At 70.9% G+C, this 55,558-nt stretch carries 53 protein-coding genes and 1 riboswitch (2 of these 54 cut by a window edge); of the genes, 25 read left to right on the top strand and 28 right to left on the bottom strand.

Going from position 1 to position 55,558, the window contains the following annotated elements:
• On the bottom strand, positions 1-671 hold the 5' portion of the coding sequence (hisN, locus tag LZ604_RS10050) for a histidinol-phosphatase (protein ID WP_234514242.1). The gene continues 148 nt to the left of window position 1, outside the view; 671 of the gene's 819 nt are visible here — the first part of the coding sequence; the start codon lies at positions 669-671; its stop codon lies beyond the left edge, outside the window.
• Positions 672-904: 233 nt separating this feature from the next.
• Here hisN and LZ604_RS10045 point away from each other — a divergent pair, with 233 nt between their 5' ends.
• Positions 905-1,510, top strand: coding sequence for a TetR/AcrR family transcriptional regulator (locus LZ604_RS10045; protein WP_234514366.1), 606 nt, complete (start codon positions 905-907; stop codon positions 1,508-1,510).
• Between the two features lie 42 nt (positions 1,511-1,552).
• Here the strand turns inward: LZ604_RS10045 and LZ604_RS10040 are convergent, their stop codons facing one another.
• From LZ604_RS10040 to LZ604_RS10025, 4 genes are all read right to left on the bottom strand, one after another.
• On the bottom strand, positions 1,553-1,876 hold the full coding sequence (locus LZ604_RS10040) for a DMT family transporter (RefSeq protein WP_234514241.1): 324 nt from the start codon (positions 1,874-1,876) through the stop codon (positions 1,553-1,555).
• A gap of 104 nt (positions 1,877-1,980) precedes the next feature.
• A complete protein-coding gene (gene rsgA / locus LZ604_RS10035; RefSeq protein WP_234514240.1) occupies positions 1,981-2,991 on the bottom strand; it encodes a ribosome small subunit-dependent GTPase A in 1,011 nt (336 codons plus the stop codon).
• Positions 2,992-3,008: 17 nt separating this feature from the next.
• The gene (aroA, locus tag LZ604_RS10030; protein WP_234514239.1) at positions 3,009-4,325 is read right to left on the bottom strand and encodes a 3-phosphoshikimate 1-carboxyvinyltransferase; all 1,317 of its coding nucleotides are present in this window, start codon (positions 4,323-4,325) and stop codon (positions 3,009-3,011) included.
• A 95-nt stretch (positions 4,326-4,420) separates the two neighbouring features.
• On the bottom strand, positions 4,421-5,152 hold the full coding sequence (locus LZ604_RS10025) for a M50 family metallopeptidase (protein ID WP_234514238.1): 732 nt from the start codon (positions 5,150-5,152) through the stop codon (positions 4,421-4,423).
• Between the two features lie 49 nt (positions 5,153-5,201).
• Between LZ604_RS10025 and LZ604_RS10020 the strand changes: the two genes are divergently transcribed.
• From LZ604_RS10020 to LZ604_RS09975, 10 genes are all read left to right on the top strand, one after another.
• Entirely contained in the window at positions 5,202-6,017 is an 816-nt protein-coding gene (locus LZ604_RS10020; protein ID WP_234514237.1) for an SOS response-associated peptidase, read from the top strand.
• A gap of 54 nt (positions 6,018-6,071) precedes the next feature.
• Positions 6,072-6,716, top strand: coding sequence for an alpha/beta hydrolase family protein (locus tag LZ604_RS10015; protein ID WP_234514235.1), 645 nt, complete (start codon positions 6,072-6,074; stop codon positions 6,714-6,716).
• Between the two features lie 253 nt (positions 6,717-6,969).
• Positions 6,970-7,653, top strand: a complete 684-nt coding sequence (gene sigR, locus LZ604_RS10010) for an RNA polymerase sigma factor SigR (protein WP_234514365.1) — start codon at positions 6,970-6,972, stop codon at positions 7,651-7,653.
• On the top strand, positions 7,650-7,952 hold the full coding sequence (gene rsrA / locus LZ604_RS10005) for a mycothiol system anti-sigma-R factor (RefSeq protein WP_234514233.1): 303 nt from the start codon (positions 7,650-7,652) through the stop codon (positions 7,950-7,952). The genes sigR and rsrA overlap by 4 nt, the downstream gene beginning before the upstream one ends.
• Positions 7,953-8,191: 239 nt before the next feature.
• The gene (locus LZ604_RS10000; protein ID WP_234514232.1) at positions 8,192-9,586 is read left to right on the top strand and encodes an HD-GYP domain-containing protein; all 1,395 of its coding nucleotides are present in this window, start codon (positions 8,192-8,194) and stop codon (positions 9,584-9,586) included.
• Positions 9,583-10,827 (top strand): HD-GYP domain-containing protein, encoded by a 1,245-nt coding sequence (locus LZ604_RS09995; RefSeq protein WP_234514231.1) that lies wholly within the window; start codon positions 9,583-9,585, stop codon positions 10,825-10,827. Before LZ604_RS10000 ends, LZ604_RS09995 begins: the two co-directional genes overlap by 4 nt.
• 136 nt (positions 10,828-10,963) lie before the next feature.
• Entirely contained in the window at positions 10,964-11,944 is a 981-nt protein-coding gene (locus LZ604_RS09990) for a tetratricopeptide repeat protein (RefSeq protein ID WP_234514230.1), read from the top strand.
• A gap of 97 nt (positions 11,945-12,041) precedes the next feature.
• Entirely contained in the window at positions 12,042-12,692 is a 651-nt protein-coding gene (def, locus tag LZ604_RS09985; RefSeq protein ID WP_234514363.1) for a peptide deformylase, read from the top strand.
• Positions 12,693-12,962: 270 nt separating this feature from the next.
• Complete coding sequence (gene cyc1, locus LZ604_RS09980) at positions 12,963-14,048, top strand: epi-isozizaene synthase (RefSeq protein WP_234514229.1); 1,086 nt, start codon at positions 12,963-12,965, stop codon at positions 14,046-14,048.
• A complete protein-coding gene (locus LZ604_RS09975) occupies positions 14,045-15,418 on the top strand; it encodes a bifunctional albaflavenone monooxygenase/terpene synthase (protein WP_234514228.1) in 1,374 nt (457 codons plus the stop codon). Before cyc1 ends, LZ604_RS09975 begins: the two co-directional genes overlap by 4 nt.
• A 99-nt stretch (positions 15,419-15,517) precedes the next feature.
• Here LZ604_RS09975 and LZ604_RS09970 read toward each other — a convergent pair whose 3' ends face one another.
• The 6 genes from LZ604_RS09970 to LZ604_RS09945 all read right to left on the bottom strand — a co-directional run bounded on the left by LZ604_RS09970 (position 15,518) and on the right by LZ604_RS09945 (position 22,554).
• On the bottom strand, positions 15,518-16,537 hold the full coding sequence (locus tag LZ604_RS09970; RefSeq protein WP_234514227.1) for a ribonucleotide-diphosphate reductase subunit beta: 1,020 nt from the start codon (positions 16,535-16,537) through the stop codon (positions 15,518-15,520).
• Positions 16,537-18,888, bottom strand: a complete 2,352-nt coding sequence (locus tag LZ604_RS09965) for a ribonucleoside-diphosphate reductase subunit alpha (RefSeq protein WP_234514226.1) — start codon at positions 18,886-18,888, stop codon at positions 16,537-16,539. Before LZ604_RS09965 ends, LZ604_RS09970 begins: the two co-directional genes overlap by 1 nt.
• A 127-nt stretch (positions 18,889-19,015) precedes the next feature.
• Positions 19,016-19,139: riboswitch (cobalamin riboswitch) on the bottom strand.
• Positions 19,140-19,191: 52 nt separating this feature from the next.
• Positions 19,192-19,698, bottom strand: coding sequence for a GNAT family N-acetyltransferase (locus LZ604_RS09960; protein WP_234514224.1), 507 nt, complete (start codon positions 19,696-19,698; stop codon positions 19,192-19,194).
• A 74-nt stretch (positions 19,699-19,772) separates the two neighbouring features.
• Complete coding sequence (gene mctP / locus LZ604_RS09955; RefSeq protein ID WP_234514223.1) at positions 19,773-21,401, bottom strand: monocarboxylate uptake permease MctP; 1,629 nt, start codon at positions 21,399-21,401, stop codon at positions 19,773-19,775.
• Positions 21,398-21,664, bottom strand: coding sequence for a DUF3311 domain-containing protein (locus tag LZ604_RS09950; protein ID WP_234514222.1), 267 nt, complete (start codon positions 21,662-21,664; stop codon positions 21,398-21,400). Before LZ604_RS09950 ends, mctP begins: the two co-directional genes overlap by 4 nt.
• A gap of 125 nt (positions 21,665-21,789) precedes the next feature.
• Positions 21,790-22,554 (bottom strand): GntR family transcriptional regulator, encoded by a 765-nt coding sequence (locus LZ604_RS09945; protein WP_234514221.1) that lies wholly within the window; start codon positions 22,552-22,554, stop codon positions 21,790-21,792.
• A gap of 422 nt (positions 22,555-22,976) precedes the next feature.
• Here LZ604_RS09945 and LZ604_RS09940 point away from each other — a divergent pair, with 422 nt between their 5' ends.
• From LZ604_RS09940 to LZ604_RS09925, 4 genes are all read left to right on the top strand, one after another.
• Positions 22,977-24,263 carry an extracellular solute-binding protein gene (locus tag LZ604_RS09940; RefSeq protein WP_234514220.1) on the top strand — a complete coding sequence of 429 codons (1,287 nt, stop codon included), beginning with the start codon at positions 22,977-22,979 and terminating at the stop codon, positions 24,261-24,263.
• An 88-nt stretch (positions 24,264-24,351) separates the two neighbouring features.
• Entirely contained in the window at positions 24,352-25,338 is a 987-nt protein-coding gene (locus tag LZ604_RS09935; RefSeq protein WP_234514219.1) for a carbohydrate ABC transporter permease, read from the top strand.
• A complete protein-coding gene (locus tag LZ604_RS09930) occupies positions 25,335-26,177 on the top strand; it encodes a carbohydrate ABC transporter permease (RefSeq protein ID WP_234514218.1) in 843 nt (280 codons plus the stop codon). Before LZ604_RS09935 ends, LZ604_RS09930 begins: the two co-directional genes overlap by 4 nt.
• Positions 26,178-26,186: 9 nt before the next feature.
• On the top strand, positions 26,187-27,701 hold the full coding sequence (locus LZ604_RS09925) for a glycoside hydrolase family 3 protein (RefSeq protein ID WP_234514217.1): 1,515 nt from the start codon (positions 26,187-26,189) through the stop codon (positions 27,699-27,701).
• A 68-nt stretch (positions 27,702-27,769) separates the two neighbouring features.
• Here the strand turns inward: LZ604_RS09925 and nagB are convergent, their stop codons facing one another.
• Positions 27,770-28,555, bottom strand: a complete 786-nt coding sequence (gene nagB / locus LZ604_RS09920; protein WP_234514215.1) for a glucosamine-6-phosphate deaminase — start codon at positions 28,553-28,555, stop codon at positions 27,770-27,772.
• A gap of 769 nt (positions 28,556-29,324) precedes the next feature.
• Between nagB and LZ604_RS09915 the strand changes: the two genes are divergently transcribed.
• Complete coding sequence (locus LZ604_RS09915) at positions 29,325-30,791, top strand: sensor histidine kinase (protein ID WP_234514352.1); 1,467 nt, start codon at positions 29,325-29,327, stop codon at positions 30,789-30,791.
• Positions 30,792-30,976: 185 nt separating this feature from the next.
• Here LZ604_RS09915 and LZ604_RS09910 read toward each other — a convergent pair whose 3' ends face one another.
• Both LZ604_RS09910 and LZ604_RS09905 read right to left on the bottom strand, forming a co-directional pair.
• Positions 30,977-31,234, bottom strand: a complete 258-nt coding sequence (locus tag LZ604_RS09910; RefSeq protein WP_003992873.1) for a WhiB family transcriptional regulator — start codon at positions 31,232-31,234, stop codon at positions 30,977-30,979.
• Positions 31,235-31,544: 310 nt separating this feature from the next.
• Positions 31,545-32,513, bottom strand: a complete 969-nt coding sequence (locus tag LZ604_RS09905) for a diacylglycerol/lipid kinase family protein (protein WP_234514213.1) — start codon at positions 32,511-32,513, stop codon at positions 31,545-31,547.
• A gap of 176 nt (positions 32,514-32,689) precedes the next feature.
• Between LZ604_RS09905 and LZ604_RS09900 the strand changes: the two genes are divergently transcribed.
• A complete protein-coding gene (locus LZ604_RS09900) occupies positions 32,690-33,139 on the top strand; it encodes a hypothetical protein (RefSeq protein WP_234514211.1) in 450 nt (149 codons plus the stop codon).
• Positions 33,140-33,235: 96 nt separating this feature from the next.
• Here LZ604_RS09900 and LZ604_RS09895 read toward each other — a convergent pair whose 3' ends face one another.
• From LZ604_RS09895 to LZ604_RS09885, 3 genes are all read right to left on the bottom strand, one after another.
• Positions 33,236-34,360 (bottom strand): RNA polymerase sigma factor SigF, encoded by a 1,125-nt coding sequence (locus tag LZ604_RS09895; RefSeq protein WP_372482122.1) that lies wholly within the window; start codon positions 34,358-34,360, stop codon positions 33,236-33,238.
• 17 nt (positions 34,361-34,377) lie between these two features.
• Positions 34,378-34,791 (bottom strand): ATP-binding protein, encoded by a 414-nt coding sequence (locus LZ604_RS09890; RefSeq protein WP_055492491.1) that lies wholly within the window; start codon positions 34,789-34,791, stop codon positions 34,378-34,380.
• A gap of 251 nt (positions 34,792-35,042) precedes the next feature.
• Complete coding sequence (locus LZ604_RS09885; protein ID WP_234514208.1) at positions 35,043-35,303, bottom strand: UBP-type zinc finger domain-containing protein; 261 nt, start codon at positions 35,301-35,303, stop codon at positions 35,043-35,045.
• A gap of 64 nt (positions 35,304-35,367) precedes the next feature.
• Here LZ604_RS09885 and LZ604_RS09880 point away from each other — a divergent pair, with 64 nt between their 5' ends.
• Entirely contained in the window at positions 35,368-36,963 is a 1,596-nt protein-coding gene (locus tag LZ604_RS09880; RefSeq protein WP_234514207.1) for a Na+/H+ antiporter, read from the top strand.
• Between the two features lie 30 nt (positions 36,964-36,993).
• On the opposite strand, the gene LZ604_RS09875 is transcribed toward LZ604_RS09880, so the two are convergent.
• The gene (locus tag LZ604_RS09875) at positions 36,994-37,926 is read right to left on the bottom strand and encodes a 1-aminocyclopropane-1-carboxylate deaminase/D-cysteine desulfhydrase (RefSeq protein WP_372482120.1); all 933 of its coding nucleotides are present in this window, start codon (positions 37,924-37,926) and stop codon (positions 36,994-36,996) included.
• A gap of 43 nt (positions 37,927-37,969) precedes the next feature.
• On the bottom strand, positions 37,970-38,560 hold the full coding sequence (locus tag LZ604_RS09870) for an N-acetylmuramoyl-L-alanine amidase (RefSeq protein WP_234514206.1): 591 nt from the start codon (positions 38,558-38,560) through the stop codon (positions 37,970-37,972).
• A 329-nt stretch (positions 38,561-38,889) separates the two neighbouring features.
• On the opposite strand from LZ604_RS09870, the gene LZ604_RS09865 reads away from it, so the two are divergent.
• The 3 genes from LZ604_RS09865 to LZ604_RS09855 all read left to right on the top strand — a co-directional run bounded on the left by LZ604_RS09865 (position 38,890) and on the right by LZ604_RS09855 (position 42,290).
• Complete coding sequence (locus LZ604_RS09865) at positions 38,890-40,296, top strand: family 2B encapsulin nanocompartment shell protein (protein WP_234514205.1); 1,407 nt, start codon at positions 38,890-38,892, stop codon at positions 40,294-40,296.
• 193 nt (positions 40,297-40,489) lie between these two features.
• Positions 40,490-41,602 carry a family 2 encapsulin nanocompartment cargo protein polyprenyl transferase gene (locus tag LZ604_RS09860; RefSeq protein WP_234514204.1) on the top strand — a complete coding sequence of 371 codons (1,113 nt, stop codon included), beginning with the start codon at positions 40,490-40,492 and terminating at the stop codon, positions 41,600-41,602.
• Between the two features lie 340 nt (positions 41,603-41,942).
• On the top strand, positions 41,943-42,290 hold the full coding sequence (locus LZ604_RS09855; protein WP_234514350.1) for a DUF952 domain-containing protein: 348 nt from the start codon (positions 41,943-41,945) through the stop codon (positions 42,288-42,290).
• A 293-nt stretch (positions 42,291-42,583) separates the two neighbouring features.
• On the opposite strand, the gene LZ604_RS09850 is transcribed toward LZ604_RS09855, so the two are convergent.
• Positions 42,584-43,000: a VOC family protein gene (locus LZ604_RS09850; protein ID WP_234514203.1), complete on the bottom strand. Its 417-nt coding sequence runs from the start codon at positions 42,998-43,000 to the stop codon at positions 42,584-42,586.
• Between the two features lie 9 nt (positions 43,001-43,009).
• Entirely contained in the window at positions 43,010-43,396 is a 387-nt protein-coding gene (locus LZ604_RS09845) for a helix-turn-helix transcriptional regulator (RefSeq protein WP_267971183.1), read from the bottom strand.
• A gap of 162 nt (positions 43,397-43,558) precedes the next feature.
• On the opposite strand from LZ604_RS09845, the gene LZ604_RS09840 reads away from it, so the two are divergent.
• Positions 43,559-46,684 (top strand): ATP-binding protein, encoded by a 3,126-nt coding sequence (locus LZ604_RS09840; RefSeq protein WP_234514201.1) that lies wholly within the window; start codon positions 43,559-43,561, stop codon positions 46,682-46,684.
• 19 nt (positions 46,685-46,703) lie between these two features.
• On the opposite strand, the gene LZ604_RS09835 is transcribed toward LZ604_RS09840, so the two are convergent.
• From LZ604_RS09835 to sodN, 3 genes are all read right to left on the bottom strand, one after another.
• On the bottom strand, positions 46,704-47,480 hold the full coding sequence (locus tag LZ604_RS09835; RefSeq protein ID WP_234514200.1) for an ABC transporter permease: 777 nt from the start codon (positions 47,478-47,480) through the stop codon (positions 46,704-46,706).
• The gene (locus LZ604_RS09830) at positions 47,477-48,472 is read right to left on the bottom strand and encodes an ABC transporter ATP-binding protein (RefSeq protein WP_234514198.1); all 996 of its coding nucleotides are present in this window, start codon (positions 48,470-48,472) and stop codon (positions 47,477-47,479) included. Before LZ604_RS09830 ends, LZ604_RS09835 begins: the two co-directional genes overlap by 4 nt.
• A gap of 354 nt (positions 48,473-48,826) precedes the next feature.
• Positions 48,827-49,222, bottom strand: coding sequence for a superoxide dismutase, Ni (gene sodN, locus LZ604_RS09825; protein ID WP_100828187.1), 396 nt, complete (start codon positions 49,220-49,222; stop codon positions 48,827-48,829).
• A 145-nt stretch (positions 49,223-49,367) separates the two neighbouring features.
• Between sodN and sodX the strand changes: the two genes are divergently transcribed.
• A complete protein-coding gene (sodX, locus tag LZ604_RS09820) occupies positions 49,368-49,802 on the top strand; it encodes a nickel-type superoxide dismutase maturation protease (protein WP_234514349.1) in 435 nt (144 codons plus the stop codon).
• Here the strand turns inward: sodX and LZ604_RS09815 are convergent.
• Entirely contained in the window at positions 49,706-50,332 is a 627-nt protein-coding gene (locus LZ604_RS09815) for a CGNR zinc finger domain-containing protein (protein ID WP_234514196.1), read from the bottom strand. The two genes, sodX and LZ604_RS09815, sit on opposite strands and share 97 nt — an antisense overlap.
• A 99-nt stretch (positions 50,333-50,431) precedes the next feature.
• On the opposite strand from LZ604_RS09815, the gene LZ604_RS09810 reads away from it, so the two are divergent.
• Positions 50,432-51,199, top strand: a complete 768-nt coding sequence (locus tag LZ604_RS09810; RefSeq protein WP_234514194.1) for a class I SAM-dependent methyltransferase — start codon at positions 50,432-50,434, stop codon at positions 51,197-51,199.
• 84 nt (positions 51,200-51,283) lie between these two features.
• Here LZ604_RS09810 and LZ604_RS09805 read toward each other — a convergent pair whose 3' ends face one another.
• From LZ604_RS09805 to LZ604_RS09795, 3 genes are read right to left on the bottom strand one after another with little or no spacing between them, the layout of a single operon-like run.
• Positions 51,284-52,090, bottom strand: coding sequence for an amino acid ABC transporter ATP-binding protein (locus tag LZ604_RS09805; RefSeq protein ID WP_308283575.1), 807 nt, complete (start codon positions 52,088-52,090; stop codon positions 51,284-51,286).
• A complete protein-coding gene (locus tag LZ604_RS09800; protein ID WP_234514192.1) occupies positions 52,087-53,025 on the bottom strand; it encodes an amino acid ABC transporter permease in 939 nt (312 codons plus the stop codon). Before LZ604_RS09800 ends, LZ604_RS09805 begins: the two co-directional genes overlap by 4 nt.
• A gap of 33 nt (positions 53,026-53,058) precedes the next feature.
• Positions 53,059-54,021 (bottom strand): ABC transporter substrate-binding protein, encoded by a 963-nt coding sequence (locus LZ604_RS09795; RefSeq protein WP_234514190.1) that lies wholly within the window; start codon positions 54,019-54,021, stop codon positions 53,059-53,061.
• A gap of 534 nt (positions 54,022-54,555) precedes the next feature.
• On the opposite strand from LZ604_RS09795, the gene LZ604_RS09790 reads away from it, so the two are divergent.
• On the top strand, positions 54,556-55,558 hold the 5' portion of the coding sequence (locus LZ604_RS09790) for an NAD(P)-dependent malic enzyme (RefSeq protein ID WP_234514188.1). It continues 221 nt past the right edge of the window; the window shows 1,003 of its 1,224 coding nt (coding positions 1-1,003); it begins with the start codon at positions 54,556-54,558; its stop codon lies beyond the right edge, outside the window.

Genomic DNA, 55,558 nt, shown 5'->3' with positions numbered 1-55,558 from the left:
TCCCACAGGGACAGCTCGGGCTCGGCGCAGATGTCCACCGAGCCCTCGGCGACCATCATGTACGGCCAGAAGTCGCCATAGCCCCGGGTGCGCCACACGGCGCGGGTCAGATCCAGGAAGCCGCTCAGCCGTCCCTGCTCCTCCCAGCCGGACAGGGAGGAGTACGCGAAGGACGCGTCGGACAGCTTCGAGACGTGCGAGACGTGCAGCCGGGAGGCCGAGGCCAGGCTGCGGCCGGTGAACGCGCCGTGCCCCTTCGCGGCCCACCAGCGGCGGCCCAGCGCGGGCGCGGAGACGACACCGACGACCGGCTGATAGCCTCCGCCGCTCCCGGTTCCGCCCGGGCCCGCCTCCATCAGGGAGATCAGGGTGGCCCAGACGGGCACTCCGCGCACGTAGTTCTTGGTGCCGTCGATCGGGTCGACGACCCAGCGGCGCGGCCCGGTGCCCTCGATGCCGTACTCCTCGCCGAGGATCGCGTCACGCGGCCGGGCGCGCTGGAGCTGGCCGCGGATCAGTTCCTCGGCGGCCTTGTCGGCCTCGCTCACCGGCGTCATGTCCGGTTTGGTCTCGACCTTGAGGTCGAGAGCCTTGAACCGGGCCATGGTCGCGGCATCCGCGGCGTCCGCGAGCACATGGGCGAGTCGCAGGTCATCGAGATAGTCGGGCATGAGCGAACCGTATCCGCCCCTTCCGGGACAGGGCCACACGACCCGGGGATCTTCACGGTCTCCCCGGGGCCACCGCCGTCCCCGGCCGCGCGCGCCGCGGCGACCATGCGCCGTGGTGTGATCACGGCGTGCGCCGGCCCGGGGGCGCCTGCCGGTGCCGTCGCGAACCCTTGACAGTGCTGACACGCGCGTCAAATCTGTGCGTCAGAGCCGCCGGCCCGAGGGAGGCGATGATGCCTGCAGCGCGGGAATCCCTACTGGACGCCGCCTATAAGGCGCTCGCGCGTCGCTCGTGGTCCGCCGTGCGCATGGTGGACGTGGCCGCCGCGGCCGGTGTCTCGCGCCAGACCCTGTACAACGAGTTCGGCAGCAAGGAGGGGCTGGCCCGGGCCCTGGTGCGCCGGGAGGCGGACGGCTATCTCGCCGGTGTCGACCGGGTCCTCGCCGCGCACACGGACGCCCGGGAGCGGCTGGCCGCCACCGCCGAGTGGATGACGTCCGCCGCGCGCGGCAACCCGCTCGTCCGCGCCATGCTCACCGGCTGCTGGAGCGAGCGGCTGCCCATGCCGACGCTCGCCGCCGTGCCGTCCACGTCCGCGGTGCCCGCGCAGCGCCGGGCCGACGGGCCGCTGCCGTCCCCGGCGGACCTGGTGTCCCTGGTGCGCGACCGCGCCGTCGCGGCGGTGACCGGAGCCGGGGCGACCAAGGCGGAGGCGGTGGAACTGGCCCGCGCCTGCGAACTGGTCGTACGGCTGTCCCTGTCCTGCGTCGCGGCTCCGCCGGGGCAGGGCGGGGTCGCGGAGCTGGTGCGCCAAGCGCTGCCGCGGCCGGTGCGGTGAGGGGACCGCCGGTGTGGGGCCCCGCGTCGAGGGGCGCGCGCCTCAGTGCGCGGAGCCGGAAAGCTGCAGGCCGATCACGCCCACGATCACCAGCGTGATCGAGACGATCTTCAAGGTGGAGACCAGGTCGCCCAGGAACACCATGCCGTAGATCGCCGTTCCCGCCGCGCCGATCCCCGTCCACACCGCGTAGGCCGGACCCACGTCCAGCTTTCTCAGGGACAGGGTGAGGAGACCGAAACTGCCGAGGGCGAAGCAGCAGAAAGCGATCGTGGGCCAGAGCCTGGTGAAACCGTGCGAGAGCTTGAGACAGACGGCGAAACCGGTCTCGAGAAGCCCGGCCACGATGACCAGCAGCCACGCCATGTCTCGTCCTCCCGCGTCCCCACGTCGACTGCCTCGTCTGGTCGGATCAGGCCCGGTGCGAGTAAGCAATTACCTGCGAGCCATGGAGGCAAACACGGCAGAGGTCAGTCTCCTTCCCTCCGCTCGCGGGTGGCCAGCAGCCGGCGCAGGGAGTACAGCCGCGCCGGGTCCGCGTGTCCCTCGGCCACCCAGGCGTCCAGCGCACAGTCCTTTTCGTCGTGGCTGCACGCCCGCGGACAGCCCTCGGTGCCGGGCTCCAGGTCCGGGAAGGCGTGGATGACGCGGGAAGGGTCGATGTGTGCGAGCCCGAAGGACCGCACGCCGGGCGTGTCGATCACCCAGCTGCCCGCGTGCTGCAACGGCAGCGCGAGCGCCGACGTGGTGGTGTGCCGCCCACGGCCGGTCACCGCGTTGACATGGCCCGTCGTGCGCCGCCGGTCCTTCGGCACCAACGCGTTGACCAGCGTCGTCTTGCCCACCCCGGAGTGCCCGACGAACGCCGTGACCCTGCCGTCCAGATGCTCGCGCACCCGGTCCGCCGCGTCACCGCGCTCCAGCTCCTCACGGCTGGTGACGACATACGGGATGTCCAGCGCCCCGTACAGCTCCAGGAGCTTGTCGGGCGGGGCGAGGTCGGACTTGGTCATCACCAGCAGCGGCTCCAGGCCGCCGTCGTACGCGGCGACCAGACAGCGGTCGATCAGGCGCGGGCGTGGCTCCGGGTTGGCGAGGGCGGTGACGATGGCCAGCTGGTCGGCGTTGGCGACCACCACACGTTCGTACGGATCGTCGTCGTCCGCGGTGCGGCGCAGCACGGACGCGCGTTCCTCGATGCGGACGATGCGGGCGAGGGTGTCCTTGGTGCCGGACAGATCGCCGACGAGGGCGACACGGTCGCCGACCACCGCCGCCTTGCGGCCCAGTTCACGGGCCTTCATGGCGATGACCGTACGGCCGTCGACGAGGCAGGTCAGCCGGCCGCGGTCGACGGTGAGGACCAGGCCCTCCGCCGCGTCCTCGTGCTTGGGCCGGATGTTCGTACGCGGCCGGTTGCCCTTGCGGTTCGGGCGGCTGCGGATGTCGTCCTCGTCGGTGTGCTTGCCGTAGCGGCGCATGATCTCAGGTCCGCCCGTCAGTCCCCGAGCATCCCGGTCCACAGCTCGGGGAAGTCCGGCAGCGTCTTGGCCGTCGTCGCCACGTTCTCGATCTGCACACCGTCGACCGCGAGCCCGATGATCGCGCCCGCGGTGGCCATGCGGTGGTCGTCGTACGTGTGGAAGACCCCGCCGTGCAGGCGGCGCGGGCGGATGTGCAGGCCGTCGGCCGTCTCCGTGACGTCGCCGCCCAGCTCGTTGATCTCCTTGGTGAGCGCGGCCAGCCGGTCCGTCTCGTGCAGCCGCAGATGGGCCACCCCGCGCAGGGTCGACGGGGAGTCCGCGAGGGCCGCGACCGCTGCGATGCCCGGAGTCAGCTCCCCGACCTCACCCAGGTCCACGTCGATGCCGTGGACGGCACCCGAACCGGTGAACTCCAGGCCGCGCTCGGTCAGCTCGCAGGAACCGCCCATCTCGGTGAAGATCTCGCGCAGCCGGTCGCCGGGCTGGGTCGTACGGGCCGGCCAGTCCGGGATGACGACCTTGCCGCCGGTGACCAGCGCGGCCGCGAGGAACGGCTGGGCGTTGGAGAGATCCGGTTCGACGGTCAGGTCCCGGCCGAGCAGGGCCCCCGGCGTGACCCGCCAGACGCCCGGCTCACCGCCCGACTCCGGGGTGTCCACCTGCGCGCCGACAGCGCGCAGCATGTCGACGGTCATACGGATGTGCGGCATGGAGGGCAGCGTCGCGCCGGTGTGACGGACCTCGACGCCCTGGTTGAAGCGCGGGGCCGACAGCAGCAGGGCGCTGACGAACTGGGAGGAGGACGACGCGTCGACGGACACCGGGCCGCCGTCCAGCGCGCCGCCGCCGTGCACGGTCAGCGGCAGGGCGCCGCGGCCGTCGTCGTCGATACGGGCGCCCAGGACGCGCAGGGCGTCGATCACGCCGCTCAGCGGGCGCTCGTAGGAGCGGGGATCGCCGTCGAAACGCACGGGGCCGTCGGTGAGCGCGGCCACCGGGGGCAGGAAGCGCATCACGGTGCCGGCGTTGCCGACGTCGACCGTGGCCGGGCCGTGCAGCGCGGCCGGGATCACCCGCCAGCTCTCGCCGGAGCCGTCGGGGCCGACCCCCTCCTCGATGCCGACGCCCAGCGCGCGCAGGGCACCGGCCATCAGCAGGGTGTCGCGGGAGCGCAGGGGGCGGCGCAGCCAGCCCGGCTCGGAGGCGAGCGCGGCGAGGACGAGGGCACGGTTGGTGACCGACTTGGACCCGGGCACGTGGACCGTCGCGTCGACGGCTCCGCTCGCGTGCGGGGCGGGCCAGAGGGCGGTGGGTGCGGGGTTCACGGTCATGCGCCCCACTGTAGTGCGTGGCCCAGGCCGTAGATCTTGATCAAAAGTGGCGAAACCGGAACGAAACCATTGTCTGCTAGGGCGGCCCCGGGCCGTCACAGGCGCAACAGCCACTGGGCGCCGCCCATCAGCGAGCACAGCGACACCACATGGAACAGGAAGAGCCACATCCCCGCCGGCACATGCGTGAGCCGCGACAGCTGGTCCGCGTCCGAGTCCCCGGCCCCTCCGCGTGACCGCTTGGCCTGGAGCTCGAAGGCCGGCCGTACGCCGCCGACCAGCAGGAACCACACCACCGCGTACGCGAACGCCGCCTGCACCTGCGGACCGGCCAGCCACGACACCAGCAGGAACATGGAGCCGGTGAGGACCACGGTCAGCGCCCCGTACGCGTTGCGGATCATGACCAGCATCGCCAGCAGCAGGGCGGTGGCCAGCCACAGCAGCAGTGTGATGTGCCCGGCGTCGAGCAGCGCCGCGCCGCCGAGGCCCAGCAGCGGGGGAGCGGTGTAGCCCGCCGCGGCGGTGAGGATCATGCCCAGGCCGTACGGCTTGCCGCGGCTGACGGTCAGGCCGCTGGTGTCGGAGTGCAGCCGGATGCCGGTCAGGGTACGGCCGGTGAGCAGAGCGACCAGTCCGTGGCCGCCCTCGTGCGCGATGGTGACGGCGTTGCGCGCTATCCGCCAGGCGCCCCTCGGGACGACCACGGCGAGCGCCACGACGAGAGTGGCGATCACCACCCACAGGTCGGGATCGGGCTGACTTCCGAAGACCCGGTCCCAGAGGCCGGCGAGCGAGGTCAGCGAGGTCGAGGCGAGGCTGTCCATTGCGGTGAGTAGCTCCTGGCGTGTCGGCGGATCTGGCAGGGTGGCACGTATGTGCGGACGGTATGCAGCGAGTCGCAGGCCCGAGGATCTCGCAGGAGTCTTTGAGGTTGCCAAGTGGGAGCCGGAGGAGACCCTGGCGCCCGACTACAACGTGGCCCCGACCAAGCAGGTGTATGCGGTCCTGGACCGTGCCCTGAAGGACGCGGACGACAAACGGCCGGTTCGCCAGCTGCGCAGGCTCACCTGGGGGCTCGTACCGTCCTGGGCCAAGTCGCCCGAGGGCGCGGCGCGGCTGATCAACGCGCGCGCCGAGACGGTGCACGAGAAGCCGTCGTACCGCCGTGCCTTCGCCGCCCGGCGCTGCATCATCCCGGCCGACGGCTACTACGAATGGGTCACCGGCACACAGGAGCGCGATCTGGAGGCCGAGGGCAGGAGGAAGCGGCCGCGCAAACAGCCGTACTTCGTGCTGCCCGCCGACGGCTCGGTGTTCGCGATGGCCGGCCTCTACGAGTTCTGGCGCGACCGGACGCTGCCCGACGACCATCCCCGGGCCTGGTGGGTGACCTGCTCGGTGATCACGACGGAGGCGGAGACGACACCGCTGGCCGTCGGCCCCGCCGAGGGCCCGCGCTCCCTGTCCGACATCCACCCGCGCATGCCCCTGATGCTCACCCCGGACCGCTGGGACGCCTGGCTCGACCCCGCCCGCACCGACCCCGACGACCTGCGCCCCCTGCTCCAGGCGCCGACCGCCGGCCTGATGCGCGCCTACCCGGTGTCCACGGCGGTCAGCAACGTCCGCAACAACGGCCCGGAGCTGCTGAAGGAGCTGGAGGCCCCCGAGGAGGGCACACTCTTCTGACGCGCCCCAGGGGCGCACACGACCTACGAGGACCGGCTGCCGAGGGTGAACGACGTGACGGATGCGACACAGAGCGTGGAGACCGACGCCGGTACGGCCCGTGTCACCTGGCACCGGGCCCGCAAGGCCGCGCCGGTGCTCGCCCTCGGCCACGGCGCGGGCGGCGGCGTCGAGGCACGCGACCTCCAGGCGCTGGCCCGGGTCCTGCCCGCCCACGGGGTGACCGTCGCGCTCGTCGAGCAGCCCTGGCGCGTCGCCGGCAGGAAGGTGGCGCCCGCGCCGAAGACGCTGGACGCCGGCTGGCGCGGGGTGTGGCCCGCCCTGGCGGGAGACGGGCTGCCCGTGATCGCCGGCGGGCGCAGCGCCGGGGCCCGGGTCGCCTGCCGTACGGCCGCCGGGCTCGGCGCCGTCGCCGTCCTCGCGCTCGGCTTTCCGCTCCACCCGCCGGGCCGCCCCGAGAAGTCCCGCGCCGCCGAACTGCTGGGCGCGGGCCTGCCCACCCTCGTCGTCCAGGGCGGGAAGGACCCCTTCGGAAGGCCGGAGGAGTTCCCTCAGGGACCCTACGACCTGGTCGAGGTGCCGAACGCCGATCACGGTTTCGCCGTCCCCAAGAGCGCGGACCCCGGCCAGGAGCAGGCCCTGGAGATCCTCACCGACGCCGTGGTGAAGTGGGCCACGTCACTCGGCCCACTCGGGTGACGCCCGGGAATGTTGTGGGGCGGGGCACTGTTGTGCGGGTCAGACGGCACCGGCCGTGCTGCACGCATGACGAGAGGAAGTCCGCCGCATGGGTTCGACCATCTGCCCGAGCCGCAGCAGCAGCGCTGACCTGGACTGGACGGTGCTGCACGCGTCGAAGGCCGCCCCTGTTCGGGCGGCGGCGGGTAAGGGTGTTCGTCTATCCTCCGATCTCAGTGGGACCGCTCTCGGTCCTGCCACGTCGCTGGAGGAGGTGGGTCCGGTCACCGGTACCGACGCAGGGACCGAAAACGGCCAGGCGGAGCAGCCCGAGGGCCGGGGGACGGGCGCCGAGTCGTCCGCCGAGCGCAGTGCGCGCTTCGAGCGGGACGCGCTCGAATTCCTCGACCAGATGTACTCCGCCGCGCTGCGCATGACGCGTAACCCGGCGGACGCCGAGGACCTGGTGCAGGAGACGTACGCGAAGGCGTACGCGTCCTTCCACCAGTTCCGCGAGGGCACCAACCTCAAGGCCTGGCTGTACCGGATCCTCACCAACACCTTCATCAACTCGTACCGCAAGAAGCAGCGTGAACCCCAGCGCAGCGCGGCCGAGGAGATCGAGGACTGGCAGCTCGCCCGCGCCGAGTCGCACATGTCGACCGGTCTGCGCTCCGCGGAGTCGCAGGCGCTCGACCACCTGCCCGACTCGGATGTGAAGGAGGCGCTGCAGGCGATCCCCGAGGAATTCCGCATCGCCGTCTATCTCGCGGACGTAGAGGGCTTTGCGTACAAGGAGATCGCGGACATCATGGGGACACCCATCGGCACGGTGATGTCCCGGCTGCACCGGGGCCGCCGTCAACTGCGCGGCATGCTCGAGGACTACGCCCGCGAGCGCGGGCTGGTCCCGGCCGGCGCCGGAGACTCGGACGAAGCGAAAGGCTCGGGCTCATGAGCTGCGGAGAGCCGCACGAGACGGACTGCAGTGAGGTCCTCGACCATCTCTACGAGTTCCTCGACAGTGAGATGCCGGACGTCGACCGCACCAAGTTCAAGCAGCACTTCAAGGAGTGCTCGCCGTGCCTCGAGAAGTACGGCCTCGAAGAGGCCGTGAAGAAGCTGGTCAAGCGCTGCTGTGGGCATGACGACGTGCCGACCGACCTCCGGGCGAAGGTCATGGGCCGCATCGAGCTGATCCGCTCGGGTCAGACGGTGCCCGAGCACGATGTGACCGCGACCCCGCAGGAGTCCTGAACCTCCCGGCCCCGGGGGAGCCCGACCGCCCGGCCACGAAGTCGTGAACTTCTGTTCGGGGCGGCGGTCAATCCCCGATCGCCCGTCACCCGAACGTGCTAATCCGTGGGTCATGGGCCCAGGGATTCCCCCCAAAGCCACACCCGTCGGCCGCCCTCCCCTCTAGGCTCCCCAGCCTGAATGGCACGACCGGGCCCGCCCGGTCCGGGACATGGTGCGGGTTCGGGGGGAGGTACGTCATGGGGCCGGTCCGGCCGTCGGCAGCCGCATACGTCGGCTGCGCCGTCCTCGGCGCCCTGCTGTGCGTGGCTCCCCTGCCGGAGCTTCCCGTCCCCTGGTCGGCGATCGCGCTGCTCGCCGCGCTCCACGCTGGCTGCGAGCAGCTGCCCCTGCCCCGGGCTCTCGGCCGCAGCCGAGCGGGGGGATCCCCGACGCCCCCCTTCGGCCGCCGGGCCCTCGAGGGAATGGGCACCGTCTACCCCGTGCTGCTCGCCGGGGCCTTTCTGCTGCCGCCCGCGGCCGCCGCGTTCGTGCCCCTGCCCGGTGCCCTGCTCGCCCGCGTCGCCGAGCGGCCCTCATGGCTGCGCCGCGGCTGGCGGGCCGCGCGGCTCGCCCTCGCCGTGTGGGCCGCATCCCGCGTCCACTGGTCCCTCGGCGGCCGGGACGCGGTCGCCGGCCCCCACTTCCCCGACGCACTGCTGACCGCCGGGGCGGCGGTCCTGGCGTTCTGCCTGGCGCTGACCGCGCTCGACGGCGGTATCCTGACGCTGGCCGAGCGCGTACCGGCGCGCACCGCCTGGCGCGGGCTGTTCCTGCGCTCCCTCGCGCCCGTCGCCGTGCACGGGCTCGCCGGGCTGATGATGGCGGTGCTGTGGCGCAGCCCCTACGGGCCCGTGACCGCGCTGCTCGTGCTGCTGCCCATGTACGTCTCCTGCTGGGTCTTCGCCCAGTACCACCGGGAGCGGGCCGCCCATCAGGCGACGATCCGCGCGCTCGTCCAGGCCGTCGACCTCAAGGACGGCTACACCCGCGGCCACAGCGAACGGGTGGGGCAGGCCTCCATGATGATCGCGCGCGAGCTGGGCCTGCACGACCGGCGCGTGGAGGTGCTGCGGTTCGCCGGCATCCTGCACGACGTGGGCAAACTCGGAGTGCCCACCCGGCTGTTGCGCAAGGACGGGCCGCTCACCCCCGAGGAACGCCGGATCATCGAGCTGCACCCCGAGTACGGCCACGAGATGGTCCGCGGCATCGGGTTCCTCGGCGAGGCGCGGTCGGCGATCCTCCACCACCACGAGCGGCTCGACGGCACCGGATACCCCTACGGGCTGAGAGGCCGGCAGATCCCGGAGTGCGCGCGGGTGGTCGCGGTCGCCGACGCCTTCGACGCGATGACCTCGACCCGTTCCTACCGGCGCGCCCGCCCCGTCGCGGCCGCGCTTCGGGAACTGGAGCGGTGCTCGGGCACGCAGTTCGACCCGGCGATGGTGCGCGCGCTGATCCGCGCGCTGGACCGGCACGGCTGGCACCCGGTGGTGACCGCCGAGGAGGAGCGCGGGAACGCGGCACCGCCGCCGGCCCTGCCCGTGGCCGGTCAGCCGGCCGGGCGGGTACCCGGCGGGGGCGGCGCATGACCGCGGGCCGCGCGCCCCTCGTCCTCGCCCACACGACGGCCGCGCTGCTCGCCGCGGGCTGTCTCGGCCTGACCCTCTGGCGGGGCCTGGACGAACCCGCCGTCGCCCTCGCCTTCGGGGCCCTCGTCGCGGTGGGGGAGCTGTCCCGGTGGAGCGGCATCGGCGAGCGGGAGCCCGCACCCCTCGGCGCGGCCGGGGCGCTCTCCTACGCCCTGCTCGGGCAGATCGCCGGACGGCCCACCCACCACGGGGTGGCCCAGGTGGTCACCGTGGTCCTCGCGGCCGCTCTCGCCGGCTGCGTCCCGCACGTGGCCCGGGGCCACCGCTCCACCGCCGACCACCTCACCCGCCGCCTGCTGACCGTGGGCTTCACCGCCGTCTGCTTCCAGCCGGTCTACCGCCAGGCCGGACCCCACGGCTGGGGCGGGCCCGCGTACACGCTGCTCGTCGTCGCCCTGCTGGTGCTCACCACCCTGTGCGACGCCGTGCTCGCCGCCGCCCTGGCACACTCCCGTACCCGCTGGCCGTTCGGGCCGCTGCTGCGCGACGAACTGCGCGCCAGGCTCGGCATCGGCTCCGCCGTCTGCGCGACCGGTGCCGTGATGTCACCGGCCGTCGCGGTGGTGGGCCTGTGGGCGCTGCCCGTCTTCTCGCTGCCGCTGCTGCTCACCCAGCTCTCCTACCGGCGCTACGCGGCCGTGCGCGCCACCTACCGGCAGACCATCGCCTCCCTGGCCCGCGCAACCGAGATCGCCGGGTACACGCCCCCCGGACACGCCCGGCGCGTCGCCGCGCTCAGCCTGGCCGTCGGCCGGGAGCTGGGCCTGAGCGGGCCCGAGCTGACCGTGCTGGAGTACGCGGCGCTGATGCACGACATCGGGCAGCTCAGCCTTGTCGACCCGGTGCCCGCGGGCGCCACCGCCGCGCTGCCCGTCGAGGAGCAGCGGCGCATCGCGCTCCTCGGCGGCGCCGTCGTACGGCAGACCGGGGTGGACGCCGAGGTCGCCGTCGTCGTGGAGCGGCAGGCCGACCCCTACCCGGAGCAGCCGGTCAGCGCCAGGATCGTCCGTGCCGTGAACGCCTACGAGGAGATGGCGCGGGAGGAGGCGGGGCCCGGAGGGCCCCTCAGCGCACTGGAGCGGCTGCGCCTCGCCTGCGCCGGCGACTACGAGCCGGAGGTCGTGGAGTCACTCGCGAGGGTGTTGCAGAGAGACGGTCTGACCTTGCCGACAGCGGGGTAACCCATGGGTAATGAGCGCCCGTCCGGCGGTACGTGGTTGGATGCCAGGAGAGGGTGTTCGGGGGCACTCGCGCGTGACCCCGCGGACGGCAGGGAACCGGCAGGCGGGAATCGCAAGGGACTGGCAGGCGGGAATCGTGAGGATCTTCGGGAAGGGACGGCACCGGCCCTCCGCCTCCTGGCGGCAGGCCACCGACCGCGCGTTCACGCTGATCGGCGACGGCCGCTACGAGGACGCGGGTGCGCTGCTGACCCGTGCCGCGGACCTGGAGCCGTGGCTGTCGGAGTCCTGGTTCAACCTCGCCCTGCTGCACAAGTTCCGCCACGACTGGGAGCAGGCCCGCGCGGCCGGGCTGCGCGCCGTGGCCCTGCTCGAGCGGGAGGCGGGCGCCCCGGACTGGTGGAACGTGGGCATCGCCGCCACCGCCCTGCAGGACTGGCCGCTGGCCCGCCGCGCCTGGCAGGCGTACGGCCTGCGGGTGCCCGGTGGTGCCACCGTCTCCGCAGAGCCCGCCGGGATGGAGCTGGGCAGCGCCGCCGTGCGGCTGTCGCCGGAGGGCGAGGCCGAGGTCGTGTGGGGGCGCCGGCTGGATCCCGCGCGCATCGAGGTGCTCTCCATCCCGCTGCCGTCCTCCGGGCGCCGCTGGGGCGAGGTCGTGCTGCACGACGGCGTGCCGAACGGCGAGCGCACCACGGCCGCCGGGCACGCCTATCCGGTCTTCGACGAGATCGAGCTGTGGGCGCCCTCGCCGGTGCCCACCTGGGTCGTGCTGCTGGAGGCCGCGACCGAGGACGACCGGGACGCGCTGGAGCAGCTGGCCGCCGACGCCGGTTTCGCCGCCGAGGACTGGTCCTCGTCCGTGCGGCTGCTGTGCCGCGCGTGCTCCGAGTCCCGGATGCCGTCCGACGAGGGCGAGGGCGAGCACCTCGATCCGCACGACCACAGCGAGCCCGGGCACCCGGGACCGCTGGGGCACCGCACGGACGGGCAGCTGTGGGTGCCCGAGCGGGAGTGCGGCATCGCGGCCCCCGCCTCGCTGGTGCGGGGGCTGCTCGACGGCTGGGTCGCGGACAGCCCGGACTCCCGGGACTGGCGGGATCTGGAAGAGGTCTGCTGACCAGGGCGGCTCGCGGATCCCCGGGAGGCACCCGGGCACGCACCGTAGTCTGTACTGGCAGGATTTTCCCATGGTTGCAGGAAGGCATACGTCGGTCATGGCGCAGCAGGACACCGATCAGCAGCACGCGGGCGTGCTCCCCGTGGACGACGATGGCTTCGTCATCGACACCCAGGACACCGACGAGCGTGAGACGGCCTGGCGTGAGCGCGGCACCTCGCGGCCGATCACGGTCTTCGGGAACCCGGTGCTGCACAGGGAGTGCAAGGACGTCACCGAGTTCGGCCCGGAGCTGGACCGGCTGGTCGCGGACATGTTCGCCAGCCAGCGCACCGCCGAGGGTGTGGGCCTGGCCGCCAACCAGATCGGCGTCGACCTGAAGGTCTTCGTCTACGACTGCCAGGACGACGAGGGCGTGCGGCACGTGGGCGTCGTCTGCAACCCCAAGCTCGTCGACCTGCCCGCCGACCGCCGCCGCCTCGACGACAGCAACGAGGGCTGCCTGTCCGTGCCGACCGCGTACGCGCCGCTCGCCCGGCCCGACTACGCCGAGGTGACCGGGCAGGACGAGAAGGGCAACCCGATCAAGGTGCGTGGGACCGGTTACTTCGCCCGGTGTTTGCAGCACGAGACGGACCATCTGTACGGCTACCTGTACATCGACCGGCTGTCCAAGCGGGAGCGCAAGGACGCCCTGCGGCAGATGGCCGAGAACGAGCCCCGCTACCCCGTGGTGGCCAACGACTGAGATCCGTGGCCGACGACGCCTGGCCGGGCACCGCCCCCGACCAGGCGTCGTTCATGTGTGCGTCGCACATTCGATCCTGGGCACAGTTGAACTGACACATATTCAGTCACACAAGGCATATTCTCGGCACGGTCAGTGATAGGTGAGCCAAATCCGTTCCCAGACCGGTCAGTTGTGGTGCTGAATGGAAAGCGCGGGGATACGCAACGGCGCGCGCCCGGCACGGCGGGAGGGGCGCGGCGCCAACCGGCGGCTGAGAGGGGTTTGTTCGTGCCAGCTTTCCCACACAGCACTTCATCGACGACGACCGCGGTTGCGGTACCACCGGCGCTCGCCCTGCCGGTCATCGAGGCCGCGTTTCCCCGTCGTCTGCACCCGTATTGGCCCTGCCTGCAGGAGAAGACGCGTTCCTGGCTGCTCGAAAAGCGGCTCATGCCGGAGCACAAGGTCGAGGAGCATGCCGACGGACTGTGCTACACCGACCTCATGGCGGGCTACTACCTGGACGCCGCCGACGAGGTCCTGCAGGCGATCGCGGACTACAGCGCGTGGTTCTTCGTCTGGGACGACCGCCACGACCGTGACATCGTCCACCGCCGGCCTGCCGCCTGGCGGAGGCTGAGGTTCTCGCTGCACGCGGCCCTGGACGCACCCGGGCACCATCTGCACCACCCGGACCCCGTGGTCGCGGGGTTCGCGGACAGCGTGGGGCGCCTGTACTCGTTCCTCGGCGAGCGGTGGAACGCGCGCTTCGCCCGGCACTTCCACGCGGTGATCGAGGCGTACGACCGGGAGTTCCGCAACCGCACCCGCGGGACCGTCCCGACCGTCGACGCCTACCTGGAGCTGAGGCGGCTCACCTTCGCACACTGGATCTGGACCGACCTGCTCGAGCCCAGCGCGGGATGCGAACTGCCCGACGCCGTGCGGAAACACCCCGCATACCGGCGGGCGGCGCTGCTGAGCCAGGAGTTCGCCGCCTGGTACAACGATCTGTGTTCCCTCCCCAAGGAAATCGCGGGAGACGAGGTCCACAATCTCGGAATCTGTCTCATCCACCACGAGGGCATGACCCTGGAAGAGGCCGTCAGAGAAATGCGGCGGCGGGTCGAGGGGTGCATATCCGATTTCCTCGCCGCCGAAAAGGAGGCGCTGCGGTTCGCCGAATCCCTCGCGGGTGTCACCGTACAGGGAAAGGAATTGAGCAGCACTGTGAAGGCGATCGTCGCAAACATGCGGAACTGGTTCAGTGCCGTGTACTGGTTCCACCACGAATCCGGCCGCTACATGGTCGACAGCTGGGACGACCGCACGACACCCCCGTACGTCGACAATGAAGCGGCAGGTGAGAAATGACCCTGGAATCGGTCGGTTCGAAGGCGCCCGAGGAGACGGCGGCTTCGGGCGTGCCGCCGCTCGCCGCGGGAGGCGTCCCCCTGCTGGGCCATGGCTGGAAGCTCTTCCGCGACCCGCTCGGCTTTCTGGGCCGGCTGCGGGAGGACGGTGGCGTGGTCCGGCTGAGGCTCGGGCCGAAGACGGTGTACGCGGTCACCACCCCGGCGCTCGCCGGTGCACTCGCGCTGAGCACCGACTTCGAGATAGGCGGCCCGCTGTGGGAGTCCCTGGACGAGCTGCTCGGCAAGGAGGGCGTCGCCACCAGCACCGGGCCGCTGCACCAGCGTCAGCGGCGGGCCATCCAGCCCGCCTTCAGGCGGGAGGCCGTCCCCGGCTACGGGCCGGTCATGGTGGAGGAGGCGCGCGCGCTCGCGGAGCGCTGGCGGTCCGCCGCGGCCATCGACGTCACGACGGAGTCGTTCCGTGTCGCGGTGCGCATAGCCGCCCGCTGTCTGATGGGCGGCACGTACATGGACGAGCGGGCCGAACGGATCTGCGCCGCTCTCGCCACGCTCTTCAGCGGCATGTACCAGCGCATGGTGATACCGCTCGGACCGCTGTACCGGCTGCCGCTTCCGGCCAATCGCGCATTCAACCGGTCATTGGCCGATTTGCATCTCCTGGTCGATGAGATCGTGGCCGCACGCCGGGCATCCGGTCAAAAGCCGAACGATTTGCTGATGGCTTTGCTGGAGGCGAAGGACCACAACGGTGAGCCCATTGGGGAACAGGAGATTCACGACCAGGTCGTTGCGATAGTCACGGCCGGCAGTGAAACAGTGGGCTCCATGGTCATGTCGCTTCTCCAGGTGCTCACGGATCACCCGGAACAGGCCGACAAGATCCGCGACGAAGTGAAAACCGTGACGGGTGGCAGGCCGGTCGTATTCGAGGACGTCCGGAAGCTGACGTACACCGCCGATGTCGTCTTCGAGACAATGCGTGTGCGCCCCGCTGTATGGATATTGACGCGGCGGGCGGTGACCGACACCCGGCTCGGCGGGTACCGCATTCCGGCCGGGGCGGACGTCGTGTACAGCCCCTACGCGATCCAGCGCGACCCGCGCTCCTACGAGCGGCCCGAGCGGTTCGACCCCCATCGCTGGCAGCCGGAGCGCGCCAAGGACGTCCCGAAGTACGCGATGACGCCGTTCGGCGTCGGCAACCGGAAGTGCCCCGGAGACCACTTCTCGATGGCCGAACTCACATTGATCGCGGCGGAGCTGGCGTCCGCCTACCGCTTCGAGGAGGGGCCCGGGTCCGACCCGAGGCTCCGTATCGGCATCACGCTGCGGCCGCGCCGGCTGCTGCTGCGGGCGCTGCCGCGGTGACCGGACAGGCGCACGTTCAGGCGGCCTCGGGGCCACTGAACGTGCGCCGGCAGCCGGCCGGTGCCGTGACCAGGGCAGTCAGCCGAGGGCGGCGGAGCCTCAGAAGTCCTCGTCCAGGTCGACGGTGCCCTCCACCGCCACCTGGTACGCCGACGGACGCCGCTCGAAGAAGTTGGTCAGCTCCTGAACACCCTGGAGCTCCATGAAGGAGAAGGGGTTCTCCGAGCCGTACACCGGGGCGAAGCCGAGGCGCGTGAGGCGCTGGTCGGCGACGCACTCCAGGTACTGCCGCATTGAGTCGGTGTTCATACCGGGCAGGCCGTCACCGCACAGGTCCCGCGCGAACTGCAGCTCGGCGGCGACGGCCTCCCTCAGCATGTCGGTGACCTGCTGCTGCAACGTGTCGTCGAAGAGGTCCGGCTCCTCCTTGCGGACGGTGTCCACGACGTCGAAGGCGAACGACATGTGCATCGTCTCGTCCCGGAACACCCAGTTGGTTCCGGTGGCCAGACCGTGCAGCAGGCCCCGGCTGCGGAACCAGTAGACGTACGCGAAGGCCCCGTAGAAGAACAGGCCCTCGATGCACGCGGCGAAGCAGATCAGATTGAGCAGGAAGCGGCGTCGGTCGGCCTTGGTCTCCAGCCGGTCCAGCTTCTCCACCGAGTCCATCCATGTGAAGCAGAACTCGGCCTTCTCGCGGATGGAGGGGATCTTCTCCACGGCCGCGAAGGCCGCCGCGCGGTCGTCCGGGTGGGGCAGGTAGGTGTCCAGCAGCGTCAGATAGAACTGGACGTGCACGGCCTCCTCGAAGAGCTGACGGCTCAGGTACAGCCGCGCCTCCGGTGAGTTGATGTGCTTGTACAGCGTCAGCACCAGGTTGTTCGCGACGATCGAGTCACCCGTCGCGAAGAAGGCCACCAGGCGGCCGATCAGATGCTGCTCGGCCGGCGTGAGCTTCGCCAGGTCGGCGACGTCCGAGTGGAGGTCGACCTCCTCGACGGTCCAGGTGTTCTTGATGGCGTCCCGGTAGCGCTCGTAGAAGTCCGGGTAGCGCATCGGGCGGAGAGTCAGCTCGAAGCCGGGGTCGAGCAGGTTGGCGTTGCGGGTGGTGCTGGTCATTACTGGCAGGCCTCGCAGGACTCGGGGTTCTCAAGGGAGCAGGCGACGGCGTCGGGGTCGGCCACCCGCTGCACGGGGACGGTCGCCTGTGCCGCGCGGGCGATCCTCGTCGCCGGACGGGAACGCAGGTAGTACGTCGTCTTCAGCCCCTGCTTCCAGGCGTACGCGTACATCGAGGAGAGCTTGCCGATGGTCGGCGTCTCCATGAACAGGTTCAGGGACTGGGCCTGGTCCAGGAACGGGGTGCGGGCGGCGGCCATGTCGATCAGACCGCGCTGCGGGATCTCCCAGGCCGTGCGGTACAGCGCCCGTACGTCCTCGGGGATCCACGCGAAGCCCTGCACCGAACCGTTGGCTTCGCGCAGCGCCTCACGGGTGCGGGCGTCCCATACGCCCAGCGCCTTCAGGTCCCGCACCAGGTAGGAGTTGACCTGGAGGAACTCGCCCGACAGCGTCTCGCGCTTGAAGAGGTTCGACACCTGCGGCTCGATGCACTCGTAGGCGCCCGCGATGGAGGCGATCGTGGCGGTCGGCGCGATCGCGAGAAGCAGCGAGTTGCGCAGGCCGACGGCCGCGACGCGCTCGCGCAGGGCCGCCCAGCGCTCCGGCCAGGCCGGCTCCACGTCGTAGTGGTCGGGATGCAGCACGCCGCGGGCGGTCCGGGTCTTCTCCCAGGCCGGCAGCGGGCCGTTGCGCTCGGCGAGGTCGGCGGACGCCTCGTAGGCGGCGAGCATGATGCGCTCGGCGATCCGCGTGGACAGGGCCTTGGCCTGGGGCGAGTCGAAGGGCAGGCGCAGCTTGAAGAAGACGTCCTGCAGACCCATCGCACCGAGGCCCACCGGCCGCCACCTGGCGTTGGACCGGCCCGCCTGCTCGGTCGGGTAGAAGTTGATGTCGACCACGCGGTCCAGGAAGGTGACGGCGGTGCGGACCGTCTCGTCCAGCCGCTCCCAGGCGATGTGCGAGTCGGTGACGAACGCGCCGAGGTTGACGGAGCCCAGGTTGCAGACCGCGGTCTCCCCGTCGTCGGTGACCTCCAGGATCTCGGTGCAGAGGTTGGAGGAGTGGATGACGTGGCCGGGCTCGGCCGTCTGGTTGGCGGTGCGGTTGGCGGCGTCCTTGAAGGTCATCCAGCCGTTTCCGGTCTGCGCGAGGGTACGCATCATGCGGCCGTACAGCTCGCGTGCCGGGAGGGTCTTCTTCGCCAGCCCCGCCGCCTCCGCCCTGCGGTAGGCGGCGTCGAACTCCTCGCCCCACAGGTCGACCAGCTCCGGCACGTCCGCGGGGGAGAACAGCGACCACTGTCCGTCGGTGTCGACCCGGCGCATGAACTCGTCGGGGACCCAGTGCGCGAGGTTGAGGTTGTGCGTACGGCGGGCGTCCTCGCCGGTGTTGTCGCGCAGCTCCAGGAACTCCTCGATGTCGGAGTGCCAGGTCTCCAGGTAGACGGCGGCCGCGCCCTTGCGCCGCCCGCCCTGGTTCACGGCGGCGACCGAGGCGTCCAGGGTCTTCAGGAAGGGGACGATGCCGTTGGAGTGCCCGTTGGTGCCGCGGATCAGCGAACCGCGGGAGCGGATACGGGAGTACGACAGCCCGATGCCGCCGGCGTGCTTGGAGAGGCGGGCGACCTGGTGGTAGCGGTCGTAGATGCTGTCCAGCTCGTCCTTCGGGGAATCGAGGAGGTAGCAGGAGGACATCTGGGGGTGCCGGGTGCCGGAATTGAAGAGGGTGGGGGAGGAGGGAAGGTAGTCGAGGCGGCTCATGAGCCCGTAGAGCGCCGCGACTTCGTCCACCGCACGGGGCGTGTCGTCCTCGGCGAGGCCGGCGGCGACCCGCAACAGGAAGTGCTGGGGCGTCTCGATGACCTTGCGGGTGATCGGGTGCCGCAGGAGGTAGCGGCTGTGCAGGGTACGCAGCCCGAAGTAACCGAAGCGGTCGTCGGCGCCGGGGTCGACGAGGGCGTCGAGACGGCCCGCGTGCAGGCGCACGAAGGCGGCGGTCCGGTCGGCGATGAGGCCCTCCCGGTGGCCGACGGCGACGGACTCGGTGAACGATGTGACGCCCTGGGAGGCGGCTTCGTTGCGGATGCCGATCGTCAGCAGCCGGGCGGCCAGCCGGGAGTAGGCGGGGTCCTCGGAGATGAGGCCCGCGGCCGCCTCCGTGGCCAGCTCCCGCAGTTCCGCCTCGTCCGCCTGTGCGGAGCGACCGCGCAGCGCGGCGGCGGCGACCCGGCCGGGGTCGGCGTCGGGGAGGTCGGCGGTCAGCTCGGTCAGGGTGCGCAGCAGCGCGGCACCGGGACCGTCGGTCTTCAGGTCGCTGACTGAAGCCGGGTCGGCTGGCGCGATGGTCACGTGGGGCTCTCTCCCTCGCTCGGCGCGGGGGCCTTGCGGAGGGCAGGGGGCAGCCACGAGCGCGCACGGCGCCGCGTCCACCGGCCCACTCCGCGAGGCCCGGACGTCTCAAGGCGCCCGGACCGGACGGCCGGGCGCGCTGCCGGCAGGTCCTCGGACTGAACAGGCGTGCGGATACACGCAAGTACACCGTTGCGGGACAGTTCCGGATTCGCACCGGATTCCCCTGTGGCGACAGCGAGGATGAGCATACATCTAGTGCCGGGCCCTGGTGTCACCCCCAGATGTTGTGTCGCTGCGGTTTCAGAGGGTCAACTCGTAGGCCAGGAGGTGGAGGTCGTCCAGGTGTGGGATCGGATTCCAGTCCCGCTCGGGTGTACGAACGAAACCGAGGCGCTCGTAGATGCGGTGGGCGGTGTGCATGGTGCGCTGGGTGGACAGGACGATGCGGGTGCAGCCCCCGGTGGAGCGTGCTCGGTCGATACAGGCGCGTACGAGCGACTCGCCGGCGCCGCGGCCGCGGGCCGCGTGGTCGACGGCGAGCATCCGTATCTCGGCCTCGCCGGGACCGGCGATGTCGGCCATGGGCCCGGCCGCCGGGACGAAGGTGACCCCGCCGAGAACCCTGCCGCCCTCCACGGCGACCAGCACCTCCGCGGCGGCCGCCCGCTTGGCCACGTCTCGCAGCTCGCCGAGGTAGGCGTCGCTCTCCCCGAAGTCCAGCAGCCCGTCCTGGAGGTAGGCCCGGGCGGTGATCTCGCCGAGGGCCGCGTAGTCCGCGGGCAGTGCCTGCCGGATGGTGATGTCCATGGGGCCGAGTGTGCCCGACGGGTACGACAACGGGCCGCCGGATCGCTCCGACGGCCCGCCCGGCTCCGTGTGCCCTAGTGGGACGTACCAGCCGTGGCCGGGGGCAGTTCCACCTGCACCCCCGGGTCGCCCGCGTCCGCCGTGTAGTCGTCCGGCCTGGTCTCGTCGATGCCCTCGGGGGCCTTCACGGCCTTCAGGACGAAGGTCAGGACCACCGTGACCAGTACGTTCAGCACGAACGCCGTCAGACCGATGTAGCCGATCTCCCCGATGCCCGGGATCTCCTTCGCCGAGCCCCCGAAGTGCTGCTGGGTCGGAGACGCGACACCGTACGCGGCGAGCGTGCCGTACACCATGCCGACCGCCCAGCCCGCGAGCAGCGCCCAGCGGTGGAACCAGCGGGTGAACAGGCCGCCGACGAGGGCCGGGAAGGTCTGCAGGATCCAGATGCCGCCGAGCAGCTGGAAGTTGATGGCGACCGTCTTGTCCATCGTCAGGACGAAGACCAGGGCGCCCACCTTCACCAGCAGCGACACGATCTTGGAGACCCGGGTCTCCTCCTTCGGTGTGGCGTCCGGCTTGATGAAGTCCTTGTAGATGTTGCGGGTGAAGAGGTTGGCGGCCGCGATGGACATGATCGCCGCCGGAACCAGCGCCCCGATGCCGATCGCCGCGAACGCCACACCGGCGAACCAGTCCGGGAACATGTTCTCGAACAGCTGTGGGATGGCAAGCTGCCCGTTCTGCACCTTCACGCCCGCCGCGATCGCCATGAAGCCCAGCAGCGCCAGCAGGCCGAGCATCAGCGAGTACAGCGGCAGGATCGTGGTGTTGCGGCGGATCACCTCACGGCTGCGCGAGGACAGCGTCGCCGTGATCGAGTGCGGGTACATGAACAGCGCGAGCGCGGAGCCCAGCGCGAGCGTCGCATACGTCCACTGGCCGGCTTCCGGAGGTGCGAGGGCGCCGCGCGGCTTCCCCGTCAACGGGTTCGTCTGCGCGAACGCATGGCCCGCCTTGGCGAAGATGTCGTCGAAGCCGCCCAGCTTGATCGGGATGTAGATGATCGCCACAGCGATCACGATGTAGATCAGGGTGTCCTTCACGAACGCGATCAGCGCGGGCGCCCGCAGACCCGACGAGTACGTGTACGCGGCCAGCACGCCGAAGGCGATCAGCAGCGGAAGGTCCTTGACGAACCAGTTGGTGTTCTCGCCGCCGCCCACGCCCATCACGTCCAGCACGGCCTGGATGCCCACCAGTTGGAGCGCGATGTACGGCATCGTCGCCAGGATGCCGGTGACCGCCACCGCCAGCGACAGCCCCTTGGAGCCGAAGCGGCCGCGCACGAAGTCCGAGGTCGTGACGTATCCGTGCCGGTGGGAGACCGACCACAGCCGAGGCAGGAAGGTGAAGATCAGCGGGTAGACGAGGATCGTGTAGGGCACCGCGAAGAAGCCCGCCGCGCCTGCCGCGTAGATCGCGGCCGGTACGGCCACGAAGGTGTACGCCGTGTACAGGTCCCCGCCGAGCAGGAACCAGGTGATCCAGGTGCCGAACGACCGTCCGCCGAGACCCCATTCGTCGAGGCTGTGCTCGTTCTCGGCCTTGCGCCAGCGCGCCGCGAGGAAGCCCACGACGGTGACGGCCAGGAAGAAGAAGACGAAGACGCCGAGCGCGACGCCGTTCACTCCGTCCTTCACTGCGACGCACCCCCCTCGCGGCCGGCGCGGGCGCGCTGGTCACGCTGCCACAGCTGGTACGCCACCATGGTCAGCGCGGTGGAGACCAGCACCCACAGCATCTGGTACCAGTAGAAGAAAGGGATTCCGACGAACGCCGGATCGGTCTTGGCGTAGGAGCCGACCCACAGCATCGCGACGAAGGGTGCTACAAGGCAGAGGGCGATGACGACACGCACGGGCGTCACCCTCGCCGCTCTAGTCACATCCGACTGATCTGACATCTGCTGGCTCCGTCCCCTCACTGTTCACCTGTGTAATGCGCAGGCAATCTAGGTGACGGCATCCCTGAAGCGGAAGACCTCGTCCGGATATCCGCCTCAGCAGCGAGGAAATGCTCGGGAGTGACTCACTCCTGCGGCCTCTTGAGCCGTGCCACGAACTTGTACCGGTCCCCTCGGTACACCGACCGCACCCACTCCACGGGCTTGCCCTGCCGGTCCAGCGAGTGCCGGGAGAGCATCAGCATCGGCAGGCCGACGTCCGTGCCGAGCAGGCCCGCCTCGCGCGGGGTGGCCAGCGAGGTTTCGATGGTCTCCTCCGCCTCCGCGAGGTGGACGTCGTAGACCTCCGCCAGCGCCGTGTAGAGGGAGGTGTACTTGACCAGCGAGCGGCGCAGCGCCGGGAAGCGCTTGGCGGACAGATGCGTCGTCTCGATCGCCATCGGCTCGCCGCTGGCCAGCCGCAGTCGCTCGATGCGCAGCACCCGGCCGCCCGCCGAGATGTCGAGCAGCCCGGCGAGGGTGTCGTCGGCCGTGATGTAGCCGATGTCCAGCAGCTGCGAGGTCGGTTCGAGGCCCTGGGCGCGCATGTCCTCCGTGTACGAGGTGAGCTGGAGCGCCTGGGAGACCTTCGGCTTGGCGACGAAGGTGCCCTTGCCCTGGATGCGCTCGAGCCGGCCCTCGACGACCAGCTCCTGAAGGGCCTGGCGCACGGTCGTGCGCGAGGTGTCGAACTCCGCGGCCAGCGTGCGCTCGGGCGGCACCGGCGTCCCGGGCGGGAGCGTCTCCGTCATGTCCAGCAGATGCTTCTTCAGACGGTAGTACTTGGGCACGCGCGCGGTGCGGACGGTCGCCCCGCCCTCGCTCTCCGCACTGCTGACGTCGGTGCTCATGGTCTGCCTTCCCGGCTCCGGATGCCGAAGTGACCGGCACTCCGTCGGTCACGGCTCACATCGTGGCACGGCTTCGCGGGGGGAATGCCCCGCACGGTCCGCGATCCCCGTCACGCGGCCGGGGTCCCCTCTGTATACCGTCGGCACTCCCGCTGGTCTAGTCCACCGCACCGAAGTGGTCCAGTCGGGCGGCCCTTCACTGGCCTGCCCTTTTTGCTGGGTTCCTACTTAAAGGTCCTTGCATATGTAGGTCCCATAACGGACGCCCGGACCACGGCGAACTCCCTTGACACGCCTATTGGTCTGGGCCAAGCTCCCCGTACTGGTCTACACCATTGGTCCAGGTCCCGGCCCCACGGGCGCTACTCGTCATCGGTCGCCGCGGGGACAAGGGGGGTTGGTGGCATCCTGAGGAGGATGGCGTGAAGCGCAAGCTGACAGCCGCGATCGGAATCGCGGGCATGATGGTCTCCATCGCGGCGTGCGGGGGCAGTGGGGGCAAGTCCGGAAGTTCGGACAAGGGGGCGGACGCCAAGGAACTCACCGTCTGGCTGACGGTCGACGCCCAGAACAACTGGCCCGCGCTGGTGAAGGCCGCCGACGACTCCCTGACCAAGAAGCACCCCGGCCTCAAGATCAAGCACGAGTACTACGGCTGGCCGGACAAGAACACCAAGCTCGACGCGGTCCTCGCCACCGACAAGGTGCCCGACGTGGTCGAGATGGGCAACACCGAGATGCTCGGCTACATGGTCAAGGGCGCCTTCGCCGAGGTGGACCCGGCCAAGTTCGACAACTCCGGCCAGTGGCTGGACGGCCTCAAGACCTCCGTCACCTACGAGGGCAAGACGTACGGCGTGCCCTACTACGCCGGCGGCCGCGTCGCCAACTGGCGCAAGGACATCGCCGCTTCCGCCGGCATCAAGACGCCCCCGAAGACGTACCAGGAGCTGACCTCCGACCTGGACAGGATCCAGAAGAAGGAGGGCGGCAAGTTCAGCGCCTGGTACCAGCCGACCCGCGACTGGTACGCGGCCATGTCCTTCGTCTACGACGCGGGCGGCTCCATCGCCAAGGAGGAGGGCGGCCAGTGGAAGGCCTCCCTCTCCTCGCCCGAGTCCGTCAAGGGCCTCACCGAGTTCAAGCACGTCGTCGACACCTATATGCACGGCGACAAGACCAAGGACGAGTCCGACCGCTACATCGTCTACGGCCAGGGCAAGTCCGCCATGATCTTCGCCGCCGCCTGGGAGGGCGCGACCGCGGCCGACCCGAAGAACGACAAGACCGGCAAGCTCAAGAACAACCTCGAGAACTTCGTGATGCCGGGCCCGTCCGGCAAGAACATCCCGGTGTTCCTGGGTGGTTCGGACCTCGCCGTCCCGGTGAAGTCGAACGCGCAGGCGCTGGCCGCCGAGTGGATCAACGCGTTCACCGGCTCCGAGGGCCAGAAGGGCTTGATCGCCAAGGGCAACCTGCCGAACAACAAGACGGACCTCGCCACGCTGAAGAACGACCCGGCGACGGCGGTCCCCGCCACCGCGGCCGAGTCCAACTGGTTCGTCCCGATGGCACCGGGCTGGGGCCAGGTCGAGAAGGCGCAGATCCTGCAGACCATGCTGCAGGACATCGGCACCGGCAAGAAGTCCGTCGAGGCCGCCGCGAAGGACGCGGACGCCGCGATCGACAAGGTCATCAACACCAAGTGACCTGAGCGCAGGGCCCTGTCGCCCCGGGGTGTCCGGAGGCCGGGGCCCTGCGTCCCGTTCGACCCGAGGGACCGCTGAGGAGCGCGCGATGAGTGCCGCAGACACGACCACCCCCGCCAAGGTGCCGCCGCCGCGGCCGGCGCCGCCACCCGTCGTCCCGGACCGGCCGCGCGGAAAGCGGACGGCGAACGGCGCTGCGGCCCCCTGGCTGCTGCTCGCGCCCTGTCTGCTGGTCCTCGCCCTGGTGATGGGCTATCCGCTGGTCCGCCTGGTCACCCTCTCCTTCCAGAAGTTCGGCCAGTCCCAGCTGTGGGGGTTCCAGCCGGCCGAGTCGGTGGGGTTCGACAACTTCTCCAAGGTGCTCGGCGACGGCGAATTCCGGGCCGTCGTCCTGCGCACGGTCGTCTTCGCCGCCGGCTCCGTGATCTTCACGATGGTCGCGGGCATGGCGCTCGCGCTGCTGCTCCAGCGGGTCTCCGGCTGGCTCCGGACCCTGATCAACATCGTGCTGGTGGCCAGCTGGGGCATGCCCGTCATCGTGGCCACCACCGTCTTCAAGTGGCTCTTCGACTCGGACTACGGCGTCTTCAACGCGCTGCTGAGCAAGCTGCCCGGGGTCGAGATGATCGGCCACAACTGGTTCGCGTCCGGACCGCAGGGACTGGCCGTGATCATGCTGCTGGTGGTGTGGGGAGCGGTGCCCTTCGTCGTCATCACGCTCAGCGCGGGCCTGACCCAGGTGCCGAAGGAGCTGCAGGAGGCGGCGCGACTGGACGGCGCCGGTTCGTGGGGTGTCTTCCGCTATGTCACCCTGCCGGTTCTGAGGCCGGTCATCGTGATGCTCACGACCCTGTCGGTGATCTGGGACATGGGCGTCTTCCCGCAGGTGTTCGTGATGCGGGGCGGTCACCCCGAGGCGGAGTTCCAGGTCCTCAACACCTATTCCTACGACCGCGCCTTCGTCGTCAACGACTACGCGCAGGGGGCGGCCATCGCCCTGATCACCGTGCTGCTGCTGCTCGGCGTGGTCGCCGTCTACATGCGCCAGATGCTGAAGATCGGAGAGGTCGAATGAGCGCCCTCGTCCCCTCCGGCCGCCGAAGGCCGAGGCTCGGCTGGAACATCCTCGGCCTCCTCGTCTTCGTCGTCGCCGGTTTTCCCCTCTACTGGATGCTCGACACGGCGTTCAAGCCCGCCAAGGACGCCATCGACCCGGACCCCAGTCTGCTGCCCACCGGCATCACGCTCGCCAACTTCCGCCGGGCTCTGGACATCGCCGACTTCTGGGGCCCGGTCGGCCGCAGCCTGACCGTGTCACTGACGGTCGTCGTGATCGGCGTGGTCGTCGGCACGCTGGCCGCGCTCGCCATCTCACGCTTCGCCTTCCGCGGCCGCAAGATCGTGATCGTGGGCATCCTGGCCGTGCAGATGGTCCCGCTGGTCGCCATGATCATCCCGGTCTTCCTGCTGCTCAACGACCTCGGTCAGTACGACAGGCTGACCGGCCTCGTCATCACGTACCTGACGTTCATCCTCCCCTTCACGGTGTGGACACTGCGCGGCTTCATCGTCAACATCCCGAGGGAACTGGAGGAGGCCGCCATGGTCGACGGCTGCTCCCGCACCGGCGCCTTCCTCCGCGTCGTCTTCCCGCTGCTGGCCCCCGGCCTGGTCGCCACCTCCGTCTACGGCTTCATCCAGGCCTGGAACGAGTACCTCTACGCCCTGATGCTGCTCAGCCAGGAGCACCAGACCGCGACCGTGTGGCTCGGCAACTTCACCACCAAACACGGCACCGAATACGCCCCGATGATGGCCGGAGCCACGATGATGGCCGTGCCGATCGTCGTCCTGTTCCTCCTCGTCCAGCGCAAGATGGCCGCGGGCCTGACCGCGGGCGCAGTGAAGGGATAACGCCACCCGATGACGACATTCGCCAGCGGTACCACCGAGTCCAACTCGGAGAAGGACAGCCTCGCCCGCGACGCGCTGACGGTCCTCCAGCCCGGCTTCACCGGCACCACGGCACCCGACTGGCTGCTGCGCCGCCTCGGCGAAGGACTGGCGTCCGTGGGACTGTTCGGCCGGAACATCGCCTCCCCGCAGCAGCTCGCCGCGCTGACGGCCCAGTTGCGCGCCGAACGCGAGGACGTGCTCGTGGCGATCGACGAGGAGGGCGGTGACGTCACCCGCCTGGAGGTGGGGACGGGCTCCTCCTTCCCCGGCAACCATGCGCTGGGCGCGGTGGACGACGTGGAGCTGACCCGGCAGGTCGCCGTCGAGCTGGGCCACCGGCTCGCCGCCTGCGGGGTGAACCTCAACTGGGCTCCCTCCGCCGACATCAACTCCGACCCCGCGAACCCGGTGATCGGCGTGCGCTCCTTCGGCGCCGGCACCGATCTGGTCGCCCGTCACACGGCGGCCTACGTCGGCGGTCTGCAGTCCGCGGGCGTCGCCGCCTGCACCAAGCACTTCCCGGGGCACGGCGACACCGCGGTCGACTCCCATCACGCGCTGCCGCGCATCGACGTGTCCGCGCCGGTGCTCCAGGAGCGCGAACTGGCCCCGTTCCGGGCGGCGATCGAGGCCGGCACACGCGCGATCATGAGCGCGCACATCCTGGTCCCGGCCCTGGACCCGGACCGCCCCGCCACGCTGTCCCGGCGCGTCCTGACCGGCCTGCTCCGCGGTGAACTCGGCTACGACGGCCTGATCGTCACCGACGGCATGGAGATGCGGGCGATCGCCGGGACCTACGGCATCGAGCGCGGCAGCGTCCTGGCCCTCGCGGCGGGCGCGGACGCCATCTGCGTGGGCGGCGGTCTCGCGGACGAGGAGACGGTACGACGTCTGCGCGATGCCCTGGTCACGGCGGTGCGCTCGGGAGAGCTGGCCGAGGAGCGGCTGGCCGAGGCGGCCGGGCGGGTACGGGCGCTGGCGCGGTGGACGACAGCGGCTCGAGCGCAGGGCGCCGCCGCGCGGCCGGACACCGGGGCCGACATCGGTCTGCTGGCGGCCCGGCGCGCGGTGACCGTCACCGGGGCGGAGGAGTTCACCCCGCTCACCGAGCCGCCGTACGTCGCCGCCCTCACGCCGGTCGCGAACATCGCGGTGGGCGACGACACCCCGTGGGGTGTGGCCGCGGAGCTGGTCCGCATGCTCCCGGGCACGGAGACCGGCTGCTTCGCGGGGGAGGAGGCGGCACGGGCGGTGCTGGAGGCCGCCCGGGAGCGGCGGATCGTGGCGGTGGTCCGCGACGAGCACCGTCATCCGTGGATGGCGGGGGCCCTCGACGTGATCCTCGCGCGGCGCCCCGACACCGTGGTGGTCGAGATGGGCGTCCCGCAGGCCGCGCCCCGGGGCGCCCTGCACATCGCCACGCACGGCGCGGCGCGGGTCTGCGGACGGGCCGCGGCGGAGGTCATCGCCGGCGTGTGACACCGGGCACCCCGCCGCGGCGGGCAGCGGGAAGGCGCCCGTACCCGCCCGGGACCGGGCGCCGGCCCTTAGATGCCCTGCCAGTCGGGCTTGTTGGCGTAGGTGTGGCGGAAGTAGTCGGCGAGCTTCAGCTTGGATGCGGCGGCCTCGTCCACGACGACGGTGGCATGCGGGTGGAGCTGGAGCGCGGAGGCCGGGCAGACCGCGGCCACCGGACCCTCGACGGTCGCGGCGACCGCGTCCGCCTTGCCCTCGCCGGTCGCGAGGAGCACCAGGTGCCGCGCCTCCAGGATGGTCCCTATGCCCTGGGTGATGACGTGGTGCGGAACCTGGTCGATGTCGCCGTCGAAGAAACGCGCGTTGTCGATCCGGGTCTGCTGGGTCAGGGTCTTGATCCGGGTCCGCGAGGCGAGCGAGGAGCACGGCTCGTTGAACCCGATGTGCCCGTCGGTCCCGATCCCCAGCAGCTGGAGGTCCACCCCGCCGGCCTCGGCCAGCGCCGCGTCGTACGCGGCGCACGCCGCCCGCACGTCCTCGGCCGTGCCGTCGGGCCCCATGAACGCCTCCATGCCGATACCGAGCGGCTGGAGCACCTCGCGGCCCAGCACCGAGCGGTACGACTCCGGGTGGTCGGCCGGCAGGCCCACGTACTCGTCGAGCTGGGCGATCCGCGCCCGGGAGACGTCGACGGCGCCGGAGCGCACCCTGGCCGCCAGCGCCTCGTAGACGGGCAGTGGCGTCGACCCGGTGGCCACGCCGAGCAGGGCCGCGGGCTTGCGTTCGAGCAACTGTGCCATGGCCTCGGCGATGAGTTCGCCGCCCGCCTTGGCGTCCGGAACGATGACAACTTCCACGCTGGGCCTGCCGATCTGGAGAGGGCTCGCGTGGGGACCGAGGGCGCACACGCGAGGACACACATGTGGTATAGACCAATCTAGCAGAATCGCCCCCTCTGGACAGGGGCCCGCCGCCCGGATTCCCCGGTTCTTCATGCCGGGTACCCCTGCTCTTCTCCTGCGGGTCGTCCTCCGGCGCGGAGACGGCCGGCAACCCGCCGTGCCGGGCACCCTGGGGGCGTGACGGAGACGCGCTGAGGATCACACAACGGTAATCCGGCACCCGCACCGGCCGAAGGCCGCTACTCTGCGGTGGGAACGTCGATGGATGTCCGATAAAGAGACAACAACAAACGCCTCCCGGCGCATGGACACGCGCGCCCCGGACCCAGCACCATGGTCCAGGAACACATGGTCTAGTCCAAAAGCGCAGGCACAGCACGTAAAGTGTTCTCGTCGCGCGAGCGAGAACAGCACGAGCGAAACAGCTCGCACACACCTCCGTCTTCCCCGCACAGGAAGACGGACCGAGGAACCGGCGCTCTCTGCCCTGACTGCTCCGGCTCCTCGACCTTCGGCCGACCGGGACCGCACACCCCGCGGCCGTTGCTGCTCCGGGCTGCGGTGCCGGGAGGGTTGAGGGTCCCTCCCAGGCGCCGCGGCCCGCGGGTGTTTTCGGGGCCGTTCGCCCGGGATGAGACGGGCCGGTACGCGGGGGCGGTGCCGTCCTCCTGGCTGATTTCGATCGTTGTCGCAGCTCCCGGGTACCCTCGCAGACGTGCCCTCCATGAACGAACTGGTCCGCCAGCACACCGCCCTCAGCGACTCCGACCTGGAGTGGCTCCATCTGCTGGTGTCGGAGTGGCAGCTGCTGTCCGACCTCTCCTTCGCCGACCTCGTCCTGTGGGTGCCCACGCGCGACGGCACCCGATACGTTTCGGTCGCCCAGATGCGGCCCAACACCGGCCCCACCTCCTACCAGGACGACATGGTCGGCCACCTCGTCCCGCGCGGCCGCCGGCCCATGCTGGACGCCGCCCTGGACGAGGGCCGGATCGTGCGCGAGGGCGACCCCGAGTGGCGTGAGGAGGTCCCGGTCCGGGTCGAGTCCATCCCCGTACGACGCGAGGGACGCGTCCTCGGCGTGATCGCGCGCAACACCAACCTGCTCACCGTGCGTACCCCGAGCCGCCTGGAGCTCACCTACCTCCAGAGCGCCTCCGACCTGGCGCAGATGATCGCGGCCGGCGCCTTCCCGTTCCCCGACCAGCAGGTCGACATGGACGCGTCGCCGCGCGTCGGTGACGGGCTCATCCGCCTCGACGCGGACGGCCTCGTCCAGTACGCGTCCCCGAACGCCCTGTCGGCGTACCACCGCCTCGGGCTCGCCTCCGATCTGGTCGGCCAGCACCTGGGCCACACCACCGCGGAACTCGCCCCCACCCGGGGCCCGGTGGACGAGGCGCTCGCCAAGGTCGCCAGCGGCTGGGCGCCGCGCGAGTTCGAGATCGAGGCCAACGACGGGGTGATCCAGTTCCGCGCGATCCCCCTCAAGCCCAAGGGCACCCGGATCGGCTCGCTCGTCCTGCTCCGGGACGTCACCGAACTGCGTCGCCGCGAGCGGGAGTTGATAACCAAGGACGCGACCATCCGGGAGATCCACCACCGGGTGAAGAACAACCTCCAGACGGTGGCCGCCCTGCTTCGCCTCCAGGCCCGCCGCATCGGGTCCGAGCGGGGACGGGAGGCCCTGGAGGAGGCCGTGCGGCGGGTCGGCTCCATCGCCATCGTGCATGAGACGCTGTCTCAGAACCTGGACGAGCGGGTGGAGTTCGACGAGATCGCCGACCGGGTGCTGGCGATGGTGGCCGAGATCTCGCCCGGCAAGGTCACCGGCCGGCGCAGCGGCCGCTTCGGCATCCTGGAGGCCGAGGTCGCGACCCCGCTCTCGATGGTGCTGACCGAAATCCTGCAGAACGCCCTGGAACACGGCTTTCGTGAGGGCGACACCGGTACGGTCGAGGTCTCGGCGGTCCGTGGCGGCACGACCAAGGAGGCCCGGCTCCTCGTCACCGTCCAGGACGACGGGGTCGGCCTGCCCGAGGGCTTCGACCCGCAGACCGCGGGCAACCTCGGTCTGCAGATCGTACGGACCCTGGTGGAGGGGGAGTTGGGCGGCACGTTCGACATGGTCCCGGCCCCCGGGCGGGGCACGCGGGTCATCCTGGACATCCCGGTCCGCGCCCACGCGTGACCCCGGCGGGCCGCTCGGACGGTCACCGGAACAGCAATGAGCCCCGGACCACAAGTGGTCCGGGGCTAAAGCTCAGTTGCCAGCTATTGCTGCGCACCGGGGGTACTGCGCGCTGCGGCTCGGGGGCGGGAGATGCGCACTCGCTGTGCGCGCCGCCAAGCTCAGGCTCGTACGGGGTGGGTGTGTCAGGCGGAGGCCTGACGGGCCCGGTTGCGGGCGGCGCGGCGCTTCATGGCGCGGCGCTCGTCCTCGCTGAGACCACCCCAGACGCCGGAGTCCTGGCCGGACTCGAGCGCCCACTGCAGGCACTGCTCGATAACCGGGCAGCGACGGCAGACGGCCTTGGCTTCCTCGATCTGCAGCAGCGCAGGACCGGTGTTGCCGATGGGGAAGAAGAGCTCGGGGTCTTCCTCGCGGCAAACGGCGTTGTGACGCCAGTCCATGGCTGCTACCTCTCTTGGTATTTCGTGCTTGTGAATGTGAACGCTTTCACGAATCCCTCAACAAGTGAAGGGCCGATCGTCAGACTCACTGACGTGGTCCTTGGTGTGAGGAGGGGTTCTGGCTCTCTGTGGGGGCCGATCGTGCGGGCCGCCCCGAGCGCCACGTAGAGACTCGCAAACCTCAGCGGCGGATACAACCCCTTCCGGAAAGTTTTTTTTGATTCCTTGGTGTCGACTAGGTCACAGCCGTACTTCCAAGGGGTGGATCCTGGCCTAAACGTTCGAGTGAAAGGACTTTGGCCTCTTCTGCTCACACAATCACACGCAGTGCACGGCGTACGCCTGTGAACGTCACGCTGGTCCGCAGTCCCAGGTGGTCCCCGTCCATCTGAAGGGGCAGCGGCACCTTCGAATGCAAGGTGAAGCCACTCAGGTCGTGCAGGGAGACCACGTGCTTGCCCTGGGGTCCGCGCTCGGGGGACGAAGTGAGCAACTGGGTTGCATAACGGGCAACCGCGGCCGTCGACAGGCGGCTGAGACCGAGTACGTCGAGTCCGGTGTCGAACGATGCCTTAGGGGACGCGTACACCGGACGATTGCCGAGAAACGTCCACGGCGCCGCATTGCAGATTATGGACAGGACGAGATCCTCGACCGGTTCCTCGCCGGGCCGCTCCAGAGTGATCGTTCCGTGCCTGCGATGAGGTTCGTCCAGAAACTGACGCAGCACTTGGCGCAGATACAGCGCATGGGTGGAGCGCCTGCCCCGCTCCCGCTGCTGTTCGACCCGGCCCACCACGCCCGCGTCGAAACCCAGACCGGCGTTGAAGGTGAACCAGCGGGAGGGCACCGCCTCGTCTTCCGTGCCCGGGGTGCCCGCGGCCAGACCGAGGCCGACCGTGCGCTCGCGGCCCTCGCGCAGCGCGTCCAGGATCGCGCCGGTGGCCTCCACGGCGTCGTTGGGAAGGCCGAGCGCGCGGGCGAAGACATTGGTCGAGCCGCCGGGCACCACGGCGAGGCGGGGGAGCCGGCCGGGGTCGGGACCGTGGTGCAGCAGACCGTTGACGACCTCGTTGACCGTGCCGTCGCCGCCGAGGGCCACGACCAGCTCGATGTCCTCGCTCTCCGCGGCCTGACGGCCGAGGTCCCGGGCATGCCCCCGGTACTCGGTGGTGACCGCCTCGAGCTTCATCTCGCTCGCCAGCGCGTGGATCAGGACGTCACGGGTGCGTGCGCTTGTGGTGGTTGCCGCCGGATTGACCACGAGAAGTGCACGCATGGATTGCAGCGTACCTACTCGGCGGTACTCGTCCCAGGCCGAGGTAGGGAACCGGTAAGAGGAAGGGGAGTGGCCTTGAGCACAGGGCAGGGAAGCCGCCCCGGAGGTACGGAGGCCGTGCCGCCCCTTCGCACGCCTCGCCGGGCCGGCTCCCGGGCGAGGGCTACCCTTCAGGGGTGAGCGCTGAGCAGAACCCCACCTCCCCGGCCCCCGACGCCGAGCCCCGTCCCGTACGGCTGACGGTCGCGGCCGCACTCGCCGCCCTGGAGGGCCTCGCCCTCGTCGTGGGCGGTGCGTGGATGCTCGTCCTGGGGCTCACGGGCTCGCCGGACGACCGCCGGCAGGCCGTCACCGGCGGTATCACCCTGATCGTGCTCGCGCTGCTGCCCCTGCTGGCCGCGCGCGGTCTGCTGCTGCGGCGCAGCTGGAGCCGGGGGCCCGCGGTCATCACGCAGATCATGGCGCTGCCGGTGGCGTACACGCTGCTCCAGGCCGACAGCCTCGCGATCCCGGGCGGCATCGCGCTCGCGGTCGTCGCGGTGGCGGCCCTGGTGCTGCTCGTGAACCCGGCGACCACACGGGCGCTGGGCATCCGGGGGCCCGGGAACGTACAGGACCAGAAGTAGGCGCACGCACACAAGGGCTCAGAAGCAGGCGCACGGCCGACGGCACGGGCCGTCGGCGGGGGAACTCCAGGGCGACCGGGATCCGGTCGCCCTTCGTCACTCCTCGACCAGGAGCTTCTCCCGCAGCTGTGCCAGGGTCCGGGCCAGCAGGCGCGAGACATGCATCTGCGAGATGCCGACCTCCTGCGCGATCTGCGACTGCGTCATATTGCCGAAGAAGCGGAGAAGCAGGATCCGCTTCTCTCGTGGCGGAAGATCCTCGAGCAGCGGCTTCAGCGACTCGCGGTACTCCACCCCCTCCAGCGCCTCGTCCTCCGCGCCGAGCGTGTCCGCGACCGCCGGGGACTCGTCGTCCGTGTCGGGGACGTCCAGGGACAGCGTCGAGTACGCGTTGGCGGACTCCAGGCCCTCCAGGACCTCCTCCTCCGAGATGGCCAGCTTCTCGGCCAGCTCGTGGACCGTCGGGGAGCGGCCGTGCAGCTGGGACAGCTCGGCCGTGGCCGTCGTCAGGGCCAGGCGCAGCTCCTGCAGGCGCCGCGGCACCCGCACCGCCCAACCCTTGTCACGGAAGTGCCGCTTGATCTCGCCGACGACCGTCGGGGTCGCGTACGTCGAGAACTCGACGCCGCGGTCCGGGTCGAAGCGGTCAACCGACTTGATCAGGCCGATGGTGGCGACCTGGGTCAGATCGTCCAGCGGCTCGCCGCGGTTGCGGAAGCGGCGCGCAAGGTGCTCGACGAGCGGCAGATGCATCCGGACCAGCTGATTGCGCAGCTCCGCGTATTCCGGGCTGCCCTCTTTCAGCGTGCGCAGCTCGACGAACAGCGACCGCGCCCCGCTGCGGTCCTGCGGCTCGTGCTGCGCGCCGCCCGGCACGCTCTGCTCGGCGTTTCGCTCGTGCTCGCTCATCGTCCCGCCCGTCACCCTTCCCCGCGCTCTCGGTTCTGCTCGAGCGGGGGAGGCCCCACTTCCTCCAGAGGACGTGCTCAGCGTGGCACCGTCCGGATCCCGTCGTCCGCGACCCCGTCGGGAGAACGGCTCCTTGGTCCCGGCTGCCGCCCCCGCCTGCGCGGGTGCCGCGACCGCCGAGGCGTCGTCCTCCGGATGCGGGCGGGCCTGCTCGGGGATGCCGTCCACGCCGCCCGCCATCCGCCGCGACCCGTTCGGGTCGCCGGCGGTACCGGCGGAAAGCTCCCGTGTGTCGCGCTCTTCGTCCCGCACCGGCCCGTCCCCGTTCGTCACGCCGGCCCGGGTCCCGCGCCGCGCTGTTTGTAGAGGCTGATGGACACGGTCTTGTCGTCGGCGACCGCGGAGGAGACCTTGCCGGCCAGGGCCGACAGAACGGTCCAGGCGAAGGTGTCCCGTGACGGTGCGTGACCGTCCGTGGTCGGCGCGGCGACCGTGACCTCGAGCGAGTCGTCGATGAGCCGGAAGACACAGCTGAGCACCGAGCCGGGCACGGCCTGCTGCAGCAGGATCGCGCAGGCCTCGTCGACCGCGATGCGCAGGTCCTCGATCTCGTCGAGGGTGAAGTCCAAACGGGCCGCGAGACCGGCGGTGGCCGTGCGCAGCACCGACAGGTAGGCACCCGCTGCCGGAAGCCGGACTTCAACGAAGTCCTGGGTCGCGGGCTCGCCTGCAATCTGGGACACCCTCACCTCCAAGGTGGTACAAGCTCTTTCAGGGCCGAGGGTCGCCCCCCGGGGTAACGCCCTACGTGGTTCAGCGGTGACGCTACCGCGCTACCGGCTCTGCTGTCCCCGCGACCCCGGCCCCTTGCTGTCACTCATAGTAAACCTACGTATACGCACAGTGGCTAGAGGTCTGCGGGCACCAATGGGGAAGAGGGCGCGCCGGTTTGACGTACCCATACGTCACACCGTCGAACCGTCCGGATCCAGGGTCACACGAGTACATGGTCCACGAAGCACCAGCGCCAGTTCTCACCCGGCTCGAAGGTACGCATCACCGGGTGGCCGCTCTCCTTGTAGTGCGCCGTCGCGTGTCTCAGGGGCGAGGAGTCGCAGCAGCCCACGTGCCCGCACTCCAGACACAGCCGCAGTTGCACCGGGTGCGTGCCGGCGGCGAGGCACTCCAGGCAGGTCTCGCTGCGGGGTCCGGGCTCGGGGTGCGGCAGCGTGTCGGCGTGCGTGCACTGTTTCATGATGGCCAGGTTACGACGGGTCCGCGGGAAGCCGCGCGAACATAAAGAGGGGCGGGCGGAAGACATGAACGTGTTGCCGCTGCTGATGCTGGTCGCGGGCAGCGCGGGTGTCGCGGGGGCCGCCCGCCGTACCCCGGTTCCCGCGCCGCTGCTGCTCGTCGCGGCCGGACTCGCCGTCTCCTACCTGCCCGGGGTGCCGGAGTACACGCTCGCCCCCGACGTCGTCCTGCCGCTGGTACTGCCTCCGCTGCTGTACACGGCGGCCGCCGACAGCTCGTATCTGGACCTGCGCGCCCAGCTGCGTCCCGTGGCGCTGCTGTCCGTCGGCTATGTCCTCTTCGCGACGCTCGTGGTGGGCTGGGCCGCCTATCTGATCGTGCCGGATCTGCCGCTGACCGCGGCGCTGGTGCTGGGCGCGGTGGTCGCGCCGCCCGACGCGGTCGCGGCCACCGCGGTCGCCCGGCGGGTGGGGCTGCCGTCGCGGATCACCACCATCCTCCAGGGAGAGTCGCTGGTGAACGACGCCACCGCGATCACCGCCTACAAGGTGGCGCTCGCGGCGGCCGTCGGGGAGGGCGCCACCTGGGCCGGCGGGGTGCGCGAGTTCGCGCTCGGGGCGGTCGGCGGCGTCGCGGTCGGCCTGCTGCTGATGATGCCGATCCACTGGCTGCGCACGCACCTGAAGGAGGCGCTGCTCCAGAACACGCTGTCGCTGCTGATCCCGTTCGTGGCCTACGGGGCCGCGGAGTGGGCGCACGCCTCCGGGGTGCTGGCCGTGGTCGTCGTCGCCCTCTACCTCGGCCACCACAACTGGCAGGTCGACTTCGCGACCCGGCTCCAGGAGGAGGCGGTGTGGAGGATGGTCTCGTTCGTGCTGGAGTCCGCGGTGTTCGCGCTCATCGGACTGCAGCTGCCGGTCGTCCTGCGGGGACTCGGCCAGTACGAGGGCACGAGCGCGGCCTCGTACGCGCTGGCCGTGTTCGTCGTGGTCGTCGTGTCGCGGTTCGTGTGGGTGTATCCGGCGACCTTCCTGCCGCGTGTGCTGTTCCGGCGCATCCGGGAGCGCGAGGAGGACCCGACCCGGAAGGGGACCTTCGTCATCGGCTGGGCCGGGATGCGGGGCGTGGTCTCCCTCGCCGTCGCCTTCTCGATCCCCCGGACCGTGCACGGCGGCGGCCCCTTCCCCGGCCGCAATCTGATCCTCTTCCTGACCTTCACCACGGTGATCGGCACCTTGGTGGTGCAGGGACTGACCCTGCCTGCGCTGGTCCGCCTGCTCAGACTCCCGGGACGCGACCTCCAGACGGAGACCCTCGCCGAAGGGAACGCCCAGGCGCAGGCGTCGCGGGCCGCCGAGCAGCGCCTCGACGAACTCCTCGAGGACGAGCGCAACGCCCTGCCGCCGCCCCTGGCCGACCGCCTCCGCATGGTCCTGGAGCGCCGCCGCAACGCCGTGTGGGAGCGCCTCGGCTCGGTGAACCCGGTGACCGGCGAGACGGCCGACGACACCTACCGCCGGCTGTCCCGGGAGGTGATCGGGGCGGAACGGGAGGTGTTCGTCAGGCTCCGCAACCATCGCTATATCGACGACGAGATGCTCCGCACACTGCTCAGACGCCTGGACCTGGAGGAGGCGGCGGCCTACCGCGAAACGGCGTGAGGCGCGGCCGGCGTGGGGAAGCCGCCCCGGTCAGGAAGGGGGGAACGGGGTTCCGGTGATCACCGCGGCCAGGGTGGTCCCCCGTGGGAACGCGCCCTCCTCGGCCAGGGCGGCAAGTCCGTAGAGCAGCTTGGCGACATAGAGACGTTCCACCGCAAGGAAGTGGCGCGACTCGAAGTCCCGGGCGAAGGCCTCGAGTTCGTCGGTCGTACGCGCGTAGCCGCCGAAGTGGAAACGGGTCTCGACGGCCCAGTCGCCGCGGCGGCCGCCGAAGGCCAGGGTCTGGAGGGCGGCCGTCTCCCCGGCCAGGAAGTCGCCCTTCAGGACCGCGACCCCGAGGGCCCGCTGGTCCGGGGCCAGCCCCGCGGCCAGACCAGCCAGCGTGCCCCCCGTACCGCAGGGCACGGCGACCACGTCCGCCCGGCCGCGCAGTTCCTCACCGAGTGCGCGGCAGCCACGCACGGCGAGGGAGTTGCTGCCGCCCTCGGGCACCACGTACGCGTCCTCGGCGTCCGCCGCGCGCAGAACGCCGGCCAGGACCTCCGGCTCGGCGACGCGCCGGTACGTCGACCTGTCGACGAAGTGCAGCCGCATCCCGTCGGCCGCGCACCGGGCGAGGGAGGGGTTGAGCGGGCGGCCGGCCAGCTCCTGGCCCCGGACCACGCCCACGGTGTCCAGCCCCAGCAGCCGGCCCGCCGCGGCCGTGGCCCGCAGATGGTTGGAGTACGCCCCGCCGAAGGTGAGCAGGGTGCGTCCGGCCGCGGCCCGCAGGTTCGGGGCGAGCTTGCGCCACTTGTTGCCGATCAGGTCGGGGTGGATCAGGTCGTCCCGCTTGAGCAGCAGCCGGACCCCGTGGCGTGCGAAACGCTCGTCCGTGACCTCCCGCAAGGGCGACGGCAGGCACGGACGCAGCACGTCGACGTCGGCCGCCCGGCGGCGGCGCGGCACATCGGAGCCGGTCACCCCGCCATTGTCGGACACCCTTCGCCGTGCCGGTCACCCGCTGTCACTTCAGCCGGTCATGGACCCGCTCCCTGAGCCGGTCCATCCGAAGGCCCCGCGGGTCGACCTTGCCCGGCTGCCATTCCAGGTGCCCGATCACCGAGCGCTCCGACCAGCCGTGGTGGCGGCAGATCGCCGCGCTCACCCGCTCGATCGCGTCGGACTGCGCGGCGGGCCAGGGGTCCGTGCCGTCGCCGAGGTTCTCGCACTCGAAGCCGTAGAAGTGACGGTTGCCGTCGGTGTCCGCCTCGTCGGCCAGGGGCAGAGCCTTCTCGGCGACCACCGCGCGCAGCACGTCGTCGTCGCCGAGGCCCGCGTGGTTGGCACGGCCGTAGCCGACCAGGTGCACCACGCCGTCCTTGGTGATCACGCCATGGCACAGCGGCCCGGGCAGATCCGGCCGGCCGTCGCGGCAGACCTCGACGGTCCGCTCGCCTCCCGTCGTCGCCGTGTGGTGGATCATCACCCCGTGGACCGGCCCCCAGGGGCCTTTGTGGTTGCGGTTGTGACGCTCCCAGTCGCCCACCTCGACCACCGTGACGCCCTCCGCCCGGAGCCGGTCGAGGAACGTGTCCGCGGACATGGGTGGGGCCATGGCCGTCTCCTTCGTGCCGCACGCCGGCCGCCGGCCGCGGCCGCCTGGTACCGCAGCTTGTACCGGCGACGGCCAGGCCCGGACCAGCCGTTCGCACGGCGTGCGAGCCGATCCGGTCAGCGGAGGATGGGACGATGATCGGCCGAACCGGCCAGGTGCGCCCCCTGCTCCGGGCCTTCAGCCCCCGGCCCGGGACCGTTCGGCGAAGTCCCCCAGTGTGCCCGGACGCACGATGATCCATTCCCGCTCTTTTGGGTAATGGCATCGCCACTCTCCGTGATGAGACGCTTTTCCCGCAGATCGATGCGTGATCGGGAGGGGCAATACCCATGTCGGTAGGCGAAGAGGTCCGCGCGGAGCAGAACAGGCCGCAACAGAGTCTGGGCACCACGGCCGCGCGGAACCTGGCCACCACCACCAAGTCCGCACCCCAGATGCAGGAGATCAGCTCACGCTGGCTGCTGCGCATGCTGCCGTGGGTGAGCGTGCAGGGCGGCACATACCGGGTCAACCGCCGGCTGACCTACTCCGTGGGCGACGGCCGGGTGACGTTCGTGAAGACCGGAGACCAGGTCACGGTGATTCCCGCGGAGCTGGGTGAGCTGCCGGCCCTGCGCGACTACGAGGACCAGGAGGTGCTCGGCGAACTCGCCCAGCGGTGCCAGCAGCGCAGGTTCGCACCCGGGGACGTGCTCGCGGAGTTCGGCAGCCAGGCCGACGAGGTGTTCCTGCTCGCGCACGGCAAGGTGGAGAAGATCGGCACCGGCCCCTACGGAGACGACGCGGTGCTCGGCGTCCTCGCCGACGGCGCCTACTTCGGTGACCAGGCCCTGCTCGACCCGGACGCCATCTGGGAGTACACGGCCCGCGCGGTCACCGCCTGCACGGTGCTCGCACTGCCCCGCCGGGAGGTCGAACTGGTCGCTGAGCGCGCCGAGTCCCTGCGCGAGCACCTCCGTGAGCAGCGCTCGGTCCCCGAGCAGCGCACCAACAAATACGGCGAGAAGGCCATCGACCTCGCCGCGGGCCACAGCGGCGAACCGGACATCCCGCACACCTTCGTCGACTACGAGGCCGCGCCCCGCGAGTACGAACTGAGCATCGCCCAGACCGTGCTGCGCATCCACACGCGCGTGGCCGACCTCTACAACCAGCCGATGAACCAGACCGAGCACCAGCTGCGGCTCACGGTCGAGGCGCTCAAGGAGCGCCAGGAGCACGAACTGATCAACAACCCGGAATTCGGGCTCCTCAGCAACTGCGAGTACGACCAGCGACTCCAGCCCCACGCGGGGGTCCCCGGCCCCGACGACATGGACGAACTGCTCAGCAGGCGGCGCGGCACCAAACTGTTCCTCGCCCACCCGCGCGCGATCGCCGCCTTCGGCCGGGAACTCAACAAGCGCGGACTGGTCCCGGAGACCATCGACATCGGCGGGAACCGCATCCCCACCTGGCGCGGGGTGCCGCTCTTTCCGTGCAACAAGATCCCGGTCACCGAGGCCCGGACGACCTCGATCATCGCCATGCGCACCGGCGAGGAGGAGCAGGGGGTCGTCGGGCTCAGGCAGTCCGGCATCCCCGACGAGATCGAGCCGAGTCTCTCGGTGCGCTTCATGGGCATCAACGAACAGGCGATCATCAGCTATCTGGTGACGGGCTACTACTCGGCGGCCGTCCTGGTGCCCGACGCCCTGGGTGTCCTGGAGAACGTCGAGATCGGCCGCTGGAGGTGACGTCTTATCGGCCGCCGGAGGTGATCCCTTCGGTCCTCGCCCGACGCCGGCGCGCCCCCGCGGCCCGCTCGCCGCGCACAGGCGGCACGCCGTGTTCCCGCCCCTCGGGGCGGGTACACCCTCCGGGTGCGCGTCCGGCGGCGGAGGCGCCCGACGTCCGCAGACTCTTCGAGGCGGTCCCAGGGGTGAGTTCATGACGGAGCCGAAGCACAGCCCCACGCTCCCGCGGCGGAGCGCGACGGTCCCGTCGGGGCGGCACGCCGCGCTGTCGGGACCGGAGCAACCGCTCGACGGCCACGAGGCCGTGGCGATCCTGGAGCGCACCCGCGCCTCGGTCGACCCGGAACTGAGGCGGGCCGTGGACTCACTGCCCGCCCCGATGCGGCGGATCGCGCTCTACCACTTCGGCTGGCAGCACGCGGACGGCACTCCGGCGGCCGGCAACGCGGGCAAGGCGATACGGCCGGCGCTCGTCCTGACCGCGGCGCAGGCGCTCGGCGGACGGCGGTCCAGCGCCGTACAGGCCGCCGCGGCCGTCGAACTCGTCCACAACTTCACGCTGCTGCACGACGACGTGATGGACCGGGACACCACCCGCAGACACCGCCCCACCGCCTGGACCGTGTTCGGCGACGCGGACGCGATCCTCGCCGGAGACGCCCTCCAGGCACTGGCGCAGCGGCTGCTCGCCGAGGATCCGCACCCGGCGTCGGGGGCCGCCGCCGCCCGGCTCGCGGCCTGCGTGATCGAACTGTGCGCCGGACAGCATGCGGACACGGCCATGGAGCGGCGCGGCCCCCACGAGGTCACCCTCGAGGAGGTGCTCGTCATGGCCGAGGCCAAGACGGGCGCATTGCTGGGCTGCGCCTGCGCGCTCGGGGCGCTGTACGCGGGAGCGGACGAGACGGACGTCGAGGCACTGGACGCGTTCGGCCGCCAGGCCGGGCTGGCCTTCCAGCTCATCGACGACGTGATCGGGATCTGGGGGGACCCGAGCCGCACCGGCAAGCCGGCCGGAGCGGACCTCATGGCCCGCAAGAAGTCGCTGCCCGTGGTGGCCGCGCTCGCCTCCGGCACCCCGGCGGCGGCGGAGCTGGCCCGGCTGTACCAGGGGCCTTACGAGAAAGGGGAGTTGGAGCGCACCGTTCTGGCCGTCGAGCAGGCGGGCGGCCGTGACTGGGCGCAGGTGCAGGCGGCCGACCGGATGGCCCGGGCGATGCAGGAGCTGTCCCGCGCGGTGCCCGACCCGGAGGCGGCGGGCGGACTGCTGGCCCTGGCCGAGTTCGTGACCCGGCGCAGCACCTGACCACCGCGAGACCCCGGATCCCCGGCCCGTGCGGCTCCTGACCCCGCACGGGCCGGGGCTCCGGCCCGGGGCGGGCCCCGCGCATTCCCACGGTGTGCGGGGCCCGCCCGCTGCCCGCCTGTCGCCCTCCGGGAGGCGGCCCTAGGCTGAGGGCATGGGCCGTGAGGAGCAGGTCTGTCCGGTGTGCGGGCAGCCCGTCGACACCGTCGTACGTCGTCACAAGACACTGGGCGCCTTCGTCCCCCTGTGGCGCCCCGGGCCCTGCCGCAATCCGCAGTGCCCGGCCTCCGTGGCACGCGAGCCGGAGGCGCCGGCGCAGCCGGGACCCAGGGTGGGCGGCATGCCGGAACCTCTTCTCCACCTCACCGAACGCTCCCTGTGGGAGAGGGCCCGTGCCACCGGCTCCTACCAGATGTCGACGCGGGGCCTCACCCTCCAGCAGGAGGGCTTCATCCACTGTTCCCTGCGGCACCAGGTCCCGCAGGTGGCGCGCTGGGTGTACGGGGAGTACGAGGGGCCCGACGAACTGGTCCTGCTCGTCATCGATCCGGAGCGTCTGACCGCTCCGGTACGGTTCGAGGCCGTGAAGCCCGGCGGTGAGGAGTTCCCGCACATCTACGGGCCGATACCGGTGTCCGCCGTGGTGGACGTGGAGGTCTGGGACCGCGGGGCGGCGGCTCAGGAGTGACCGGGACGGGGGCAGGACGCGGGATGTGGCGGTGGGCGGCCGGGGTGTGGGCGGCGCTTGTGCTGGTGGGCGGGGGCCTCACACTGTGGCTGCAGGACCTGGACGAGCCGGACCCCCCGGCCCGCTGGGAGCGCGCGCCGGCGCCACGGCTGGGCCCGGCGGTACCGGGGACCGGGTGTCCGACCCAGGGCCCTTCCGGGGCCCCGACGATGGAGATCTGTGTGTACGCGACGGTCCTGGAACCCGGCCGTTAGTCACTCGTGGGGCCCGGGACGCGTCACCGGTGTGCCGCGTCAGGCGCGCGGGCGTTCCGCGAAGCGCAGCAGGTTGCCCGCCGGGTCGCGGAACGCGCAGTCCCGCACGCCGTACGGCTGGTCCATGGGCTCCTGGAGGACCTCCGCGCCGGACGCGTGGACGCGGGCGAAGAGGGCGTCGCAGTCCTCGGTGGAGAAGATGACCCCGCGCAGGATGCCCTTGGCGAGCAGCTCCGCCATCGCCTGGCGGTCCGCCGGGGAGGCGTCCGGGTTCGCCGCCGGAGGCTCCAGGACGATGTCCACGTCCGGCTGGAGCGGCGAGCCGACCGTCACCCAGCGCATCCCTTCGAAACCGACATCGTTGCGTACCTCCAGGCCCAGGACGTCCCGGTAGAAGGTGAGCGCCTTGTCGTGGTCGTCCACGGCGATGAAGCACTGGGAAAGTTTCAGGTCCATGGCACCACGCTAGATCTGTGCGCGCAGATCAGCGCGTGTGTCCCCGGGGCGGCCCCGCCGCGGTCGCGTCAGGGTCTTCGCCACGCACGGCGGTATCCCCGCCCCCTGCTCGTGCGACCGGGCCCGGTACGCGCTCGGTGTCTCGCCCACCAGCTCCGTGAAACGCGAGCTGAACGATCCCAGGGAGGTGCACCCCACGGCGAAGCAGACCTCCGTCACGGTCAGGTCGCCGCGCCGCAGCAGCGCCTTGGCCCGCTCGATACGGCGGGTCATCAGATAGCCGTACGGCGTCTCCCCGTACGCGGCGCGGAAGCTGCGCTGGAAGTGCCCCGGAGACATCAGCGCGGTGCGCGCCAGCGCCGCCACGTCCAGCGGCTGCGCGTACTCACGGTCCATCCGGTCCCGCGCCCGCCGCAACCGGATCAGGTCGTCCACATCCACGCCGTCAGCATCCCACGGACCACCGACGACACGACCCGCTCCGGCGGCCGCGACAGCCGGCCCCGGGGCACCGGAAGACCCCCGCAAGATCCATCGGCCACGCTCTAACCTACTCGGGTGACAACGGAGCTGACCTTCCTCGCGCGGGTGGCCCACCGTGGCCGGGAGATCAGTGGCCCCCGGCTGCGCGGGCTGCTCGCCCTGCTCGCCGACGAGCCCCGCGCAGGGTGCAGCGCCGCCCGGCTGGTGGACGGGCTGTGGCCCGACGAGCAGCCCGAGAACCCCACCAAGGCGCTCCAGGTGCTCGTCTCCCGGGCCCGTACCCGGCTCGGTGCCGACGCCATCGCCGCGACCCCCACGGGCTACCGGCTCACCCTCGACACGGAGGCCATCGACACCTCCGCCGTCCTGCTCGCGGCCACCCGGGCCGCCCGTGCCGCCCGTGAAGCCGATCACACCGCCGTCCTCGCACACGCCGAGGCGGGGCTCGCCCACTGGGACGGCCCGCCCGGCGACGACGCCCCCGACGATCCGGTCGCCGCACTGCGGGCGGCGCGCGCGACGACGTACACGGCCCTGGTGCGCGCCCGCGCGCTCGCCCTGGCGCGGCTCGGCCGGCCCGCCGAGGCCCTCGACACGCTCACCGCTCTGGCCAGGGACCATCCCCGGGACGAGGAGGTCCTCGCCGAACTCCTGCGCTGCGAGGCGGCGGTCACCGGCCCGGCCGCCGCGCTGACCCGCTACGACGCCTACCGCCGGGCCCTGCGCGACGACCTCGGCACCGACCCCGGCCCCGCCCTGCGCGGCGTCCACCAGGAACTGCTGCGCGACGAGGCGCCCCGCGTCCGCCGCGGCATCCCGCACGAGCCCAACCCTCTGCTCGGCCGCGCCGACGACCTCATCGCCGTGACCGGGCTGCTGCGCACCTCGCGGGTCGTCTCGATCGTCGGCGTGGGCGGCCTCGGCAAGACACGACTCGCGCAGATGGTCGGCCGCGAGGCCGAGCAGAAGGCCGTGCACTTCGTGCCGCTCGCCGGTGTGACCGGCGACGACGATGTGGCGGCCGAGGTCGCCGCCGCTCTCGGCACCGGTGAGCCCCTGCACCCGGACCTGCTCACCGGCATCGCCGGCGCCCTGGGCCCGGGCCCCGCCCTGCTCGTCCTCGACAACTGCGAACAGGTCGTGCGCGGAGTCGCCGACCTCGTCCGCGCCCTGATCTCCCTCACCCGTGACCTGCGGGTGCTCACCACCAGCCGCGCCCCGCTCGGCCTCAGCTCCGAATCGGTCTATCTGCTGCCGGAGTTGAACCTGCGGACCACGGTCGAGCTGTTCGGGCAGCGGGCCCGCGCCGCCCGGCCCGGCGTCGAACTGCCCCCGGCCACCGTCGAGGAGTTGTGCCGCCGCCTCGACGGACTGCCCCTCGCCGCCGAGCTGGCCGCGGCCCGCGTCCGTGTCATGTCCGTCACCGAGATCGCCCGCCGTCTGCACGACCGTTTCGCCCTGCTGCGCGGCGGTGCCCGGGACGCGCCGGAGCGACATCGCACCCTGCTCGCCGTCGTCGACTGGAGCTGGCACCTCCTCGACGAGACGGGGCAGCGGGCTCTGCGCGCCCTGTCCGTCTTCCCGGACGGCTTCACCGCCGACGCGGCGGAGGCCCTCCTGGGCGACAGCGAGGTGCTGGAGGACCTCGTCGACCAGTCGCTGCTCAAGGTCGCCGACACCGCATCCGGGGCGCGCTTCCGCATGCTGGAGACGGTGCGCGAGTTCAGCACCGCCCGCCGGCAGGAGGCCGGCGAGGCCGACCACGTCACCGGGCGTTTCCTGGCGTGGGCACGGGAGTTCGGGCTCGGCCACCACACCACCGCCCCCGAGGCCGACTCCTTCGTCGACCTGGAGCCGGTCCGCGCCGAACAGGACAACCTGCTGCACGCCCTGCGCCTCGCCCTGTCCCGCGACGACGCCCCGACGGCCGTGGCGTGCACCGCCGTCCTCGCCGGACTGTGGAACATTGAGCCCCGCTACACCCGGATGGCCACGCTGATCCAGGAGACCGGCCATCTCGTCGGCCACTTCCGCCCCGAGCCCCCGCTCGTGGAGGCAACCCGGACCGCGGCCGCCCTGTTCGGCTGCGACATGCTCCTCTTCCAGGGCAGTGGCGTCAGCGCCCTGCGGTTCGTGGCCGCACTGCGCCGGCTGCCGCCCGCCGCGCCGGACACCGTGCCCCGCGCCCTGGCGTGTGTCCTGGCCGATGTGCCCGCCGTGTTCGCCGCCGACCCCCCGCACCCGCCGTACTCCGAGCCGCTGGCCGCCGCCGTCGCCGCGGCCGTCGTCAGCTACGTACGGGAGGCCGAGGGCGACATCGAGGGCGCCCTCGCCGCCGCCGGCCGCATACTCGACGCCCTGCAGGGGGTGAGCCGTCCCGTCGCCCTGCTCCTCGCCCACTCCCGCATCAGCGAACTCAGCCTTCAGACCGAGCAGGGCGAGCGGGCCCGGCACCATCTGCGGGTCGCGCTCCACCTCCAGGAGCGGCTGCTCGGGCCGGGCTTCGAGGAGATCGGGGTGCGCTGGGGGCTCGTCATGGCGGCTCTGCTGCTCGGCGAGGTCGACGAGGCCCAGTACTGGCTGGACTTGTCGACGGCCCACGACACGGACGACAACTCCTACGGCCTGCTCACCTTCCAGCGCGGGGTGCGCGCCACGATCCTGCTCGCCCGGGGCGAGACCGAGGCGGGGCTGCGCCTGTGGCGCCGGGCCGCCGACCCGTCCCCGGTGCCCGACCGGCCGCTTCTCCACTCCGACCCGCCCGGCCTGGAAGCCTGGACGCTGGAGACCCAGGGCGTCGCGGTGATCGCCCACGCCCAGCACGGCCGCCTCGACAAGGTGGCGGACCTGGTCCGCGAACTCCCGGCCAAGCTGCGGGCGTTGCTGTCCGGACCCGCCGTCGACCGGCCCGCGTACGCGGTGCACCTCTCTCTGTGTGGTGTGCTGCTGCTTGCACTCGCCCAGGTGGAGCTCGACGAGGGAGCGTCGGCTCCCGCGGCCCGGCTGATCGCGCTCGCGGAACGTTGCCGCCCGCTGTGCAGCTTCCAGCCGACGATGTCCTCCGCCCGGGTCCGGGAGGCGGTGGAGCGCGCCGACAGGGCGGCGTACGAGGACGCGGTGTCCGCGTACGCCGCCCTGGGGCGGAAGGAACTGCGCGCGGCGGCACTGGAGTTGCTCGACGCCTACGACGGCCGCAGGTGACGGTGGGGCCCCGTCCCGCTCACGCCCTGTCATAGGCGGACCGGGCCCAGAAGAAGCCCAGGACGGTGAGCCCGAGGCACCACGCCACCGCGATGACCGCGCTGTCCCCGATGGCCGTGCCCATCAGCAGGCCCCGCAGGGTCTCGGTCACGGGGGTGAAGGGCTGGTACTCCGCGAACCAGCGCACAGCCGTCGGCATGGAGTCCGTGGGGACGATCGCACTGCCGAGGAAGGGCAGGAAGGTCAGCGGGAAGGGGGCGTTGCTGGCCGCCTCCACCGTCTTGGCCCGCAGGCCCATCGCCGCCGACAGCATGGTCAGCGCCACGATGACCAGCGTCAGCAGACCGGCCGTGGCGAGCCATTCCAGGGGCGTGGCGTCGGGGCGGAAACCGGTGAGCAGGGCGGCGCCGACCACCAGGACGACGGTCAGCAGCGTCTGGATGACCCCGCCGAGGACATGGCCGTTCAGCACGGCCGCGCGGGAGATCGACAGGGTGCGGAAACGGTTGACGATGCCCTCGGTCATATCGGAGCAGATGTGCACCGCCACCGAGACCGAGCCGTAGGTGGTGGCCATGAGGATGATGCCGGGCGCCACGTAGTCGACGTAGTGGCCGTGGGCGCCGGGGGCGACCCCGGCGCCGAGGGCGTTGCCGAAGACGTAGACGAACAGCAGCAGCAGGACGACCGGGATCACCACCACCGGGATCGTCATCGACGGATAGCGCACCGCGTGCTTGAGGTTGCGGCGCAGCATGGTCACCGAGTCGGTGACGGTGTAGGAGAGGGTGCTCACCGGAGGGACTCCTTCAGGGGGGCGGTGGTGGTGGCGGGGGCGCCGGTGGGGGCCGGAGCGTCGCCCGCTTCCGTCGTGAGGGCGAAGAACACGTCGTCGAGGTCGGGGGTGTGCACGGTCAGGTGCTCCGCCTCGATCGACTCGGCCTCCAGCCAGTCGAGCAGGGACTTCAGCTCCCGAGTGCTGCCGTCGCTGGGGAACTGGAGGGTGAGCGCCTCGTCGTCGTGGGCCGCGCCGCGGAGCACCCGGACGGCCCGTTCGTACGCGGCAGGGTCCGCGAAGCGCAGGCGCACATGCCCGCCGGGCACGAGCCGCTTGAGCTCCTCGGCGGTGCCCTCGGCGACGAGCCGGCCGCCGTTGAGGACGCCGATGCGGTCGGCGAGCTGGTCGGCCTCATCCAGGTACTGGGTGGTGAGGAAGACGGTGACGCCGCCGGCGACCAGGTCCCGCACGATCTGCCACATGGCGTGACGGCTGCGCGGGTCGAGGCCGGTGGTGGGCTCGTCGAGGAAGATGATGCGGGGTTCGCCGACCAGGGTCATGGCGAGGTCGAGGCGCCGCCGCATGCCCCCGGAGTAGGCGGAGGGCAGCTTGCCCGCCGCGTCGGCCAGCCCGAACCTTTCGAGGAGTTCGCCGGCCCGGCGGCGCCCCTCCCGCCTGCCGAGATGGTGCAGATCCGCCATGAGGAGCAGGTTCTCCTCACCGGTGAGCATGGCGTCGACGGCGGCGAACTGCCCCGTGACCCCGATCTGTGCGCGGACGGCGCGGGGGTCGCGTAGGGGGTCGTGGCCGCCGACCCTCACCTCCCCGCCGTCCGCGGCGGCGAGCGTGGAAAGGATCTGCACGGTGGTGGTCTTGCCCGCGCCGTTGGGGCCGAGCAGCGCGTAGACGGTGCCCTCGGCGACGGTCAGGTCGATCCCGTCGAGCACGACCTGCTCGCCGTACGCCTTCCGCAGCCCCGTCGCGGTGATCGCGAGTCGTGTGGTGGTCATGCGAAGAGCGTGCGCGCGCCCGCCTTCGCCGCGGTTTCACGACGGTTTCACGGTGCGAGGGCGACCCGTTCAGCCCGGCTGAGGTGCATTCAGTGCGTGCAGCAGGGCGGCGCCACGTTCAGCGTCGTCGATGCTCACGGCCTAGCAGCATCCGGGGCCGACAGCGAGCCGTTCGCCGGCCCTTCCGGCCCAGCCACCGTGGCCCTGCCGATGTGGTCCCCGGGGCTGTGGCCGGGTGAACGAGATCCGCACCCGGACCGTCATGCGCGCCGTGCTCGGCGGCCTGCGGACCGGGTGCGGACAGTCAGACCAAGCGACCGAAGAAAATCGCAGGTCAAGTGCCATGATCGAAGATCAGGCCTTCTTGGTCTCCCAGAAGATCTTGTCGATCTGGGCGATGTAGTCCAGCGCCTTCTGGCCCGTCGCCGGGTCCGTCGACGCCTTGGCGGCCGAGAGGGCCTTCAGGGTGTCGTTCACCAGCTGGTGCAGCTCCGGGTACTTCTCGAAGTGCGGGGCCTTGAAATAGTCGCTCCACAGCACCGAGACGTGGTGCTTGGCGAGCTCGGCGCGCTGCTCCTTGATGACGGTGGCCCGAGCCTGGAAGTGCGGGTCGTCGTTGGCGGCCATCTTCTCCTGCACGGCCTTCACCGACTCCGCCTCGATGCGGGCCTGGGCCGGGTCATAGACGCCACAGGGCAGGTCGCAGTGGGCGCTGACCTTGACCTTGGGGGCAAACAGGCGGGAGAGCATGAAGCTGTCCTTCCTCGTGATCGTCTTCTCAGGTGGGACATTACTCCGTAGGGGACCGGTTTTCGCGAGTGCCCCCATGGGCTTACGACAAAAGTCCGGGGCGAAACTGGGACTGGTGGAGGATCGGACCGGGGAGGTGCCGGTGATGCCGGAGCTGTCGCAGGAGATCGAGCGCACGAGGGCCCTGCTGCCGTTCGGGGCGGCCGAGGTGACGGGGCCGTCCATGGTGCCCACGTTGCAGCACGGGGACCAGCTGCTGCTTCAGTACGGGGCCCGGGTGCGGCCGGGCGACGTCGTCGTCCTGCGGCACCCCTTCCAGCAGGACCTGCTGGTCGTCAAGCGGGCCGTGGAGCTGCGCGAGGGCGGCTGGTGGGTGCTCGGCGACAATCCGTACGCGGGCGGGGACAGCACCGACTACGGCACGGTTCCCGAGGAACTGGTCCTCGGGAAGGTGTGGCTGCGGTACCGGCCGCTCAAGGAGGGTCAGCGCTCGCCGCTCGCGCTGGTGCGCTGGGTGCTCACGGCCGTCCGGCCCGTACTGGGCGACCGGTCCGCCTCCAGGCGCTTGCGGGCGCGGTAGGCGGCCACGTTCGCGCGGGTGGCGCAGCGGTCCGAGCAGTACCGCCGGGAGCGGTTCGTCGAGGTGTCGAGGTAGGCGTTGCGGCACGGTGCCGCCTCGCACAGGCCCAGGCGGTCAACGCCGTACTCCGTGAGGTGGAAGGCGAGGCCCATCGCGGCGATCGCCGCGTAGCCCGCGGTGGCGTTCGACGGGTGGTCGGCGAGGTGCATGTGCCACAGCGGGCGGCCGTCCTCGTCCCGGTGGTCGTGCCCGGAGATCTGCGGGCTCACCGGGAACTCCAGGAGAAGGGAGTTCAGCAGGTCCACCGCGAGCGTCTCGTCGCCCTGGTCCGCCGCCTCGAAGACAGCGCGCAGCCGGGCCCGGACCGAGCGGAAACGGGTCACGTCGGCGTCGGTGGCGCGGCGGGCCGCCGACTGGTTGCCGAAGAGACCGCGTACGGCCTCCACCGAGGTGAGCGAATCCTTGCCCCGGACCGGCTCCTCGCTGTTCACGAGTCGTACGGCGTAGTCCGAGTAATAGGCCAGTTCCACTTGTAGTCCTTACCGGGGCGCTCTATGGTCGGGATGCGGTCGGGTAACAGACGGTCGTGCATCAAGGGTATTACGTGACGTAGCCGGAGGAGGCTCGCGATGGCGGACACGGAGACCACGGCGGGGGCCGACTGGAGTGCCTGGCAGGAGAGCTGGGACCGCCAGCAGGAGTGGTACATGCCCGACCGGGAGGACCGCTTCCGGATCATGCTCGACATGGTGGAGGCGTTCGTCGGCGACGCGCCCCGCGTACTCGACCTCGCGTGCGGCACCGGAAGCATCACCGCCCGGCTGCTCGCCCGCCTGCCCAAGGCCACCAGCACCGGCGTCGACCTCGACCCCGCACTGCTGACCATCGCCCGCGGCACCTTCGAGGGCGACGACCGGGTCACCCTCGTCGAGGCGGACCTCAAGGACCCCGGCTGGGCCGCGCGTCTGCCGTACGACACGTACGACGCGGTCCTCACCGCCACGGCCCTGCACTGGCTGCGCGCCGAACCCCTCGAGGCCCTCTACGGCCGCATCGCCGGACTCGTCCGCCGGGACGGCGTCTTCATGAACGCCGACCACATGATCGACGACACCACGCCCCGGATCAACGCGGCCGAGAGCGCACGCCGGCGCGAGCGCAGGGAGCGGGCCCTGCGGGACGGCGCCCTCGACTGGTCCGAGTGGTGGCAGCTCGCCGCCAAGGACCCCGTCCTGTCCGCTCCGACCGCCCGCCGCTTCGAGATCTACGGCGACCACGCCGACGGCGAGACGCCCTCCGCCGCATGGCACGCACGCGTACTGCGCGAGAAGGGCTTCGCGGAGGCCCGCCCGGTGTGGTGCTCCCCGTCGGACACGCTGCTGCTCGCGCTGAAGTAGGCCCCGGGGACGGCCGGCACGCCGAAGGGGCGGTACGAGGAATCCGTACCGCCCCTTCGTGTCGTACCGGTGTCCGCCGTTCCCCTAGAGAACCTTGGACAGGAACGACTGCGTCCGCTCGTGCTGAGGGTTGGTCAGGACGTCCCGCGGGTTGCCCGACTCGACCACCACGCCGTCGTCCATGAAGACGAGCGAGTCGCCCACCTCCCGGGCGAAGCCCATCTCGTGGGTGACGACGACCATCGTCATGCCGGACTCGGCGAGGTCGCGCATCACATCGAGGACGTCGCCGACGAGCTCCGGGTCGAGGGCCGAGGTCGGCTCGTCGAACAGCATCAGCTTCGGGTCCATCGCGAGGGCCCGGGCGATGGCCACACGCTGCTGCTGGCCACCGGAGAGCTGCGAGGGGTAGTGCCCGGCGCGGTCCGCCAGACCCACGCGCTCCAGCAGCTGCATCGCGCGCTCCTTGGCCTGGGCCTTGGCCGCGCCCTTCACCTGGACCGGCGCCTCGATGACGTTCTCCAGGGCGGTCATGTGCGGGAACAGGTTGAAGCGCTGGAAGACCATGCCGATGTCCCGGCGCTTCATCGCGACCTCGCGGTCGCGCAGTTCGTACAGCTTGTCGCCCTGCTGCCGGTAGCCGACCAGCTCGCCGTCCACGTACAGCCGGCCGGCGTTGATCTTCTCCAGGTGGTTGATGCACCGCAGGAATGTCGACTTGCCCGAACCGGAGGGGCCGATGAGGCAGAACACCTCGCCGGACTTCACCTCCAGGTCGATGCCCTTGAGGACCTCCACCGCCCCGAAGGACTTGTGGACCCCCTCGGCCTTGACCATCGGGACGGACGTGTCCTTCGCGGGAGCGTCGCTCTTCGTGAGCTGCTCGGTCATGCCGCGCCTCCCTTCGGACGGCCGATGGACAACATGTTCGCCTTGACCTTCTGCCACGGGGTCGGCGGCAGCTGGCGGCTGGAGCCGCGCGCGTAGTACCGCTCGATGTAGTACTGCCCCACGCTGAGGACCGAGGTCATGATCAGGTACCAGGCGGCGGCGAGGAAGTACATCTCCACCGGGGCGCCGGAGGTCTGGCCGATGTCCTGGGCGTAGCGGAAGAGCTCGGGGAACTGGACGGCCGCCACGAGCGAGGTCGTCTTCAGCATGTTGATCACTTCGTTGCCCGTCGGCGGCACGATCACCCGCATCGCCTGCGGAATGACGATCCGGCGCAGTGTCCTGCCGTGGCTCATGCCCAGTGCGTGCGCGGCCTCCGTCTGGCCCTCGTCGACGGCGAGCAGACCGGCACGGCAGATCTCCGCCATGTACGCCGCCTCGTTCAGACCCAGGCCGAGCAGCGCCGTCAGCAGCGGCGTCATGAAGTTCGACCAGTAGTCCTTGTAGAACGGCATGAGGTTGATGTACTCGAAGACCAGGCCCAGGTTGAACCAGAGGAACAGCTGGACCAGGACCGGAGTGCCGCGGAAGAACCAGATGTAGAACCAGGCGACGGACGAGGTCACCGGGTTCTTCGACAGCCGCATCACGGCGAGCACGATGCCGCCGACGATGCCGATGACCATGGACAGGACCGTCAGCATGAGGGTCTTGCCCACACCGGTCAGGATGCGGTCGTCGAAGAAGTAGTCCGGCACGGCATGCCAGTTGATCCTGCCCTGGCCGAACGCGTAGATGATGGCGACGAGCAGCGCGATCGCGATGACCGCGGAGACGTACCGCCCGTAGTGCCTCACCGGAATGGCCTTGATGGCCTCGGCGCCGGCCGGGGGAGTGTCCTGGGTGCCCGCCGTCTTGTCGATGTCAACAGTCACGGGTGTTGCCTTTCAGTGGCCGCGGAGCAGCGGTCACTTGCCGCCGTTGATGACGGACTCCTTCACGGCGCCGTCCTCGGCGCCCCACTTCGCAAGGATCTTCTGGTACTCGCCGCTCTTGATGACCGCGTCCATCGCGGCCTGCAGAGCGTCCCTCAGCTGGTTGTTGCCCTTGGCGACGGCGATGCCGTACGGGGCGGCCTCGACCTGGTCGCCGACGAGCTGGAAGTCCTTGCCGCCGCCCGAGGTCTTCACCGCGTACGCGGCGACCGGGAAGTCGGAGGACGCGGCGTCGGCGCCGCCGGAGCGCAGCCGGGTCTGGGCCTGCTGGTCGTCGTCGAAGGCCTCGATGGTGATCTTCTTGCCGCCCGTGCACTTCTTGGTCTCGCTCTTGGCGAGGTCCTCCGACACGGTGCCCCGCTCCACGGCGAGCTTCTTGCCGCACAGGTCCGACCACGTCGAGATACCGCCGGTGTCGCCCTTGCGGGTGTAGATCGAGACGCCCGCGGTGAGGTAGTCGACGAAGTCGACGCCCTCACCGACCTTCTTGCCGGAGTCGGGATCGACACCCTCCTGGCGGCTCTTGTTGTCGGTCATGGCGGACATCGCGATGTCATAGCGCTTGGAGCGGATGCCCGTGAGCAGGGCGTCGAACGTGCCGTTCTCGAACTGGAACTTCACGCCGAGCTGCTTGCCCATGGCGTCCGCGAGATCGGGGTCCATGCCGACCGTCTTGCCGGCGCCGTCCTTGAACTCGACCGGCGCGTACGCGATGTCCGAGCCGACCTTGATGATCCCCGCCTGGCGGATGGACGCGGGGAGCTTGTCGGCCAGCGGAGCCGCCGCCGAGGCGCTGCCCGAGCCGCTGTCGTTGTTCTTGCTCTTCGTCTGGTCACCGCAGCCGGTGAGCAGCAGGGTGCCCGCGACCGCGATGGCGCCGACCGCGGCTATCCGGGAGCGCACGGCGGTCGAACGACGGGTGGAGCTTGCGGTCATGGTGGGTTCCTCCGGCGGGATGAGTGATGCCGATGGGTCGACGAGAACACACACCTTCGGGTGTCGCGACCTCGTGTGGTTGAGGCATCTTGCCATTCCGTTACGCATTTTCAGGGGCGCCACTATGTCAAAATCGGATAACGGGACCCCTGAAACACGTCCGGAGCGCCGATCACAGTCGGGCTTTTGCGGGAATCGATCCTTCCGGCCGGAAGATCTTCGGCCGGTCTCATGATGCGGACGATAGTGGCCGGGCCGCGACGGCCCCGAGGAGACATGTCGGTGACTTGTCCACATTTCCGGCCATGAGTCATCTCACCGGCGTGTGACCTTAGCTTTATGGACTCGTCCGGGACACCATCCGTCGGGTAAGAAGGTGCATTACACCCCTCATCAGGGGCTCAGGGCGCGTGTGCGGCGCGCCCGTCGCGTGTGCACCCGTACGCATCAGTCATCTGGGTCATACGCGGTGCCCGCCCACCCCTCACCAGGAGTGGTCACCCTCAAACATGCATACCTAAGGGGTACGACACAGTGGCAGCGGAGATCGTCAATCCTCGCAGCGACAACAGTGCGGATCAGGACGGCGGGGTCGAGCCCCACGATTCCTTCGATCCGGCCTTCGCGCTGCACCGCGGTGGCAAGATGGCCGTTCAGGCCACCGTGCCGATCCGTGACAAGGACGACCTGTCCCTTGCGTACACGCCCGGCGTCGCCCGGGTGTGCACCGCCATCGCGGAGCAGCCCGAGCTGGTCCACGACTACACATGGAAGTCCTCGGTCGTCGCCGTCGTCACGGACGGCACGGCCGTGCTCGGACTCGGTGACATCGGTCCCGAGGCGTCCCTCCCGGTCATGGAGGGCAAGGCGATCCTGTTCAAGCAGTTCGGCGGGGTGGACGCGGTCCCGATCGCCCTGGACTGCACGGACGTGGACGAGATCGTCGAGACCGTGGTCCGTCTCGCGCCCTCCTTCGGCGGTGTGAACCTCGAGGACATCTCGGCGCCGCGGTGCTTCGAGATCGAGCGCCGGCTCCAGGAGCGGCTGGACATCCCGGTCTTCCACGACGACCAGCACGGCACGGCCGTGGTGACGCTGGCGGCCCTGCGGAACGCCGCGCGGCTGACCGGCAGGGGACTCGGGGATCTGCGGGCCGTCATCTCGGGCGCCGGAGCGGCGGGTGTCGCCATCGCGAAGATGCTGGTCGAGGCGGGCATCGGGGACGTCGCGGTCGCGGACCGCAAGGGCGTCGTGTCGCCGGACCGGGACGATCTGACGCCGGTCAAGCGGGAACTCGCCGGGTTCACGAACAAGGCGGGTCTGTCGGGGTCGCTGGAGCACGCCCTCGCGGGCGCCGACGTCTTCATCGGCGTCTCCGGCGGTACGGTGCCGGAGAAGGCCGTCGCGTCGATGGCCAAGGGCGCCTTCGTCTTCGCGATGGCCAACCCGAACCCGGAGGTCCACCCGGATGTCGCGCACAAGTACGCGTCCGTGGTGGCGACGGGGCGGTCCGACTTCCCCAACCAGATCAACAACG

This window comes from Streptomyces glomeratus (genome assembly GCF_021462825.1).
GTDB classification, from domain to species: Bacteria; Actinomycetota; Actinomycetes; order Streptomycetales; family Streptomycetaceae; genus Streptomyces; species Streptomyces glomeratus.
This window is presented reverse-complemented; position numbering and strand designations above follow the sequence as displayed.

Bases quoted from the DNA above. Each gene is read 5' to 3' on its own strand.
- aroA (WP_234514239.1), bottom strand. From the start codon at position 4,325: ATGACCGTGAACCCCGCACCCACCGCCCTCTGGCCCGCCCCGCACGCG.
- LZ604_RS09830 (WP_234514198.1), bottom strand. From the start codon at position 48,472: ATGACCACCACACGACTCGCGATCACCGCGACGGGGCTGCGGAAGGCG.
- def (WP_234514363.1), top strand. From the start codon at position 12,042: ATGGCGCAGCAGGACACCGATCAGCAGCACGCGGGCGTGCTCCCCGTG.
- LZ604_RS09870 (WP_234514206.1), bottom strand. From the start codon at position 38,560: ATGGCCCCACCCATGTCCGCGGACACGTTCCTCGACCGGCTCCGGGCG.
- rsrA (WP_234514233.1), top strand. From the start codon at position 7,650: ATGAGCTGCGGAGAGCCGCACGAGACGGACTGCAGTGAGGTCCTCGAC.
- LZ604_RS09910 (WP_003992873.1), bottom strand. From the start codon at position 31,234: ATGGACTGGCGTCACAACGCCGTTTGCCGCGAGGAAGACCCCGAGCTC.
- LZ604_RS09945 (WP_234514221.1), bottom strand. From the start codon at position 22,554: ATGAGCACCGACGTCAGCAGTGCGGAGAGCGAGGGCGGGGCGACCGTC.
- LZ604_RS09975 (WP_234514228.1), top strand. From the start codon at position 14,045: ATGACCCTGGAATCGGTCGGTTCGAAGGCGCCCGAGGAGACGGCGGCT.
- LZ604_RS10045 (WP_234514366.1), top strand. From the start codon at position 905: ATGCCTGCAGCGCGGGAATCCCTACTGGACGCCGCCTATAAGGCGCTC.
- LZ604_RS09795 (WP_234514190.1), bottom strand. From the start codon at position 54,021: ATGACCGCAAGCTCCACCCGTCGTTCGACCGCCGTGCGCTCCCGGATA.
- LZ604_RS09915 (WP_234514352.1), top strand. From the start codon at position 29,325: ATGAACGAACTGGTCCGCCAGCACACCGCCCTCAGCGACTCCGACCTG.
- LZ604_RS09880 (WP_234514207.1), top strand. From the start codon at position 35,368: ATGAACGTGTTGCCGCTGCTGATGCTGGTCGCGGGCAGCGCGGGTGTC.
- rsgA (WP_234514240.1), bottom strand. From the start codon at position 2,991: ATGCGCCGCTACGGCAAGCACACCGACGAGGACGACATCCGCAGCCGC.
- LZ604_RS09950 (WP_234514222.1), bottom strand. From the start codon at position 21,664: ATGTCAGATCAGTCGGATGTGACTAGAGCGGCGAGGGTGACGCCCGTG.
- LZ604_RS09925 (WP_234514217.1), top strand. From the start codon at position 26,187: ATGACGACATTCGCCAGCGGTACCACCGAGTCCAACTCGGAGAAGGAC.
- LZ604_RS09970 (WP_234514227.1), bottom strand. From the start codon at position 16,537: ATGACCAGCACCACCCGCAACGCCAACCTGCTCGACCCCGGCTTCGAG.
- sodN (WP_100828187.1), bottom strand. From the start codon at position 49,222: ATGCTCTCCCGCCTGTTTGCCCCCAAGGTCAAGGTCAGCGCCCACTGC.
- LZ604_RS09930 (WP_234514218.1), top strand. From the start codon at position 25,335: ATGAGCGCCCTCGTCCCCTCCGGCCGCCGAAGGCCGAGGCTCGGCTGG.
- LZ604_RS09960 (WP_234514224.1), bottom strand. From the start codon at position 19,698: ATGGACATCACCATCCGGCAGGCACTGCCCGCGGACTACGCGGCCCTC.
- LZ604_RS09995 (WP_234514231.1), top strand. From the start codon at position 9,583: ATGACCGCGGGCCGCGCGCCCCTCGTCCTCGCCCACACGACGGCCGCG.
- LZ604_RS10040 (WP_234514241.1), bottom strand. From the start codon at position 1,876: ATGGCGTGGCTGCTGGTCATCGTGGCCGGGCTTCTCGAGACCGGTTTC.
- LZ604_RS09935 (WP_234514219.1), top strand. From the start codon at position 24,352: ATGAGTGCCGCAGACACGACCACCCCCGCCAAGGTGCCGCCGCCGCGG.
- LZ604_RS09850 (WP_234514203.1), bottom strand. From the start codon at position 43,000: ATGGACCTGAAACTTTCCCAGTGCTTCATCGCCGTGGACGACCACGAC.
- LZ604_RS10025 (WP_234514238.1), bottom strand. From the start codon at position 5,152: ATGGACAGCCTCGCCTCGACCTCGCTGACCTCGCTCGCCGGCCTCTGG.
- LZ604_RS09805 (WP_308283575.1), bottom strand. From the start codon at position 52,090: ATGACCGAGCAGCTCACGAAGAGCGACGCTCCCGCGAAGGACACGTCC.
- LZ604_RS09905 (WP_234514213.1), bottom strand. From the start codon at position 32,513: ATGCGTGCACTTCTCGTGGTCAATCCGGCGGCAACCACCACAAGCGCA.
- LZ604_RS09860 (WP_234514204.1), top strand. From the start codon at position 40,490: ATGACGGAGCCGAAGCACAGCCCCACGCTCCCGCGGCGGAGCGCGACG.
- LZ604_RS10000 (WP_234514232.1), top strand. From the start codon at position 8,192: ATGGGGCCGGTCCGGCCGTCGGCAGCCGCATACGTCGGCTGCGCCGTC.
- LZ604_RS09885 (WP_234514208.1), bottom strand. From the start codon at position 35,303: ATGAAACAGTGCACGCACGCCGACACGCTGCCGCACCCCGAGCCCGGA.
- LZ604_RS09855 (WP_234514350.1), top strand. From the start codon at position 41,943: ATGCCGGAACCTCTTCTCCACCTCACCGAACGCTCCCTGTGGGAGAGG.
- LZ604_RS09810 (WP_234514194.1), top strand. From the start codon at position 50,432: ATGGCGGACACGGAGACCACGGCGGGGGCCGACTGGAGTGCCTGGCAG.
- LZ604_RS09865 (WP_234514205.1), top strand. From the start codon at position 38,890: ATGTCGGTAGGCGAAGAGGTCCGCGCGGAGCAGAACAGGCCGCAACAG.
- sodX (WP_234514349.1), top strand. From the start codon at position 49,368: ATGCCGGAGCTGTCGCAGGAGATCGAGCGCACGAGGGCCCTGCTGCCG.
- LZ604_RS09845 (WP_267971183.1), bottom strand. From the start codon at position 43,396: ATGGACCGTGAGTACGCGCAGCCGCTGGACGTGGCGGCGCTGGCGCGC.
- LZ604_RS10020 (WP_234514237.1), top strand. From the start codon at position 5,202: ATGTGCGGACGGTATGCAGCGAGTCGCAGGCCCGAGGATCTCGCAGGA.